Annotated in this window: 54 protein-coding genes, 2 tRNA genes and 1 pseudogene (1 of these 57 running past the window's edge); 40 read left to right on the top strand and 17 right to left on the bottom strand. The window is 56.0% G+C overall.

Features of this window, described 5'->3' with window-relative positions:
- The 5 genes from LJE94_12795 to purQ all read left to right on the top strand — a co-directional run.
- Positions 1-573 carry the 3' portion of a phosphatidate cytidylyltransferase gene (locus LJE94_12795; GenBank protein MCG6910986.1) on the top strand. Its footprint begins 240 nt before the window's first position, so the window shows 573 of its 813 coding nt (coding positions 241-813); the start codon falls outside the window, past its left edge; it ends in the stop codon at positions 571-573.
- Between the two features lie 30 nt (positions 574-603).
- Positions 604-1,761 carry a 1-deoxy-D-xylulose-5-phosphate reductoisomerase gene (locus LJE94_12790; protein ID MCG6910985.1) on the top strand — a complete coding sequence of 386 codons (1,158 nt, stop codon included), beginning with the start codon at positions 604-606 and terminating at the stop codon, positions 1,759-1,761.
- A gap of 131 nt (positions 1,762-1,892) precedes the next feature.
- Entirely contained in the window at positions 1,893-2,963 is a 1,071-nt protein-coding gene (gene rseP, locus LJE94_12785) for an RIP metalloprotease RseP (protein ID MCG6910984.1), read from the top strand.
- A 379-nt stretch (positions 2,964-3,342) separates the two neighbouring features.
- Positions 3,343-6,339: a phosphoribosylformylglycinamidine synthase gene (locus LJE94_12780; GenBank protein MCG6910983.1), complete on the top strand. Its 2,997-nt coding sequence runs from the start codon at positions 3,343-3,345 to the stop codon at positions 6,337-6,339.
- A complete protein-coding gene (purQ, locus tag LJE94_12775) occupies positions 6,336-7,169 on the top strand; it encodes a phosphoribosylformylglycinamidine synthase I (GenBank protein MCG6910982.1) in 834 nt (277 codons plus the stop codon). Before LJE94_12780 ends, purQ begins: the two co-directional genes overlap by 4 nt.
- A gap of 561 nt (positions 7,170-7,730) precedes the next feature.
- On the opposite strand, the pseudogene LJE94_12770 reads toward purQ, so the two are convergent.
- A pseudogene (locus LJE94_12770) lies at positions 7,731-7,817 on the bottom strand (prepilin-type N-terminal cleavage/methylation domain-containing protein).
- A 367-nt stretch (positions 7,818-8,184) separates the two neighbouring features.
- On the opposite strand from LJE94_12770, the gene LJE94_12765 reads away from it, so the two are divergent.
- Complete coding sequence (locus LJE94_12765) at positions 8,185-9,231, top strand: hypothetical protein (GenBank protein ID MCG6910981.1); 1,047 nt, start codon at positions 8,185-8,187, stop codon at positions 9,229-9,231.
- Between the two features lies 1 nt (position 9,232).
- Positions 9,233-11,056 carry a GspE/PulE family protein gene (locus tag LJE94_12760; protein ID MCG6910980.1) on the top strand — a complete coding sequence of 608 codons (1,824 nt, stop codon included), beginning with the start codon at positions 9,233-9,235 and terminating at the stop codon, positions 11,054-11,056.
- A 240-nt stretch (positions 11,057-11,296) separates the two neighbouring features.
- Here LJE94_12760 and LJE94_12755 read toward each other — a convergent pair whose 3' ends face one another.
- The 5 genes from LJE94_12755 to LJE94_12735 form a co-directional block, all read right to left on the bottom strand.
- Positions 11,297-12,361: a LysM peptidoglycan-binding domain-containing protein gene (locus LJE94_12755; protein ID MCG6910979.1), complete on the bottom strand. Its 1,065-nt coding sequence runs from the start codon at positions 12,359-12,361 to the stop codon at positions 11,297-11,299.
- Positions 12,362-12,526: 165 nt separating this feature from the next.
- Positions 12,527-14,176, bottom strand: a complete 1,650-nt coding sequence (gene groL, locus LJE94_12750) for a chaperonin GroEL (GenBank protein ID MCG6910978.1) — start codon at positions 14,174-14,176, stop codon at positions 12,527-12,529.
- 34 nt (positions 14,177-14,210) lie between these two features.
- Complete coding sequence (gene groES / locus LJE94_12745) at positions 14,211-14,498, bottom strand: co-chaperone GroES (protein ID MCG6910977.1); 288 nt, start codon at positions 14,496-14,498, stop codon at positions 14,211-14,213.
- Positions 14,499-14,699: 201 nt separating this feature from the next.
- Positions 14,700-15,002 carry a zinc ribbon domain-containing protein gene (locus LJE94_12740; protein MCG6910976.1) on the bottom strand — a complete coding sequence of 101 codons (303 nt, stop codon included), beginning with the start codon at positions 15,000-15,002 and terminating at the stop codon, positions 14,700-14,702.
- A gap of 132 nt (positions 15,003-15,134) precedes the next feature.
- Positions 15,135-15,671 (bottom strand): hypothetical protein, encoded by a 537-nt coding sequence (locus LJE94_12735; protein MCG6910975.1) that lies wholly within the window; start codon positions 15,669-15,671, stop codon positions 15,135-15,137.
- Between the two features lie 492 nt (positions 15,672-16,163).
- Here LJE94_12735 and LJE94_12730 point away from each other — a divergent pair, with 492 nt between their 5' ends.
- Positions 16,164-16,262 (top strand): AURKAIP1/COX24 domain-containing protein, encoded by a 99-nt coding sequence (locus LJE94_12730; GenBank protein MCG6910974.1) that lies wholly within the window; start codon positions 16,164-16,166, stop codon positions 16,260-16,262.
- Between the two features lie 70 nt (positions 16,263-16,332).
- Here the strand turns inward: LJE94_12730 and hflC are convergent, their stop codons facing one another.
- Positions 16,333-17,283 (bottom strand): protease modulator HflC, encoded by a 951-nt coding sequence (gene hflC / locus LJE94_12725; protein MCG6910973.1) that lies wholly within the window; start codon positions 17,281-17,283, stop codon positions 16,333-16,335.
- Positions 17,280-18,311, bottom strand: coding sequence for an FtsH protease activity modulator HflK (gene hflK / locus LJE94_12720; protein ID MCG6910972.1), 1,032 nt, complete (start codon positions 18,309-18,311; stop codon positions 17,280-17,282). Before hflK ends, hflC begins: the two co-directional genes overlap by 4 nt.
- Before the next feature lie 381 nt (positions 18,312-18,692).
- On the opposite strand from hflK, the gene LJE94_12715 reads away from it, so the two are divergent.
- The 12 genes from LJE94_12715 (at position 18,693) to LJE94_12660 (ending at position 28,680) form a co-directional block, all read left to right on the top strand.
- Positions 18,693-19,010, top strand: coding sequence for a DUF721 domain-containing protein (locus LJE94_12715; GenBank protein ID MCG6910971.1), 318 nt, complete (start codon positions 18,693-18,695; stop codon positions 19,008-19,010).
- 74 nt (positions 19,011-19,084) lie between these two features.
- Positions 19,085-19,822 carry a tRNA1(Val) (adenine(37)-N6)-methyltransferase gene (locus LJE94_12710; protein MCG6910970.1) on the top strand — a complete coding sequence of 246 codons (738 nt, stop codon included), beginning with the start codon at positions 19,085-19,087 and terminating at the stop codon, positions 19,820-19,822.
- Positions 19,823-19,999: 177 nt separating this feature from the next.
- Positions 20,000-20,089 (top strand) — tRNA-Ser (locus tag LJE94_12705).
- A gap of 189 nt (positions 20,090-20,278) precedes the next feature.
- Positions 20,279-20,372 (top strand) — tRNA-Ser (locus LJE94_12700).
- A gap of 218 nt (positions 20,373-20,590) precedes the next feature.
- Positions 20,591-22,297: a DNA polymerase III subunit gamma/tau gene (gene dnaX / locus LJE94_12695; protein MCG6910969.1), complete on the top strand. Its 1,707-nt coding sequence runs from the start codon at positions 20,591-20,593 to the stop codon at positions 22,295-22,297.
- Positions 22,298-22,477: 180 nt separating this feature from the next.
- The gene (locus LJE94_12690; GenBank protein MCG6910968.1) at positions 22,478-22,789 is read left to right on the top strand and encodes a YbaB/EbfC family nucleoid-associated protein; all 312 of its coding nucleotides are present in this window, start codon (positions 22,478-22,480) and stop codon (positions 22,787-22,789) included.
- Between the two features lie 3 nt (positions 22,790-22,792).
- The gene (gene recR, locus LJE94_12685) at positions 22,793-23,392 is read left to right on the top strand and encodes a recombination mediator RecR (protein MCG6910967.1); all 600 of its coding nucleotides are present in this window, start codon (positions 22,793-22,795) and stop codon (positions 23,390-23,392) included.
- The gene (locus tag LJE94_12680) at positions 23,382-23,801 is read left to right on the top strand and encodes a YkgJ family cysteine cluster protein (GenBank protein ID MCG6910966.1); all 420 of its coding nucleotides are present in this window, start codon (positions 23,382-23,384) and stop codon (positions 23,799-23,801) included. The genes recR and LJE94_12680 overlap by 11 nt, the downstream gene beginning before the upstream one ends.
- Before the next feature lie 64 nt (positions 23,802-23,865).
- Entirely contained in the window at positions 23,866-24,663 is a 798-nt protein-coding gene (locus LJE94_12675; GenBank protein ID MCG6910965.1) for an aspartate/glutamate racemase family protein, read from the top strand.
- Positions 24,664-24,887: 224 nt separating this feature from the next.
- Positions 24,888-26,078 carry a hypothetical protein gene (locus LJE94_12670; GenBank protein ID MCG6910964.1) on the top strand — a complete coding sequence of 397 codons (1,191 nt, stop codon included), beginning with the start codon at positions 24,888-24,890 and terminating at the stop codon, positions 26,076-26,078.
- A 264-nt stretch (positions 26,079-26,342) separates the two neighbouring features.
- Positions 26,343-27,704, top strand: coding sequence for a DUF799 family lipoprotein (locus LJE94_12665; GenBank protein ID MCG6910963.1), 1,362 nt, complete (start codon positions 26,343-26,345; stop codon positions 27,702-27,704).
- Positions 27,705-27,720: 16 nt separating this feature from the next.
- Positions 27,721-28,680 carry a CsgG/HfaB family protein gene (locus LJE94_12660; GenBank protein ID MCG6910962.1) on the top strand — a complete coding sequence of 320 codons (960 nt, stop codon included), beginning with the start codon at positions 27,721-27,723 and terminating at the stop codon, positions 28,678-28,680.
- Positions 28,681-28,726: 46 nt separating this feature from the next.
- On the opposite strand, the gene LJE94_12655 is transcribed toward LJE94_12660, so the two are convergent.
- From LJE94_12655 to LJE94_12635, 5 genes are all read right to left on the bottom strand, one after another.
- Positions 28,727-29,818, bottom strand: coding sequence for a mechanosensitive ion channel family protein (locus tag LJE94_12655; GenBank protein ID MCG6910961.1), 1,092 nt, complete (start codon positions 29,816-29,818; stop codon positions 28,727-28,729).
- Between the two features lies 1 nt (position 29,819).
- Positions 29,820-30,584, bottom strand: a complete 765-nt coding sequence (locus LJE94_12650; protein ID MCG6910960.1) for a succinate dehydrogenase/fumarate reductase iron-sulfur subunit — start codon at positions 30,582-30,584, stop codon at positions 29,820-29,822.
- Positions 30,581-32,494 (bottom strand): fumarate reductase/succinate dehydrogenase flavoprotein subunit, encoded by a 1,914-nt coding sequence (locus LJE94_12645; protein MCG6910959.1) that lies wholly within the window; start codon positions 32,492-32,494, stop codon positions 30,581-30,583. The genes LJE94_12650 and LJE94_12645 overlap by 4 nt, the downstream gene beginning before the upstream one ends.
- A gap of 12 nt (positions 32,495-32,506) precedes the next feature.
- Positions 32,507-33,148 (bottom strand): succinate dehydrogenase cytochrome b subunit, encoded by a 642-nt coding sequence (locus tag LJE94_12640; GenBank protein ID MCG6910958.1) that lies wholly within the window; start codon positions 33,146-33,148, stop codon positions 32,507-32,509.
- A 225-nt stretch (positions 33,149-33,373) separates the two neighbouring features.
- On the bottom strand, positions 33,374-33,943 hold the full coding sequence (locus LJE94_12635; protein MCG6910957.1) for an HD domain-containing protein: 570 nt from the start codon (positions 33,941-33,943) through the stop codon (positions 33,374-33,376).
- Between the two features lie 195 nt (positions 33,944-34,138).
- Here LJE94_12635 and tolQ point away from each other — a divergent pair, with 195 nt between their 5' ends.
- The 11 genes from tolQ (at position 34,139) to LJE94_12580 (ending at position 43,048) form a co-directional block, all read left to right on the top strand.
- Positions 34,139-34,879, top strand: coding sequence for a protein TolQ (gene tolQ, locus LJE94_12630; protein ID MCG6910956.1), 741 nt, complete (start codon positions 34,139-34,141; stop codon positions 34,877-34,879).
- A complete protein-coding gene (tolR, locus tag LJE94_12625; GenBank protein ID MCG6910955.1) occupies positions 34,860-35,285 on the top strand; it encodes a protein TolR in 426 nt (141 codons plus the stop codon). Before tolQ ends, tolR begins: the two co-directional genes overlap by 20 nt.
- Positions 35,272-36,183, top strand: a complete 912-nt coding sequence (locus LJE94_12620; protein ID MCG6910954.1) for a TonB family protein — start codon at positions 35,272-35,274, stop codon at positions 36,181-36,183. The genes tolR and LJE94_12620 overlap by 14 nt, the downstream gene beginning before the upstream one ends.
- Before the next feature lie 10 nt (positions 36,184-36,193).
- Complete coding sequence (gene tolB / locus LJE94_12615; GenBank protein ID MCG6910953.1) at positions 36,194-37,525, top strand: Tol-Pal system beta propeller repeat protein TolB; 1,332 nt, start codon at positions 36,194-36,196, stop codon at positions 37,523-37,525.
- A 34-nt stretch (positions 37,526-37,559) separates the two neighbouring features.
- A complete protein-coding gene (pal, locus tag LJE94_12610) occupies positions 37,560-38,186 on the top strand; it encodes a peptidoglycan-associated lipoprotein Pal (GenBank protein ID MCG6910952.1) in 627 nt (208 codons plus the stop codon).
- 121 nt (positions 38,187-38,307) lie between these two features.
- Positions 38,308-39,231: a tol-pal system protein YbgF gene (gene ybgF / locus LJE94_12605; protein MCG6910951.1), complete on the top strand. Its 924-nt coding sequence runs from the start codon at positions 38,308-38,310 to the stop codon at positions 39,229-39,231.
- A gap of 185 nt (positions 39,232-39,416) precedes the next feature.
- A complete protein-coding gene (locus LJE94_12600) occupies positions 39,417-39,896 on the top strand; it encodes a crossover junction endodeoxyribonuclease RuvC (GenBank protein ID MCG6910950.1) in 480 nt (159 codons plus the stop codon).
- A gap of 124 nt (positions 39,897-40,020) precedes the next feature.
- Positions 40,021-40,638 carry a Holliday junction DNA helicase RuvA gene (locus tag LJE94_12595; protein ID MCG6910949.1) on the top strand — a complete coding sequence of 206 codons (618 nt, stop codon included), beginning with the start codon at positions 40,021-40,023 and terminating at the stop codon, positions 40,636-40,638.
- 18 nt (positions 40,639-40,656) lie between these two features.
- Entirely contained in the window at positions 40,657-41,727 is a 1,071-nt protein-coding gene (gene ruvB, locus LJE94_12590; GenBank protein MCG6910948.1) for a Holliday junction branch migration DNA helicase RuvB, read from the top strand.
- Between the two features lie 59 nt (positions 41,728-41,786).
- Complete coding sequence (locus LJE94_12585) at positions 41,787-42,662, top strand: hypothetical protein (GenBank protein MCG6910947.1); 876 nt, start codon at positions 41,787-41,789, stop codon at positions 42,660-42,662.
- 56 nt (positions 42,663-42,718) lie between these two features.
- A complete protein-coding gene (locus LJE94_12580) occupies positions 42,719-43,048 on the top strand; it encodes a polymer-forming cytoskeletal protein (GenBank protein ID MCG6910946.1) in 330 nt (109 codons plus the stop codon).
- A 31-nt stretch (positions 43,049-43,079) separates the two neighbouring features.
- Here the strand turns inward: LJE94_12580 and LJE94_12575 are convergent, their stop codons facing one another.
- On the bottom strand, positions 43,080-43,697 hold the full coding sequence (locus LJE94_12575) for a class IV adenylate cyclase (protein ID MCG6910945.1): 618 nt from the start codon (positions 43,695-43,697) through the stop codon (positions 43,080-43,082).
- Positions 43,698-44,013: 316 nt separating this feature from the next.
- Here LJE94_12575 and rplM point away from each other — a divergent pair, with 316 nt between their 5' ends.
- The gene (gene rplM / locus LJE94_12570) at positions 44,014-44,451 is read left to right on the top strand and encodes a 50S ribosomal protein L13 (protein ID MCG6910944.1); all 438 of its coding nucleotides are present in this window, start codon (positions 44,014-44,016) and stop codon (positions 44,449-44,451) included.
- A gap of 93 nt (positions 44,452-44,544) precedes the next feature.
- Complete coding sequence (rpsI, locus tag LJE94_12565; protein ID MCG6910943.1) at positions 44,545-44,940, top strand: 30S ribosomal protein S9; 396 nt, start codon at positions 44,545-44,547, stop codon at positions 44,938-44,940.
- Between the two features lie 221 nt (positions 44,941-45,161).
- On the opposite strand, the gene LJE94_12560 is transcribed toward rpsI, so the two are convergent.
- On the bottom strand, positions 45,162-46,361 hold the full coding sequence (locus LJE94_12560; protein ID MCG6910942.1) for a Xaa-Pro peptidase family protein: 1,200 nt from the start codon (positions 46,359-46,361) through the stop codon (positions 45,162-45,164).
- A 491-nt stretch (positions 46,362-46,852) separates the two neighbouring features.
- Between LJE94_12560 and LJE94_12555 the strand changes: the two genes are divergently transcribed.
- The 7 genes from LJE94_12555 (at position 46,853) to LJE94_12525 (ending at position 54,947) form a co-directional block, all read left to right on the top strand.
- Positions 46,853-47,896 carry an ABC transporter permease subunit gene (locus LJE94_12555; protein ID MCG6910941.1) on the top strand — a complete coding sequence of 348 codons (1,044 nt, stop codon included), beginning with the start codon at positions 46,853-46,855 and terminating at the stop codon, positions 47,894-47,896.
- A gap of 14 nt (positions 47,897-47,910) precedes the next feature.
- Positions 47,911-49,527, top strand: coding sequence for an ABC transporter permease subunit (locus tag LJE94_12550; protein ID MCG6910940.1), 1,617 nt, complete (start codon positions 47,911-47,913; stop codon positions 49,525-49,527).
- 182 nt (positions 49,528-49,709) lie between these two features.
- Positions 49,710-50,699, top strand: coding sequence for an ABC transporter ATP-binding protein (locus LJE94_12545; GenBank protein MCG6910939.1), 990 nt, complete (start codon positions 49,710-49,712; stop codon positions 50,697-50,699).
- A 151-nt stretch (positions 50,700-50,850) separates the two neighbouring features.
- Complete coding sequence (locus LJE94_12540) at positions 50,851-51,813, top strand: ABC transporter ATP-binding protein (GenBank protein MCG6910938.1); 963 nt, start codon at positions 50,851-50,853, stop codon at positions 51,811-51,813.
- 395 nt (positions 51,814-52,208) lie between these two features.
- Positions 52,209-53,567, top strand: a complete 1,359-nt coding sequence (gene purB / locus LJE94_12535) for an adenylosuccinate lyase (GenBank protein ID MCG6910937.1) — start codon at positions 52,209-52,211, stop codon at positions 53,565-53,567.
- Between the two features lie 10 nt (positions 53,568-53,577).
- Positions 53,578-54,348, top strand: a complete 771-nt coding sequence (gene xth, locus LJE94_12530; protein ID MCG6910936.1) for an exodeoxyribonuclease III — start codon at positions 53,578-53,580, stop codon at positions 54,346-54,348.
- On the top strand, positions 54,348-54,947 hold the full coding sequence (locus LJE94_12525; protein MCG6910935.1) for a hypothetical protein: 600 nt from the start codon (positions 54,348-54,350) through the stop codon (positions 54,945-54,947). Before xth ends, LJE94_12525 begins: the two co-directional genes overlap by 1 nt.
- On the opposite strand, the gene LJE94_12520 is transcribed toward LJE94_12525, so the two are convergent.
- Both LJE94_12520 and LJE94_12515 read right to left on the bottom strand, forming a co-directional pair.
- Entirely contained in the window at positions 54,937-56,706 is a 1,770-nt protein-coding gene (locus LJE94_12520; GenBank protein MCG6910934.1) for an extracellular solute-binding protein, read from the bottom strand. The two genes, LJE94_12525 and LJE94_12520, sit on opposite strands and share 11 nt — an antisense overlap.
- 171 nt (positions 56,707-56,877) lie before the next feature.
- On the bottom strand, positions 56,878-57,671 hold a 794-nt coding region (locus LJE94_12515; protein ID MCG6910933.1), incomplete at its 5' end, for a hypothetical protein.

The raw sequence follows: 57,671 nt of genomic DNA, 5'->3' as shown, positions 1-57,671 counted from the left end.
ATCCTCAACAGCGTCGTCATCTGCTTCTGTATAACGGGCGTCGCGTCGGTTCTGCTTTTTGGGAACGACCCGCAGATAATCGATACCACCCGCAAACTGCTGTTGGGGGCGCTGTATGTCCCCTTGCTGTTTTCCTACCTGGTTCTGATTCGCGACGGCGTTGCGCCTGGGGGCGCCGTATGGATCTTTTTCGTCCTGGTGATCGTGTTTGCCGGGGATATCAGCGCCCTTTACGTGGGCACCTATTTCGGGAAGCACAAGATCTATCCGGCGTTGAGTCCCAAGAAAACGATCGAAGGTTCTCTGGGGGGGCTCGGCGCCAATCTGTTTTGCGGGGCTCTGTTCAAGGCTATCTTCCTGCCGGAGCTGTCCTGGTGGACCAGCCTGGTATTTTGCCTGTCGCTGGGGGTCGCCGGACAGATCGGCGACTTTTTCGAATCCGGGTTGAAAAGAGGGGCCAACATTAAGGACTCTGGGGGCATCCTGCCGGGACACGGAGGGATCCTCGACCGTACCGATGCGCTCATGTTTGCGGCCCCCGTGGCGTACCTGTTCAAGGTGCACCTTTTCTAAGCCGAGCATTTTCCTGGTGGTTGTTAAATGATGAAAAATATCAGCATACTGGGATCGACCGGGTCCATCGGCACCAACGCCCTTGACGTCGTCGCTGGATTTCCGGACCGATTTCAGGTGAAAGCCCTGACCGCCAAGAGCAACATTGCCCTGCTGGCCGAGCAGATCAAAAAGTTTTCACCGGCGGTGGCGGTGGTTTACGACGAGGAGGGCGCACAGCGGCTTGAGGACATGCTTCCGGAAGACACGGCGGTCGGCATTCATTACGGGGACGAAGGCTATCGGATCGCGGCGACCCTGCCGGAAGTGCATACCGTGCTGACCGCCATGGTCGGCGCGGCCGGGCTGAAGCCCACGGTGGCGGCCATCCGGGCGGGCAAGACCATAGCGCTGGCCAACAAGGAAACACTGGTCATGGCCGGCGAGCTGGTGATGAAGATGGCTGCGGACCACGGGGTGGACATTCTGCCGGTGGACAGCGAACACAGCGCGATCTTCCAGTGCCTGCAGGGAAACCGGCGGGAGGACCTGAAACGCCTGATCATAACGGCTTCCGGCGGTCCCTTCTTCAAAAGGGATCCGCGCACCTTCGACACCATTCAGCCTTCCGATGCCCTGAAACACCCCAACTGGCAGATGGGCAGCAAGATTACCATCGATTCGGCCACCCTGATGAACAAGGGCCTGGAGGTGATCGAGGCCAAACACCTGTTCGGGGTCGACCTCTCCATGATCGACGTCGTGGTTCACCCGCAAAGCATCATCCACTCCATGGTGGCGTACAGGGATGGTTCCATCATGGCCCAACTCGGTGTTCCGGACATGAAAAGCGCCATCGCCCTGGCCCTGTCCCACCCGGAGCGACTGCCGCTGGGGCAGCCCCTGCCTGATTTCAGCGCAATCGGCGGCTTCACGTTTGCCGAACCCGATCTGAAAACATTTCCCTGCCTGGCGCTGGCCATGGAGGCGTGCCGGATGGGCGGCACCGTTCCGGCGGCGATGAATGCCGCCAATGAGATCGCGGTGGCGGCGTTTCTGGAGGGCGGGTTGCCGTTTACCGGGATATCCGGCGTCATCCGGGAAACCATGGCACGGCTGGGTGAGGGCGGCAGCCCTTCTCTGGAAGCGATAATGGCTGTCGACCGGGCCGCGCGCCTGCATGCCGCGGCGGTGATCGCGGCCCTGTAGGGCCGGATATAAAAATCCTAAATTTTAATTCACCAAATTCGAAACAAATATCAAATTCAAATGTTCAAGTATTCAAAGCATCATGCGTTAACGCGTGTTGACTATACCCGGGTTCATTCTTATAGTTGAGCATGACTACCAATATTACAGCTTTTGTCCTCGTCCTGGGTATTCTCGTCTTTTTTCACGAGCTGGGACACTTCCTGATGGCCAGGCTTTTCGGCGTCGGGGTGGAAAAATTTTCCCTGGGGTTCGGTCCGCGCATTGCCGGCAAGAAAATCGGCCGGACCGACTACCGCCTATCGGCCATCCCCTTGGGCGGTTACGTGAAGATGGTGGGTGAAGACCCGACCGTGGAAGTGGACCCGGAAGAGATCGCCGTGTCCTTTACCCACAAGCACGTCTTTAAACGGATGATGATCGTTGCCGCCGGCCCCCTGTTCAACCTCCTGCTGGCCGTGATCATATTTTACTGCATTTTTCAAGTGTCCGGGACCTACATCCTGAAACCCGGCATCGGGGGGGTACAGGCCGATTCGCCGGCCGCCGCGGCAGGCTTGCGGGCCGGAGACACGATTGTATCCATCGACGGCACCCCCGTGGCGAGCTGGGAGGAAATGGCCGCGATCATAATGGCCTCCGAAGGCCGGCCCCTCGTATTGACCGTTCAGCGTCCTCAATGGGAACCGTTTACGACCACTGTCACCCCCATGGCGTCGGTGTCGAAGAATATTTTCGGGGAGGATATCAACCGCTACATTATCGGTATTTCCTCTGCCGGCGACGTCATCAATCAGCGGCTGAACCCCGTGGAGGCGATGGCTGAAAGCCTGCGCCAGACCTACAACATCACCCGTCTCACCATTGTCAGTGTTGTCAAGCTGATCCAGGGCACCGTTTCCACAAAGACCCTGGGCGGCCCCATCATGATTGCCGAACTGGCCGGACAGCAGGCCCGGGAAGGCGCTTTGAACCTGGTGTTCTTCATCGCCCTTCTCAGTATCAATCTGGCGATCATCAATTTTCTGCCCATCCCCATACTGGACGGCGGGCACCTCCTGTTTTTTCTGATAGAGGCGGTCACGCGGCGCCCCGTAAACACGCGCATGCGGGAAATAGCCCAGCAGGCCGGGGTTTTCATTCTCATTTTATTGATGATTTTCGTTTTCTACAACGACATCGCCCGCATATTTTCGAGTTGACGGCCGCTGCCGGGCAACCGGTGTGTGAAAACAGGGGTCCAGGGGGAAAAGCTCATAGCTGACAGGGAATCGCCGACAGCAGGCAATGAGCTGTTCCCTGTCAGCTATGAGCTTGTCTATTGCGAATTTCAAATTGAGTCTGAGTGACCGGTGTGCTATAGCGTCAGAAAGTTATTTCGCCCTAAACTGAGCGTTTCAAATTTTAGGGGTTCCTTATTTTCATTTATTTTCAGCGGAAAAACATCTTCCTTGTATATGCGGCAACCTCGACAATCGCTCAGATTAGGTTCGCCAAACGTTATGAACAGCGGCGAAGCCGCGTTTCATAAAGAATTGTCTCCCCGTTAAGGAGACAATTCGTTATTAGGGGGTCATACGCATGCCACATCGACTCGAAATCGCCATCAAGCCTGAATTGCTTGACGCCGAAGGCCAGGGGATTCGGAAAAAAGCGCAAGACTACTTCGGCATCGAACTCGACAGCGTACGGGTGGTGCAGATCAACACCATCGACATGGACCTTTCGCCGGCCCAGTGCGACACCATTCAAAAAGATGTTTTTACGAACCCGATTACCCAAATTTCTTCCTACGAACCGCTGCCCCTCGATTTCGACTGGATCATCTGGGTGGGGTACCGGCCGGGCGTCAAGGACAACCCGGGAAGCACCGCGGTGGAAGCCATAGAAGACGCCCTGGGCGTGACCATGGGGGCCGGCAGCGCCGTCTACACCTCCAAACGGTACTGTATACGCTCGCCGCGGCTGACCGAAGGAGATGTGCGCAAGGTTGCCGGCGAGCTTCTGGCCAACGACCTGATCCAGCAGTGGAAAATCTACGATCGTACGCTGTGGGACCCCAGCGTGGGCATCGGTTTCATCATTCCCAAAGTCGTTCTCGATCACACTCCCACGGTGTCGACCATACCGGTGGAAAGCGATGCCGCCCTGCAGAAAATCAGCGACCGGCGAAACCTGGCGCTGAATTCCAGCGACATCCCCACCATCAGGGAATACTTTTTGAAGAGGAACGTCCTGGAGCAGAGAAATGCGGTGGGCTTGTCCAACCCGACCGACGTGGAGCTGGAATACATTTCACAGGCCAGAAGCGACCACTGCAACCACAACACCTTCCAGGGGCTGTTTCGCTACAAAAGCCTCAAAACCGGACGCACCGAAACCATCGACAACCTTTTCAAGACCTGTATTCAGGAACCCACCCTCGAACTGAAGGCCAAGAAGGACTGGGTGGTGTCCGTTCTGTGGGACAACGCCGGCGCCGGACGCTTCGACCGCGACCACTACTACGTCATCACCGGAGAAACCCACAACTCACCGTCCAACATGGAAGCTTACGGCGGGGCCATCACGGGCATCGTCGGCATATACCGGGACCCCATGGGGACCGGCAAGGGCTCCCGGCTTATCATGGGAAGCTATGGCTTCTGCGTAGGGGACCGGGACTACGATGGGGACCTGAGCCCGCGCCTGCACCCGCGCAGGCTTCTTGACGGGGTGATCGAGGGGGTCAGGGACGGCGGCAACAAAAGCGGCATTCCCACCACTTACGGCCAGGTCCTTTTTCACCACGGATACATGGGAAAATGCCTGGTCTTCGTGACCGCCGTCGGGTTGATGCCCGCTATGGTGGCTGGCGAGCCATCGGAAACCAAGGATATTTTTGCCGGCGACCTGGTGGTCATGAGCGGCGGCAGGGTGGGTAAGGACGGCATCCACGGCGTTACGGCGGCATCGGAAACGTTTTCGGAGAGCACGCCTGCCGGGCATGTGCAGATAGGGGATCCCTACACCCAGAAAAAAATGCACGACTTCCTGCTGGAGGCAAGGGACGAGGGACTCATCCGCTTCATCACCGACAACGGGGGGGGCGGGCTTTCCTCTTCCGTGGGCGAAACGGCGCGTTTTTCCAACGGCTGCGAGATCCAGCTTGAAAAGGTGCCCCTGAAGTACGACGGCCTGGATCAGTGGGAAATCTGGGTGTCGGAATCCCAGGAAAGAATGACCATCGCCGTCGAGCCGAAGCATATAGACCGGTTTCTGGAGCTGTCCCGGAAGCATGCCGTTGAAAGTACGGTCATCGGGACCTACACGGACTCGGGGAAGCTGCACATCACATTCAACGGTGAAACCTGCGCCTACGTGGACATCGATTTTCTGAAGTCCGGGTTTCCGCAGTGGGAGTTCGATGCCGTGTGGCAGCCGCCTGAATCGAGGGGTCTTTACGAACCCGTGTTGAAGGCCCCCAAAGACTACGGCCGGCTGCTGGTCGACATGCTGGCCCGTCCGAACATTTGCGGCCGCGAGTGGATAACCCGGCAATACGACCACGAAGTGCAGGGGACCAGTGTCATCAAACCGCTGGTGGGCGAGGAGCGGGATGTCAACAGCGACGCCGCCGTCATCAGGCCGGTGCTCCCTTCCAAGAGGGGGCTGGCTTTTTCCCAGGCGCTCATACCCGCCTATTCGGCCATCGATGCCTATCACATGACCACCTGCACCATCGATGAAGCGGTAAGAAGGCTGGTTGCCGTGGGCGGCGACATGGAACACGTCGGCGGCGTGGATAATTTCTGCTGGCCGAGCATTCAATACCACCCGGTCGACAATCCGGACGGAAAGTACAAGGCAGCGCAACTGGTGCGCTCCTGTCTGGCCCTGCGAGACATCTGCCTGGCTTACGAGATCCCGCTGCTTTCCGGGAAGGACAGCATGTATGTGGACGGTTATCTCACCGGCCGGTACGGGGAAACGCACAAGCTTTCGGCTCTGGAAACACTCCAGTTTTCGACCATCGGCGTGGTCGAGGATATCGAAACGTGCATGACCATGGACAGCAAGTTGCCGGGGGACCTCGTCTACATCCTGGGAAGCACACGCAACGAACTGGGGGGTGGTGAATATTACGAGCACCTCGGCTACACCGGCCTGAATGTGCCCGAAGTGATTCCGGACCAGTTCCTGCCGCTTTACCGGGCCCTGGTCCAGGCCGTGAAGGACGGTGCGACGGCTTCGGTGCACGGCGTCTACCGCGGCGGCCTGGGGGTGCACACGGCCCTGGTGGCCATGGCCGGAAATCTGGGCATGGAGGTGGACCTGAGACTGGTTCCGGTGCAGGAGCCTCTCAGGGATGACACCCTTCTTTTTTCGGAGTCATGCGGCCGGTTTGTGGCCACCGTCGACCCATCGAAAAGGGAGCGGTTCGAGCGCCACTTCAAGGGTCAGCCCTGTGCCTGTGTCGGGAAGGTCGGCGGGAACAAGGTATTCAGCATTATAGGAAATGACGGCGAGGTGATCCTCGAAAAGAAGGTGGCGGAACTGAAGGATGCATGGAAAAAGCCGTTTGGAGACTTGATATGAGTGATGTGAATGTCGTGGTGCTCACCGGGTACGGACTGAATTGCGATCACGAGACGGCCTATGGCTTTGAGCTTGCGGGGGCGAAATCCCACCGTATCCACATCAATGCCCTGATCGACGGGTCCGTCAACCTGGACAATTTCGAGATACTGGTGTTCGGGGGCGGGTTCAGTTGGGGGGATGATCACGGGGCGGGCGTCGTCCAGGCCCTGCGCATGCGCACGAACATCGGCACCCAGATTCAGGCGTTCGTGGAGCGGGGCAATCTGGTCATCGGCATTTGCAACGGGTTCCAGACCCTGGTCAACATGGGGCTGCTGCCCGGGTTTGCCGCCTCGGCCCACGACGGAAAGGCCCGGAGGCAGTCGGTGGCCCTGACCTACAACGATTGCGGCAACTTCCGGGATGCATGGGTCCGCCTGCGGACGCTTCCCGAGTCCGGCTGTATCTTCACGCGTGGCCTGGACCAGTTGGAACTTCCCGTGCGACATGGTGAGGGCAAGTTCATGGCGGACGAAGCGACGGTCAAGCGCTTGTTCGATAACGGCCAGGTCGTACTGCAGTACATAGGGGAGGGCGGCAGGGTTGCCGACGGGGAATACCCGTATAACCCCAACGGCTCACTCCGGGATATCGCCGGGATCTGCGACGCCACCGGCCGTGTATTCGGACTCATGCCCCACCCCGAGGGATATAACCACTGGACCAACCACCCGGACTGGACACGCCGGAAAGAATTGCTTCAACGCCGCGGTGAACCGCTGCCCGAGGGCTTGCCCCCGGGTATCCGGATATTCAAGAACGCGGTCGATTATCTGGCTAAGGCGTAAGGTGCAAGGCGCAGGGCAATTCAAAGCATCATGCGTCGAGCGTTTCGCCCCTCGAGTTCCGCGCCCTGAAGGCTATTCGCAGCGACGCAGTCGCGTTTCATAAAATCGTGGGACACGATTTTATTCCCACGTCCCTTTTTCCCCGCTCGGGCTCCTGACGATTCTGGCGCTGCCGTTGATGTTCACATGGATGCCCATGTAGCGGCCGACCTTGTTTTTCATGTACACATGCCCCCCCAGCCCGTTGGGAAGCCCCAGCTGATTGAAGCGGATTCTGGGAACACCGCCGGCAAATGAGGCCTCGATAAGGGAGACGCCGGGCGGTACCCGGCCGCTCGTTGCGATCCGCTCGTCGGCTTCGCGGGTCCATAGCCCGGGCAGCCCCCCGCCGTTGTCCACAAAGGCGGTGTAAGTGCCGTCGAGGCGGCCGTCGCCGTCGGGATCGAAGGTCAGAACGAGGTTGCGGTCTTCCTTTACGGCCAGCATTCGGACATGCTGAATGGCCACCAACAGGTCGATGACCCCGGTTTTCAGTTTTGTGTTTTGCATCCACCTGCCGACCTGCGGCGTGGCAACGGCGGCAAGGATGCCGATAACGGCCAAGGTGACCATCAACTCAATCAGGGTGAATCCCCGGTGCGCGGCCATGGCGGTACCCCTCCTTCTTCCAATTGATCCGACACGCTTATCATCCAACAGGAATGGCCGCCTGGCAATACTGATTAAATGACGACGGGTTGCGGAGGAAAAAGCGGTATAAGTACAAGGAGCAGGGCGCTAAAGGCTGGATGCATCGTAGGTTGGATTTTCCCTGCGCCTTGCGCCATACGCCTTTCGCCTTACATTTGACATGCCGGGGATAATCATCTATAGATAAAAAAATTCGGGAGTGCCGTACGCGATCGACAAGCTTCCGGGTTTGCTTTCGGGTGACAAACCGGTATACCGACCGAGATAAACCCCATCGTTGCAGCGCCGAGGCAACCATGTCAATGCAGATCGCTGGATGACGTACATGTCGACTACTGATCACCAAACAAATGATCGAACGGATGCCGGGAAGACAGGCATAGAGACGGTCATACGGAAAATGAGTGACGCTGCCTCCGCCAAAAGCGCATTTCTTCCAGAGGACTATCAGCGGTTCGCCGCTTATTTCGACATCGAGGAAAAAGATGCGGAACAGATCGCGGTGCTGTTTTCGGGCTGCTTCGGCACCGACGGCCGCTTTTTGCGCGATGCATTCGAAAAGCGGGTTCCCGAGCTGTCGCGTTACGACAGGAAAATATTCGAAATATGCTGGCACTATTTCAAGAAAGGCCTGGCTTTGAGCGACAGGGTGGCTTTTTTGAACTCGATGCAGCTTCTGATCGTCCATCTGAAACAGCCTAAAAAGGCCCTGAAGGTCCTTTTGAACGATTTTGTCGGCGATCCTGACCATGTTACGGGATCCGACAGGGACGCCCTGATGTTGTCCAACCTGCTTGTCCGGAAGTACAACAAGGAACTGCATACGGATATCGAAACAACGCCCGAGGAGGTGCTCCTGGTCATCAACGGATTGGACACGGACGTTACCCAGTACGCCCAATGGCGCCTCGAAAGCCTGGGAGGGATATTTACACGGAAAGTAGGGACCATCGGAGCCGGCATTGCGGCCGCCGTCGATGCCGCCACCGCCGAACCCGATGGCCTGACGGTTGAGTTCCTGCTTTCGCTGGACCGCGAGGTCATCATTTTCCTATCGCTTGTGGGCGGTGATATTGCCCACCGCATCATTCAATCCGCCGTCGAATCGTTCGGCGATCCCGACAGCCGGATATTTCACTTATCGGAAAGTCTTCAGTGCCTGCCGCTGCTGCTGCAGCATCTGAAAATCCTCATCCGCGGCCTGGGCCGTGTGGGGGGAAAACAGGACATTGCTTTGCTGAAAGCGATCAAGGCACGGGAAAAGGCTTTTATCCTCCTAAAAGAGGACCGCGCTTTCCACGGACTCGTCAGGCAGGCCCTGCAGTGGGCCGATATATCCATGGACAGAGCCGCTGCCAAGCCTGCCGGTTGAAATGGAAAACGACCTGAAAAATACGTTTACCGACGAGCGTGTCTGCAGCATACTGGTGCGCAGGGGGGTGCTCGCCAAGGACAAGGCGCGCGAAATTCTGAAAAAGTCCGCGGCGTTGAAAAAAACGCTGGATCAACAGTCCGCCGGAAAAAAGCCGGCCGGTCCGGCGGCGGCGCGCGACACGGGAACGATCGGCATTATCGATGTCATCGATTCGCTGCATATCAAAAGAAGGGACAACGCCTTCCTGCCCCTCGATGAAGAGTACATCTACCAGGTGCTTGCCAGAGAATGGAAGGTGCCTTACAAGAAGATCGACCCCCTCAAGCTGGATCTCAATGTCGTCACATCGGTTATTCCGCAATCGTTTGCCAGGCGCCACCTGGTCCTGCCTCTGACCATCAACGACGGGCGCCTGACGGTGGCCACGACCAATCCGTTCAACTCGGAAATTCTGGAAGACATCGCCAGGGCCAGCAATCTGGAGGTCCGGGCCGTCGTAAGTGCTAAAAATGAAATCATCAGGCTGATCAATGAGTTTTTCGGTTTCAAACGCTCCATTGCTGCGGCCGAGGATCAGTTCTCGACGCCGCTGGTCGATCTGGGTAACCTGGAGCAATACGTGCGCATCACCCCGGATGACGAACTTCCTTCCAACGATCAGCATATCGTAAAGGCGGTCAACCACCTTTTCACTTACGCCCTCGATCAGAAAGCGAGCGACATACATATCGAGCCCAAACGTGAGGCAAGCCTGGTGAGGATGCGCATCGACGGTGTTCTCCACACCGTTTACAAAATACCCAAAAATGTGCATACGGCCATCGTCAGCCGCATTAAAAACCTGTCGCGCATGGACATGGCGGAAAAGAGAAGGCCCCAGGACGGGCGCATCAAAACCGACAAGGGGGGGGCCGAGGTCGAGGTGCGCGTGTCCATCGTGCCCACGGCCTTCGGAGAGAAAGTGGTCATGCGCATCATGGACCCGGACATTCTTTTTCAGGACCTGGAGCAGTTGGGCTTTTCCTCCACCGATCTCATCCGTTTCAATGCGATTATCAACGCCGCCAACGGTATCGTGCTGGTGTGCGGTCCAACGGGAAGCGGGAAATCGACGACGCTCTACTCGACCCTGCGTTATCTGCACACCCCGGAGATCAACATCACCACGGTCGAGGACCCCATAGAGATGATCCACCAGGACTTCAACCAGATAGCCGTCAACCCCCTCGTGGGTATTCAGTTCGGCAACATTCTGCGCAACATTCTGCGCCAGGATCCGGATGTGATCATGATCGGAGAGATGCGGGATCTCGAGACCGCCGAGAATGCCGTTCAGGCAGCCCTCACCGGGCACCTGGTGCTGTCCACGCTGCATACCAACGACGCACCGACCTCCATCACCCGTCTGATCGACCTGGGGATACAGCCCTTTTTAATCCAGGCTACGCTGCGGGGCATCCTGGCGCAGCGGCTGGTACGCAAAATATGCTCCCACTGCAAAGAAGCCTTCACCATGGATACCGGTGAGCTGGCCGACTTGGGCTTGCGGGTCGGGCGTTCGGGGAAGATTACGGCTTACCGGGGTAAGGGATGCCAGCGGTGCCGGGGAACGGGTTATAAGGGCCGGACCGGCATTCACGAAGTGCTTTCCTATACCGAAGCCATCAAGAAAATCACGGGGGAGCGCACCGATTTGGAAGCGTTGAGGGCACAGGCCGTCAAGGAAGGGATGGTGTCCCTGCGGGACAGTGCCATTAAGAAATTCCTGGACGGCGTGACCACCTACCAGGAGGTGTTGAGGGTTACGTGGGAACAGATCTAACGTGGTTGATAGAAAAACGTTTTACATGACGTGCATGGCCGTCCCTGATATTTTCAAGGCGGCATATTATTGCCATTCTGCACGGCTGTCACAGTGCCCCGCAGGATTGATGATCGCTCCAACACCTTGTTTTATTAGTAATCTGCCAACCTTCATCATCAATCCGGCGGGCACAAAAAAGGCATCCTTTTGATATGCCGCCTTGAAAATATCAGGGACGGCCTCTATTGTGGAATAGACTTAGTGAACCGGTGTTCTGAAATGGGCCCCGGGCGACACCGGTTGATTTGTCTGGGTGAGCAGCACCGTGGACACGTATTTTTCCGTGTGAAGTACTATAAACCTGGCGTAATCCATGGGTGAAAAGAGTACCTTTTCCCCGTCGTGCGTCCCTGTCTGCTGGTGGTAGATGCTGTACTGCTGGCCGGGCACGATGTTGTCCTCGCTGCCTTTGTCGATGAAGGCCACGGTATAGTCGCCGATGAGCTCCGCGTGCTCTTCGGAGAGGATCACCTCGCCATCCATCCCCTCGGGACTCTGCGAGATGGGTATTTTGGGGGAACGCCTCACATAGGGCAGGATGAAGTCATCCTTGCTGATCGGCCGGTAGGAAGCCACCACTTGACCCGAGACGTAGTCCGGTTTCCTCTCGACGATTTCGACCTTGCCGACAATGAGATACTGGAAGCCGTATTCCCTGCTCCACCTTTTGTCATTGTTGGGCAACAACCGCCGGTAAATGGTGTACTGGCTGCCGAGTTGGAGTTTGTCAGCGTCTTCTTCCCCGTAGGACATGAACACCCTGTCCCCCGTGTCAACCAGCCGCTGGTTGTCTTTGATGTCGAAGATGGTCGCCAGGGGAACGATCTCATCTTTGGTAACAAAGCCGACCTTGTCAATGGCGGGAAAGAGGAAGAAAAGCGGCGTTTCCCCGGCGGTTTCGTCGGAAACCTCGGTTTCCGCGGAGGCCTCTTCCACCTGGTTTTTCTGCTCCGGTGGTGCCAGAGAGAACGTGTCACTGCCCTTTTTCTGATACAGCCGTACGCGTTCCCCGGGATAGATCCTGTGCGGGTTGGGAATCTGGTCATTCTCCTGCCACAGTTCCGGCCACAGCCAGGGGGAATCGAAAAAATGATCGGACAGATCCCAGAGCGTGTCACCTTTCTGGATGGTATAGTAGAATCCTGCTTCGTGTTCCACGGTCTCCTGAGCATCCTGGGCCAGCGGGGCAGGGGCTGTAGCCAGCACCAACATGCAGGCTGCAGACAAGCAGGTGATTGCCGTCATGATTCTGTTGCCATTCATTACAGGTCTCCCTCTTAGAATTTGAAAGGCTCGGTTTAGGAGGTCACACCCCGCTTATTACCCTGTTTTGGTGTGTTTTGTCAAGCATTTATGCCGGTTATCAAAACAAAACCCCCCACACCTTAGGGCGTGGGGGGTTTTGTTTCGTAACGGTATGGGGGGGGATTACATCATGCCGCCCATGCCGCCCATGCCGCCCATGCCCGGTGCGCCGCCCGGCATTGCCGGTTCCGGCTTGTCTTCGGGTTTCTCGGCGATCATGGCCTCGGTGGTGAGCATCAGACCGGCAACGCTGCCCGCGTTCTGCAGCGCGAAACGCACGACCTTGGTCGGGTCGATGACGCCGGCTTTGATCAGGTCCTCGTACGTGTTGGTGTCGGCATTGTATCCGGTAGATCCCTCGGCGCTCTTTACCTTGTCGATCACCACGGAGCCCTCATAACCGGCGTTGTTGGCAATCTGGCGCAGGGGTTCTTCGATCGCGCGCATGACAACCTTGACGCCCAGTTTCTGCTCGGCCTTGATCTTGATTTTTTCAAGGGCTTCGAGGGTGCGAACCAGGGCGACGCCGCCGCCGGGAACGATGCCTTCCTCTACCGCCGCACGGGTCGCATTGAGCGCATCTTCCACGCGGGCCTTCTTTTCTTTCATTTCGGTTTCGGTGGCTGCGCCGACGTTGATGACTGCCACGCCGCCGATCAACTTGGCAAGGCGCTCCTGGAGTTTCTCACGGTCGTAATCCGAGGTGGTTTCTTCGATCTGGGCGCGGATCTGTTTGACGCGGCCTTCCAGAGCGTCGCGTTTTCCGGCGCCGTCGACGACGGTGGTGTTGTCCTTGTCGATGGTGATGCGTTTGGCTTTACCAAGGTCGGCGACAGTCAGGTTCTCGAGTTTGATGCCCAGGTCTTCGGATACGACCTGGCCGCCGGTCAGAATGGCGATGTCCTCGAGCATGGCTTTTCGGCGGTCGCCGAAACCGGGCGCCTTGACGGCGGCAACCTGCAGGGTGCCTCTCAGTTTGTTGACCACGAGGGTGGCCAGGGCTTCACCGTCGACATCCTCGGCGATGATCATGAGCGGTTTGCCCATTTTGGCGACCTGCTCGAGAACCGGGAGAAGGTCTTTCATGTTGCTGATCTTCTTTTCGTTGATGAGGATGAAAGGATCTTCGAGGGAGGCGACCATCTTTTCGGGGTCGGTTACAAAATAGGGGGAAAGGTAGCCGCGGTCGAACTGCATACCTTCGACGACCTCAAGGGTGGTCTCCATGCTTTTGGCCTCTTCCACCGTGATGACGCCTTCTTTGCCGACCTTGTTCATGGCTTCGGCAATGATGTTGCCGATGGTCTCGTCGTTGTTGGCGGAAATGGTGCCGACCTGGGCGATTTCACGCTGGTCCTTGGTGGGCTTGCTCATTTTGTGGAGCTCTTTGACCGCCACTTCCACAGCTTTGTCGATGCCTCTTTTAATGGCCATGGGGTTGTTACCTGCGGCTACGAGTTTCTGCCCCTCTTCATAAATGGCGCGTGCCAGAACGGTGGCGGTGGTGGTACCGTCGCCGGCCATATCGCTGGTTTTGCTGGCGACTTCCTTAACCATCTGGGCACCCATGTTTTCGAATTTGTCTTCCAGTTCGATCTCTTTGGCAACGGTCACACCGTCTTTGGTAACGGTGGGGGATCCCCAGGACTTGTCGATGACGACATTTCTGCCTTTGGGGCCCAGGGTTACAACAACTGCGTCAGCCAATGTTCTTACGCCGTTCAGCATCGCTTCGCGGGCTTTCATGTCATATTTAACTATTTTTCCAGCCATCTTTAAATTCCTCCATCACTGTATAGCAGTTAACTTATTCGATTATGCCAAGAACATCGTCTTCACGCATAATGAGGTATTCATCTCCATCGACCTTTACTTCGGTTCCTGCATATTTGCCGAACAGGACCCGGTCGCCCTTCTTGACTTCCAGGGGAACCCGTTTGCCGTCATCGCCGACTTTGCCGTTACCCACGGCGGCGACCTTGCCCTCGGCGGGTTTTTCCTTGGCTGTGTCGGGTATAATGATACCGCCCTTGGTTGTGGTTTCCTCTTCTACGCGTTGTACCAAAATACGATCCTGCAGTGGTCTCAGTTTCATTTTTCCAACTCTCCTTTTCTTTTTTTTTCTGATCGTTGACGATTTGCGCTAACTTCTCATAACTGTTCGATAAATTAGGATGATTCTCAATTTTTTAAGAAAAATAATCACACATTTTCGTTTGTAAAGGGCCGCAAATCAAAAAAAAATGGGCTCGTCGATCCATACGATTTAGTTGTGAAGTCCTCCGGAAAATATTGATTAATCGACGGCTTTCGGGGCTGCTTTCCCGGCGGTGTCCGTTCCTGACGATGATGCCTTTTTTTCAGAAGATGAGGAAGGTTCGCTGACTTTTTTGTCCGTGCTGGATGGGGCTTTCTTGGAGCGGTCGGCATAATCGGTCACATACCAGCCGGTTCCTTTCAACTGGAAGCTGCTTTGTGAAACCAGCTTGTGCAGCTTTCCGTTGCAGTGGCGGCATTTCTTAAGGGGTTTGTCGGAAATCTTCTGAAGGGCCTCTTCGATCTTTCCGCATTGGGCACATTCGTATTCATAGATGGGCATGTTGAAAACATCTCCTTACGCAAAGGTCTTACGCTTGGTTCGGGTCTCGAAAAAGATGAACTAATATAGTGAGTGTTTTCACGATGTCAAGTCAAGGGGGCGGAGAATTTTGACCGGCCACAGATGCCGCAATCAGGTTTTCAGTCCGTCTATGGGGCTGTGCCAGCTCCGGTAGAACCGGAGGACATAGGATATGCCTTCCAGCCTGAGGGGGCTGAGGATGTCGCGGGTGGTCTTGTGGACACGTTTTTCCTCCTCGACCTTTTCCTCTTCCGAGGCGTCGAAATTCTGCAGAAACCTGCTGAATCGGACGATGTGGATGAGTTCATGGGTGATGACGTAGAGGATGAAAGGGAAAAGTTTCAGCTCCTTCTGCACTCCGAGAGCGGCTATGATAGCGTGGTCCTGCAGGCAGATTTTGTAAAAATCGTAGGTGGTGGAGCCCAGCGAGGTGTCTTTCAGCTTGCCCTCGTAGCGGATGATCTGGGCAAAGGGGCCGTCGACAATTTCATTTCGGGCAAGGTCGCTATGGGTTTTGACGTCGTACTTGGGGTGCAGCCATTCGCTGGCTGACATCTTATAAAAGTTGCTCACCAGTTCTTCGGCCATGGCCACGGATGAATTGATGATTTTTATTTCATCGGCGTTGAATGTTCGGGTGTTGCCCATGGCATCTGTCCGGGGAAATTGCGGTTGCCCGAGCAACCGCCGGTGTCGGCGTCAAAACCGTAACCGCCTGCATAATTCCGATGTGATCTGATATCACACCCCGGCTAACCATTCAAGCTACTAAGTTGAGCGCTTCAAACTTTACGGGTGATCAAGGTAAGAATATTTTCATGGTATTTTTCGTGTTTATGGACTTTCGTGTATTCGTGACAAATGATCTTTGTCTCTTCCGGTTTGTCCGTGTTGGGAGGATGTAAGGCTCAAGGCGCGGAGCGCGCCGGGTTCTGGATATTGCTTGTGCCTTGCGAACCGTTTTCTCCGGCCGGCCGAAAAAAAGGTGGACAACGCATGGATCGAGGTGCTATAAAATCAATTTACACTGTCCTCAATTTAGGGTTGGTGTATAAATACCCTAAGTTGAGCGCTTCGAATTTTAAGAATGAATTTCGGGATCGATACGGATTCGCAATAATTTTGATTGGGGGTGATCTTCTGGGAAGTGTCATTAAAAAACGCAGAAAGAAAATGCGCAAACATAAACACAGGAAACTGTTGGCCCGTACGCGGCATCAGAGACGAAAAGGCAAATAAACCTCATTGAGGTAGAAGCAGACGGGCCTGTGCACCGTGCACAGGCCCGCTCCTTTTGAAACACTGGGGGTTATTCTGCCGCTTTCGTGTAGCCTTTGAGGTATTTGAAGAACTCGGAGTCGGTGCTCAGAACGAGTTCGCTGTCCTTGCCCATGGCCTGGCTGTAGATTTCCAGGGTTTTGGTAAAGGAGTAAAAGTCGGGGTCGACGCTGAACGCCTTGGCGAAGATGGCGGTGGCCTTGGCATCGGCCTTCCCCTTGATCTCCTGGGCGGTTCGATAGGCCTCGGAGGTAATCCGCTTCAGGTCCCGCTCCTTTTCGCCCAGGATCTTCCTGGCTTCACCCTTTCCCTCGGAACGAAATTTCTCCGCGATCTGTTTCCGTTCCGCGATCATCCTGCCGTAAACCGATTTCCTGACCTCTTCCACATAGTTGATGCGCTTGATCTTGACATCCATCAGTTCGATGCCGAAAGCTTCCAGTTTGGGCCTGGCCTGTTCGAGAATGCTTTTGATGATTTGCGAGCGGCCGATCTTGATGGCGAAGGTGGCACGTTGTGTCCTGGTGTCGTCTTCCATATCGATTTCGGTGATATCCATTTTCCGATTGGAGTTCCTGACGGCCGATATCAGCCGGTGGGACGTGATGGCATTGCGCACGGCGGGGTCGATAATGTCGTTGAGCTTCCCGATGGCATTGAAGGTGTTGTTGACCGTTTGGAAGAAAATGATGGGTTTGACAATTTTCCAGCGGGCAAAGGTGTCCACCCAGATGAAGGTCTTGTCAAGCGTGGGTATCTGCCCCGGATCGCCGTCCCACTCGAGCAGATTTTTCGGGAAGAAATTGGCTTTCTGCAACACCGGGAGCTTGAATTTCAACCCCGGCGTAATCTTGGGCTTGCCGATGATCTTTCCGAACTGGGTGATAACCACCTGTTCGGTTTCGTCGACCGTGTAGGCCGCGTTGTAAACAACCACTAAAATGACGATCGCGATAATGACTAAAAAACCTTTGGATTTCATTTGGTCTCACCACCCTGTTTGCCGAGGTTGAGAAGGGGAAGCACGTTCTTCTGATCCGCGTCAATGATATATTTCTTGCCGAGCTTGGGAAAAAGGTCTTTGAGAGTTTCCAGGTAGAGTCTGCGCTTGGTGACGTCTTTGGCTTTGACGTATTCGTTGTAAACGGAGACGAAGCGGGCCGTATCACCTTCGGCGCGGTTGACCCGGTCCAACGCATACCCCTCGGCTGCTTTGATGGTACGGTCGGCCTCGCCCCTTGCCGCCGGTATGGCCTTGTTGTAGTCTTCCTTGGCCTGGTAAATCGTTTGCTCCTTTTCCTGGGTGGCCTGGTTGACTTCATTGAAAGAGGGCTGCACCGGTCCCGGAACATTGGTCTTTTTCATTTCGATGGTGACGATCTGGATGCCCGAACTGGCATCGTCCAGCTCTTTTTGCAGGGCGTTTCTGGCTTCCACGGCAATTTCGTCACGTTTGCTGATGATTTCGTTGATGCTGCGGTCGCCGACCACGAGGCGCATCGTGGTTTCGGACATGTCGATGAGGAGCTTGCGCGGCTCCTTGACCATGAAAAGATAGTCGTAGGGGTTCTTGATTTTGAACTGCACGATCCAGGGAACCAGCGCTACATTGAGATCGCCGGTGAGCATCAGGGAAACCTGAAGGTTCTCCGTATCGGAACTGAAACGGGAACGATCCGTGGAACGCGGGTTGCGGAAGCCGAACTCCTCCGTCTGAACATGCATGACATTGACTTTGGTGACTTTCTCGATGCCGGCCGGGAGCTTGAAGTTCAAACCGGGGCCTACGGTGCGTGCATATTTGCCGAAGCGTTGAATGACGCCGACCTCATCCTGCTTTACCGTATAGACCACCGATGATCCCAGCAGCAATGCCAGAATGATGACCACCATTAAGAACCCGCCGGGAAGCTTGAATTTCTTCAGCTGACTGATGATTTCGTCTATCTGAGGCGGGGTGCCGCGTTTGGCCTGTTGCTGTTCTTTCAGTTTTTCCCAATCCCAACTCATGATTTCAATCCTGTATTAATGTTTGCATTTGCCTTTGCGGATTCTGAGGATGTTCGCCGCCCACGGCGAAAACCGGTTACGAACGCGTGTACGGTCGACGCGTTAAACAATTTTATTATCGCGTGGTTACTCACGCAAATCATCAGCTAGTCTAAGTTCCTCTCACTTCCAAGTCAAGTAAAAAGGGTGAAGCCGGCATTAAAACCTTTAAAGGGCGTGGTTAATTTTGTATGGTGGGATGCGAAATCGTCGTTGCAGACAAAGCGGCGGCAATCTTCTGTTGCGGGGCAGGCATTGGTTTCTGCCGATGCGGTCGACGATTTCGTCCTTTGACAAGGAGGGCACGCAAGCTGAAACGTTCACTTGAAAGAGGAGATGCCGGTGACGAAACCGCGGACTAAAGAGGGTCAGTTTGTCAAGGTGGGCCAGGTCATAAGGGACATTTTGCAGACCCAGCGCAACCACGGCGATGCCAAAATGATTCGGGTCTGGGAGGTGTGGCCCTCGGCGGTGGGAGAGCGGATAGCGCAGCATGCACGCCCGGCGGTCTTCAAGGGGTCTCTGTTGATCGTGAACGTGGCGGATTCGGCATGGCTGCAGCAGTTGTGGTTTCTGAAGGCGGAGATTGTCGAGCAGGTCAACGCCGGCTTGGGTGAAGATCTGGTGACGACGATAAAGTTCAAAATCGGGCCCATCTAATTTTTCATCTTCAGCTGCTTGCGGCAACCATACGAAAGCGATTCTAAGTGGTCCGTTTTGGTGAATATTCAAAAATGGAACCTGAAAAATTAGTTACCACCGACACCTTTTTCAATGGAAAAATAACGGTTCGGCAGGCCCGGTCGGGGTACCGCTATTCCATCGATGCGGTCATACTGGCAAATCAGGTCCGGCCCAGACCCGGGGACCGGATACTCGATCTGGGGACCGGTTGCGGCATCATTCCCCTGATAGTCGCTTACAGGCACCCGGATGTGAGACTGTTCGGCGTGGAAATCCAGTCAGACCTGGCGGAAATGGCCCGGAGCAATGCAGGGACCAACGGCTTGGCAGAACGCATCGAAATCATCGGCATGGATATGCAGCACCTGCAACCGGCCACCCTCTCAGGCCCTGTCGACATCGTCGTCAGCAACCCGCCTTACTACCGGGTTTCATCGGGAAGGATCAATCCCGACAGCCAGCGGGCGGTTGCGCGGCACGAACTCAAGGTGGATCTGGCCGGCGTTCTGTCGACGGCTGCACGCATGCTCAGGACCGCCGGTAAATTTTTGTGCATTTACGGCGGGGAACGCCTGGTCGACCTGTTTTCGCAGATGCGTCGCAGCAACATCGAGCCCAAAACCGTGCGTACGATTCATTCCCGCGCCGCCGGCGACGCCCGCCTGGTTCTGGTGGAGGGTGTAAAAGCGGGCAGCCCGGGGATGACGATCGGCAAGCCGCTGATCATATTCCGGGATGGGGGCGGCTACACCGAAGAATTGAGCCGCATGTTCAACCCGCCAGCGTGAGGACGGCGGACGACAACGGGCGGCTTCACTGTTTTCATGAAGAAAAATAGCCCCTTGCTTGACAAGCAGGGCATAATCATTATAGTGGTGCCCGAACAAGATCAGGGAGCGGATGCGGCGTGTGCCTCCGACCCCCAGCTGTGGGGTCGCGGTGTTCCGGGCCCCCCGGGAAAATAGGGAAGAGTGGCCGAGTGGTTGAAGGCGCTGCTCTCGAAAAGCAGTAAACGTTCACGCGTTTCCAGGGTTCGAATCCCTGCTCTTCCGCCACGCTTTTTCGGCTCCGGCCGTTTTTCCAACGACGCCATCCCACCTTGACAATTTCAATGAGGTGTGCGAGGGTGGCGTGCGCTTTTCGGGAAAACGGATATGTCGACAGGCCTCGAGGTTGCAACGTCGAGCCGGCATGTCCCGAGCCGAAGAGGATTGGCTGAAGCGGCCGATCGCCCGCAGTAAAACGGAGAGATGTCCGAGCTGGCTGAAGGAGCACGACTGGAAATCGTGTGTGCTGCCAAAAGCGGTACCGAGGGTTCGAATCCCTCTCTCTCCGCCACTTTTCACCCTTCCCGCAGTGGAGAACCACTGACGCCCCCAACGATTCGTGTGGACTTATGGGGTGCGATCTACTATAGTAATAGCGGTTGTCATACGCCTGTTCCGAAATACACAGCGCTCATGTGCAGGCAGATGAAAGCGTTTTTTTTTATTACAGCCCAGGGGCTGGAGGCTTAACGCTGTTTTAACAACGTTTGAAAAACCCGTTACAATACCATGTCTTATCTGGTTCTCGCTCGTAAATACCGCCCGCAAACCTTCGACGATGTGGTCCAGCAGGATCACGTGACGCGGACCATTGCCAACGCCATTGCATCGGAGCGTGTGGCGCATGCCATCCTGTTCACCGGCCCCAGGGGAACGGGGAAGACGACCATTGCGCGCATCCTGGCAAAGGCCATGAACTGTGAAAAAGGCCCCACGCAGACCCCTTGCAACGCGTGCCGTTCCTGCAGGGAGATTACCGGCGGAAGCGGAGCGGATGTCTACGAGATCGATGGGGCCTCCAACAACGGCGTCGACCAGATACGCGAGCTGCGCGGGAACATAAAATATATGCCCGCCCACAGCCGGTTCAAAATCTACATCATCGATGAAGTGCACATGCTCAGCACGCCGGCCTTCAACGCCCTTTTGAAAACCCTTGAAGAGCCGCCGCCGCACATCATGTTCCTGATGGCGACAACCGAACCGCAGAAAATCCCGGTGACGATTCTGTCCCGGTGCCAGCGGCATGACCTGAAACGCATGGACGGCGATGCCATTGCCGGGCACATGGCCGCCATCTGCCGAAGTGAAGGCATCGACACGGCGCCGAAAGCGCTGGACCGCATCGCCGAACAGGCCGGCGGCAGCATGCGCGATGCATTGAGCCTGTTGGACCAGGTGATATCGGGTGTTTCCGGGCCGGTTTCCCTGGAGGCCGTCAACGACATCCTGGGCGTCGTCGATCGCCAAAGCATAACCGACATCGCGGAGGCCATCCTGAATCGGGATCTCACATCGGTGCTGGAAATCGTCGCCGGGGTGTACGCTTTCGGCCACAGCATTCCCGAATTCCACGCGGCTCTGATCCGGTATTTCAGGGATCTTGCCGTTATCAAGCTCGTGGCGGCGCCGAACAGGGTTCTGGACCTTCCCGAAAAGGAAATTCGGTCGATGCAGGCCCGCGTTCAAAAGGTTTCGTCTCTGCATATCAACCAGATACTGGAAATGCTTTTCAAGGCGGAGAAGGAGATTCGCTGGTCGACCAATCCCAAGATGGCCTTTGAGATCGAGATGATCCGACTCCACGAGGTGACGCCGCTGTTGCCCATCGGCGATTTGATCGAAAAACTGGACGAACTGCGTAAGACGGTCGGGCCGGTAACGGGACAGCTCCCGCCGGCAGGGCGCGCCCCCGGCGCTCCGGTCCGGCAGGCGGCAGCGCAGACGCCGGAAACCCCGGTGGAAAACCGGTCGGAAAGCGGGGCGGATACCGATAAAAAGCCGCCGGGCGACACCCCTGCCGCGGTGTCGATGACCACCGAAGCCGGACGGGAGCGCGCATGGGAAAAGATGCTGGATGCCATCGGCGAGAGGCACCCGTCGATGGCCGCCAACCTGACAAATTCAAGGCTGGTGGATTGCCGCGAGGATCCTGATGCCGTCAGGCTCGAAATCGAGGTCAATGGCAGCCGTTTCAATTTCAACCGAATCAATCGCAAGGACAGCCTGAAAGACCTGGAGGCGGCGTGCGGGGCCTGCCTTGGCAGGCGGGTGGCCCTGTCCGTCCGAATGGGCCGGCACAGGGACGAACAAAAAAAAAAGCGTAAAAAGGACGAGGCCGACCGTTTGAAGCGGGAGGTGCTGGACCATCCCCTGGTTGCGGATGCCATCGAAATCTTCAACGGGAAGCTGGTGGATGTCAAGGTCGACGCCTGACGCCCGGTCCCCGCGTTGCGTGAGGGATCAGGGTTTATTGGGTTAGCGTCTCATGCGACGAACGCAACGAACACAATTCTTAAAATAACCGATCCGTCGGGGTGTTTTTTTCGTCAATTAGTGTTTCAATATTGGAATTCAGCAGTTATATGCGTAAGCGCTATACGAGGAGGAGATTCGATGAAGGGTATGGGAAAAATGATGAAGCAAGCCCAGCAGCTCCAGACCAAGATGATGAAGATGCAGGAGGAGCTTGCCGGGAGAACGGTGGAGGCATCCGCCGGCGGCGGCATGATCAGGGTCGTCGCCAACGGTAAGCAGCAGGTGGTTTCCATCACCATAGAAAAAGAAGTGGTCGATCCCGATGATGTGGAAATGCTCCAGGATCTGGTTCTGGCGGCCGTGAACGATGCGCTGAACCGGTCCCAGGAAATGGTGTCGGGGGAGATGAGCAAGCTGACGGGGGGCATGAACATACCGGGGCTCATGTAAGCGATGTACCACTATCCAGAATCGGTTCTGAATTTGATTAAAAACCTGGCAAGGCTGCCGGGAATCGGGGAAAAGACCGCCGAGCGCCTGGCGGCTCACATGCTCAAGATGAAACGCTCCGACGTCGACAGCCTGGCCGGCGCCATCGCCGACCTCAAGGACAAGATACGGATCTGTCCCAGATGCATGGGAATGAGCGACGGCGCGTTGTGCAGGATATGCGGGGACCCGGCAAGGGATGCGTCCCTGCTGTGTGTGGTGGAGCAGCCGGCAGACATGGCTTCCATTGAAAGGTCGGGTTCATTCAAGGGGATGTACCACATTCTCAACGGCGCGCTTTCTCCCATGAACGGTATCGGACCCGACGATATCAACCTGAAGGAGCTGATAGAGAGGGTAAAGAGCGGCGAGGTAAAGGAGGTTGTCATCGCTACGGGAACCAACCTGGAAGGCGAGTCGACGGCCGGCTATATTGCCGATATTCTGAAAGGCCACCCGGTCGAGGTGACCAGAATAGCTTCCGGCGTACCCATAGGGGGAGACCTGAAATATGTGGATCAGGTCACCCTGAGAAAAGCCATGGAAAGCCGCCATGCCGTTTGAAAAAGAAGCGTCGTGCGTTTACCGCGGCGAGAGCATCTTTACCTGTGTGCAGTGCGGAGAGTGCTGCCGGGGATATGGGGGCACATACGTCAGTCGCGAGGAGATGCGGGCCATAGCGGCATATATCGGCGAAGACATCCGCGGTTTCGAAAAAAAATATTGTGATGACTCGGGCGGGAAAGCGGTGTTGTCCCAGCAGGAAAACGGTTTCTGCATTTTCTGGCGCGACAGGATGTGTGGTATCCATCCGGTAAAACCCAGGATGTGCCGGGAGTGGCCCTTCATCCGCAGCCTTCTGTGCGACCCGTCCAATTGGGAGAAGATGGCCTCCATGTGCCCCGGTATCCGCAAGGGCGTTCCGGCCGATGTCGTGAAGAAGTGTGTGGAAGCCATGCTGGAAAATGAATGAAAACCACCCGGGCACGTCGAATGGTATATGACATAATATTGCTAACAATTTAGGGGATAGTTGAATGGCCACCGTCATCGGCATTTTCGATTCCGGTCTTGGCGGGCTGAGGGTGGCGCGGGCTCTGGGGGACGCACTGCCCGGGACGGATATGATCTACCTGGGGGATACGGGCCGTTTCCCCTACGGGGGAAGACGTGCGGCCAGGATTGCGGCCTGCGTGGATCAGGGAATCCGGTTTTTAGCCGACCGAGGGGCGACGCTGATCGTACTGGCATGTGTGGCGGGATCCGCCGCGTGGTTGCGACGCTCGGGCGGTACCTCGAGCGTGCCGGTGGTCGACGCGGTCACTTCGTCGGTGGAACGGTTGGGACAATTTCCCCGCTGCCGCCGTATCGGTATCATCGGCACCGAAGCCGCTGTCAGGGACGGTGTGTTCGACGAGCTGATAAAACAGCGCCATCCCGAAGCCAGGGTATATGCCAGGGCAACGCCTTTGCTGGTTCCCCTGATCGAAAACGGGTGGGAGGGCAGGCCCGAGACCCGCATGATCGTGAAGAAATACCTGCACCCCCTCAAAACGAGGCGGGTCGATGCGCTGGTCATGGGCTGCAGCTACTACAGTGCTGCAAGGGACCTCATACAGCGGAAAATCGGCAAGCGGACCCTGGTGGTGGACAGCTCGGCCGGTGTGAGCGCGTATGCCGAAAAGTTGTTGCGCTCCCGGGTGCAGGAAGAGGGGGCCGGCGGTGCGCAGGCGACCAGAACCTATTACCTGACAGAAATAACCGGGGGCACCGCATCCGCCGGGAAAAAGATGTTCGGCCGGAACCTTTCCTTTCAGGATTGCACACTGGCCTAAACATGGGCGGGTGAAACTTAAGGTGGGCTCATAGCTGACAGGTCATAGCTCATGGCATGCTGTCAGCTATGAGCTCATCTCGCTCGCTTTTTGCGAACGGTTGACCTGCGGGTGCCGGTCGAAGGGGGGGGTGCGCCGGAAACGCGTCTGCCTTGACACTGTCAGGTATTTGTGACATCGTACCCGACTGTTTAAACACAAGATTTCAGGAGCGACGGACCGCTATGAACCTTCATCGTGTTTATCTCACTTTTCTTTTCCTCGTTTGTTTTACCGTTTCAACCGTTTCAATCGTTTCAGCAGAAGACGCCGCCACTGTCAGTACGACTGCGGAAGGGGTGGGCGTCATCGAATCCGGCAACAAGGCGCGGGCCCGGGACGATGCTATCCAGGATGCCCTGCGCATCGCCGTGGAACAAGCGGTGGGAACCATGGTCGCCTCCGAGACGCTGGTCAAGAATTACGAAGTGCTGAGGGACCGGATCTATTCAAAAACACAGGGCTACGTTCAGGGATATACCATCGTCGATGAAAAGACGGAGGACTCCCTGTTCCGGGTGACCGTTCAGGCAACGGTTAAAAAAGGGCATTTACAGGATGACCTCATGGCGATGGGGTTGCTGATGGAAAGAAAAAACTTGCCCCGGGTCATGCTCATGGTGGCCGAGCAAAATATCGGGAGGCACTATTACAGCTTCTGGTGGGGGCTCAAAACCGAAAATGCCGATCTGACCGTTACCGAAAACACCCTCATGGAACAGTTGAGCGGGAAGGGCTTTGTGGTCATCGATCCGGCCACGGCATCGGGAGATATTCAAATCAGTAAGCCCTACAGGACGGAATCCCTTTCCACAGAGGATGTGGTGACCATCGGCAGACTGTACGATGCGGAAGTGGTTATATACGGTAAGGCGTTGGCGAAGTTGGCCGGGTCGGTGATGAACAGTTCCATGAAATCGGCCATGGCGGACATATCCCTGCGGGCGGTGAATACGGACAACGCCCGGGTGATCGCTTCGGCGACGGAACATGCCGCGGCGGTGCACCCCAGTGAGGTGACCGCCGGTTCGAAGGCATTGAAGACGGCGGCCGAATCCATCGCGGACAACCTGATCACGCAGATAACCGCGCGCTGGAATCAGGAGGTGAGCGGCGGTTCCCTGATACGTTTGGAAATTTCTGGTGTCACCGACTACAGCCAGCTGGTGGTGTTCAAGGAAAAAGTGCAGGCACAGATCCGGGGGGTGTCCGGTATGTACCAGCGCAGCTTCGAACAGGGCCTGGCCGTCATGGACCTGAAGGCTTCCAGACGAACCCAGACGCTCGCCGATGAAATGGTCACTATCGACTACGGCGACTTCAGGATCAACGTGACCGGGGTTTCCCAGAACCGTATTCAGTTGGCGTTTGAGTGATCCGCCGGGGAGGCTTGTCTGTTTACGCAAGCATTGAAATCCTGCTTCGTTGGGCCGGGCCGGAGAAATTTGGCGGTGCCGATGACGGTGGCGATAAAAATGTGAATGTTCAAATCGGGATCGGGTCGTTTCGATAGCGATTTCGATGTGGATGGCGCTGCCGGATCGGATGATACCCGGCGGTTTGCCGCGGGAAGTTTTCACTTAGAAGCGCTCATCCCTGGGATATATATTTCTCAGGCGTGAGCGGATGGAGGGCGAGAAATGAAGTTGTGGAAGCTGTTGGCCGGATCGATAATGCTTGCGCTGATGGTGGGGTGCGCCATGCCCATGCCCAAACCGTCGGGAGACCCGGGTAATCCTCTGAAGCGTATTGCCGTACTGCCGCTGGTCAATGACACCAACGACGTCGATGCGCCGGAGATGGTACGGGAACGCCTGGTGTCCGCACTCGAAAGACGCATGTACAATGTCCAGCCGCTTGCCGAGACCAACCAGATCCTGGTGGACCAGCTGGGTATCACCATGGGGGGGCAGCTTGAAATGGCGGAAAGTAAACTGCTGGCAGAAAAACTGGGTGTGGAAGGCCTTTTTTTCGGTGAGTTGATGGACTTTAGCGAAACCACCACCGGCGTATACAACTCGAGGAACGTCAGGGGACGCTTCAGGCTCGTGAACGCGCTGGACGACAGCGTTTTCTGGCATAACGGCATCGGCGTAAAAAGCCAGGACACCCATGGCGGTACGGCCGGCGATGTGGCCGTTCTAGCGGCGGGCATCAGCGACAAGGATGAAGAGGTTCCCTGGGTGATCATCGACCGCAATTCCGACAATGAAAGCATCCTCACCGGCATGGCCCTCGGGCTGGGCACCAAGCTGATTTCCAAAGCCACCGGCACGCACCTCAGGCGTGAAACCGACGAGATGATCCGGCTGGTTTTCGAAACACTGCCCGTGGGACCCGGCGACACGCTTGTAGCCGCAGCCCCGGCCGGCGGGGCTGTGCAAATGCCCGAAGTGCCCATGCCGGCCGTACCGGTGTTCGGGTATGTCGATTTCGGCGACCGCGACTTTTCGGCGATCCTGGTTTCCACCACGGTCGACAAGCAGAACAACCGGCAGATAAACTTCGAGATGCCGGTTGCCAAGGCCGGCAGCAAGTTCCGGACGGAAATCGACTATGCGTCCATGACCCAGGGGGAATCGATGCCGCCTGCCTTCAGCAAAATGATCAGCATCCACTACGGCGGGGAGAAAAAGGCCTACATGCTTTTCCCCAAGGTGAAGAAATACATGGTTGACCCGGATGCGGAGCGTGCCTACGAGTCAAAACCCGATGTCAGCAGAACGGAAGTCGCCAGGGAGGTCGTCGACGGTCACCCGACGATCAAATATCAGGTGCGTGTGATCTTCGAGGGCGAGGCTTCCCCGCAGGAGGGGTTTGTCTGGCGGGCCACCGATTTGGGCGACATGATCATCAAAAGCGAAATGGAAAACGAGACGGTGAAATTTTCAACCCTGCTGAAGAATATCGTCTTGAAGACACCCGACCCATCTCTTTTCGAGGTACCTGCAGATTATGTGGAGAGCAAGAATTTCATGGAAATAGTGACGCAACAGCAGTAATTCAAGGAGGAACATTATGAGAGCAGTGGGCAGATCTTTAGCAGCGCTTTTTCTGTTGCTGGCGGCGGCGGTTTTCTTTTTCAGCGGTTGCTCCCCCAAGACATCGGGGGCGGTTAAGGACGATTCCTCCCTGACGGGCGTATCTGATCAGCTGGCGCCTTCCGGCGAATACACCGGTCCCAAGCTGAGGGTGGGTGTCGTCAATTTCAAAAATAAGACCCCCTCCAAAAATATCGGTGTGGGCGAAGCGGCCGCCGATATTCTGGGGACCATTTTGCAGAAAACCGAACGCTTCATCATCATTCCCCAGCAGGACGTGCAGTCCGTTCTGGACCAGCAGGCCCTGGGTGCTTCCGGCGCCATCGATCCGGCCTCGGCCGCGCAGATGGGCAGGATTCTGGGGCTGAATGCCATCGTCACCGGTGCGGTTTCCGCCTATTCCGAGGCCGAAGAGGGCTCCGACTATCTGGTCTACAAGACCAAGAAGCAGATTGCCCGCGTGACGGTGGACTACCGTATTGTCGACACAACCACCGGTATTCAGATCGCCGCCGATTCCGGCCAGGGGGTTTACGAAAAGAAAACCGGCGGCGCTCTGGGGCTGGGCTCCAAGTCATCTTACGATGCCGACCTGCGGGACGGCGCCCTGCGGGACGCCTTGACCAAAGCCATGGTCAATATGCTCGACCAGTTCGAGCGGCAGGAGTGGACCGGACGAATCGCCAAGATCTCCGGCGGGACGGTGTACCTCAATGCCGGCCAGAAAACGGGCCTGACCGTCGGCCAGATGCTTGTGGTTCAGGAACTCGGGGATGAAATCATCGACCCCCAGACCAAGGTGTCCCTCGGCCGGGCCCCCGGAAACGTGAAGGGGGAAGTGATGATAACCGGCTTCTTCGGCAAAGACGGCTCCGTGGCCACTGTCCGGTCCGGCACCGGCTTCAAGGTCAACGACCTCGTAAAGTTGAAAAAGTAACCTTTTCACATTAACGGGACATCACCATAAAAAAGGAGGGTGAGTATCATTGATCACCCTCCTTTTTTATGGTGATGTCCCGTTTGGGGTAGGGAATCTCGATCCCCTTTTCGTCGAAGCGTGTCTTTATCCTGTCGGTGACTTCGGATATGGTGTCCATCCGTCGGCGGGCATCCGGTATCCAGACGCGCAGCTGCAGCTCCACGGAGGATTCGCCGAAATTGCGCACAACCACCTTGGGGGCGGGGTCTTTGGCGATCCAGTCGATCTCGGCGGCCACCTGCAGGACGGTGTCTTTTGCCAGGGTCAGATCGGCATCGTAGGCGATGCCGACATTGATCCTCACGCGTATTTTGGTGTTGATGATGGTGTAGTTGACGATGTCCCTGGTCATGATTTCGTTGTTGGGGATGATGATGACGATGTTGTCGGTGGTGCGGATTTTCGTGGCCCTGAGCCCGATGTCGATCACGTCCCCCCACGAAGCGCTTCCGGCCGGTGCACGCCACACCTCTATCCGGTCGCCCACTTCGAAAGGCCGGTCGATGATCAGCAGGACGCCTGCGATGAGATTGGAGAGGGTGTCTTTGGCCGCGAACCCCAGGGCCACCCCCAGGACACCCGCGCCGGCGACAAAGGGCATGACATTGATTCCCAGGGTGTCCAGGGCCAGAATAGCGGCGGTCACATAGATAATGGCACCGGCGAACTTGTTGAGCAGGTCGAAAAGGATGTCGTCGATCTTGTTTTCGGTGCGGTCGGCGACCCTTTTTTCCAGGTACTGCAGCAGCAGAATGGTAAAGGTCGTCAGGGGACCCGCCAGCAGAACGATCATCAGGGCCAGAAAAACACTTTCCAGAAAGGCCAGGTCGAGGATCCTGATCAGGTAGGTCCCGGCGATGAGGAGCGTCAGGCGCTGAAACGCCTTGCGCATGGATTCGAAAACCCGCCGGTTTTCCTTGAACAGACCGAACCGCCCGGCCTTTTTGGCGACAACGGCCAGCAGGACCTTGATGGCAAACCAGATGAGGACGGTCCCGGCGACGGCCACGACGGCCTGCTCCGCGGCGGAAAGGCGGCCATCCGCCGTGGTCATGGCACCGATGATGTTGTCGAGCAAGTTCTGCCAGGTTTCCATGTTACATAACGGTCGAAGCGATGCCGGCCTTCAGATACTCCCGGTTCAGACGTGCGATGTTGACGATGGAGATCTCCTTGGGGCATTCCGCTTCGCATTCCCTTTCATTGGAGCAGTTGCCGAAACAGAGGTCGTCCATGGCCCTGAGCATGGAAAGGACACGCTGGGCGGCTTCGGGGCGGCCCTGCGGCAGCAGCGCCAGATGAGAAACTTTTGCGCTTACGAACAGCATGGCCGATGCATTGGGGCAGGCCGCCACGCAGGCGCCGCAACCGATGCACGCCGCCGCATCCATGGCTCTTTCGGCGGTTTCCTGGGAGATGAGAATGGTGTTGGCGTCCTGGGATCCCCCGGTGTTGGCGGATATGTACCCACCGGCCTGAATGATCTTGTCAAGGGGGCTGCGGTCGATGACCAGGTCTTTGACGATTTTGAAGGCCCGGGCGCGAAACGGCTCTATGAAAAGGGTGTCTCCGTCCGCAAAGCGGCGCATGTGGAGCTGGCACAGCGTGGTTCCGCTTTCGGGCCCGTGGGGGCGTCCGTTGACCACGCAGCCGCACTGGCCGCAAATGCCTTCCCGGCAGTCGTAATCGAAGGCGACGGGTTCTTTCCCATCCAGGGTCAGCTGCTCGTTGACGACATCGAGCATTTCAAGGAACGACATGTCCGTCGATATGTTGTTGGCAACATAGGTTTCCAGGCGGCCCTTGCTTTCCGGACTCGTCTGGCGCCATATCTTCAGCGTGAGGTTGATTGTTTTCGTCACTTGTAGCTCCTTTGGGTTAATTTGACGTTTTCAAAGACAAGCGGTTCCTTGTGCATCACCGCATCCTCGTCGTCTCCCCGGTATTCCCAGGCCGAAACGTGGCAGAAATTTTCATCGTCACGGAGGGCCTCGTTTTCATCCGTCTGATACGCTTCGTTGAAATGACCGCCGCACGATTCCTGGCGCTCGAGGGCATCCTGGACCATCAATTCGGAAAATTCCAGAAAATCGGCCACCCGGCCGGCACGTTCGAGACTCTGATTGAAATCCATGCCGGAGCCGGGAACGGTCACGTTTTTCCAGAATTCCTTGCGGAGGTTTTGGATCATGCCGCGGGCCTTGGTCAAGCCGTCGTTGTTTCTGGCCATGCCGCAGTGGTTCCACAGGATTATGCCCAGTTCGCGATGAAAGTCGTCCACGGTCCGGCTGCCTCCGATGTCGAGCAGTTTGCGTGTCGACTCCTTGACGGCCAGGTCGGCGTTTTTAAACTCGAAATGATCGGTGTTCACGGGTTTGAGCGGTGTCCCGGCCAGGTATCCGCCGATGGTGTATGGGATGACGAAGTAGCCGTCGGCCAACCCCTGCATGAGCGCGCTTGCGCCCAGGCGGTTGGCCCCGTGGTCGGAAAAATTGGCTTCACCCAGGACGAACAGGCCCGGGATGGTGGACATCAGATTGTAGTCCACCCACAGGCCGCCCATGGTGTAGTGCACGGCCGGGTAGATCATCATCGGCGTCTCGTAGGGATTCTCGTCGGTGATCTTTTCATACATCTGAAACAGATTGCCGTATTTTTTTTCAATGACATCCCGGCCGTCGCGCTGGATGGCATCCTTGAAGTCGAGGTAGACGGCCAGGCGGGTGTCGCCGACCCCCTTGTTTTTGTCGCACTGCTCCTTGGCATTTCGAGAAGCGACGTCTCGCGGCACCAGGTTGCCGAAGCTGGGATATTTGTTTTCGAGATAGTAATCCCTTTCCTCTTCGGGGATATCTCCCGCCCGGCGGGTGTCGCCCGGTTTGCTGGGAACCCAGACGCGTCCGTCGTTCCTGAGGCTTTCGCTCATCAGGGTCAGCTTGGACTGGTAGGTTCCATGCACCGGAATGCACGTGGGGTGGATCTGGGTGTAACAGGGGTTGGCGAACATGGCGCCTTTTTTGTAGGCACGGTAAGCCGCGGTGACATTGCTGGCCATGGCATTGGTGGAAAGGAAAAACACGTTGCCGTATCCGCCGGTGCAGAGGACGACGGCGTCGGCCGTGTGTCTTTCGGTTTCACCGGTGATCAGGTTGCGGGCGACGATGCCCCTGGCCTGACCGTCGATGACGACCAGGTCCAGCATTTCCCGCCGCGGGAACATGGTCACCCCCCCCTTGGCCACCTGGCGCATGAGGGCGCTGTAGGCGCCCAGGAGGAGCTGCTGCCCGGTCTGCCCGCGTGCATAAAAAGTTCTGGAAACCTGGGCGCCGCCGAAAGAGCGGTTGGCCAATAGCCCGCCGTAATCCCGCGCAAAGGGAACGCCCTGGGCCACGCACTGGTCGATGATTTCGTTGCTGATCTGGGCCAGACGGTATACGTTGGCCTCCCTTGACCTGAAATCACCGCCTTTGACGGTGTCGTAAAAAAGCCGCCAGATGCTGTCCCCCTCGTTCTGATAATTTTTGGCGGCGTTGATACCGCCCTGGGCGGCGATGCTGTGCGCCCTGCGCGGTGTGTCCTGAATGCAGAAGGATTTGACCTTGTAACCGAGTTCGGACAGGGATGCCGCGGCGGAACCGCCCGCCAGTCCTGTGCCGACGACGATGATGGTGAACTTTCTTTTATTGGCCGGGTTGACGAGTTTCAGTTCGAAGCGATGCCGGTCCCATTTTTGTGTGAGCGGCCCCCCGGGGATGTTGGCGTTTAGCTGCATGAAATTTCCTCCTTATCCCGAAAAAGAAACGTAAACCGGGAGAAATCCGAAACCGATGCCGAAAATGAGGCTGAACACCAGGCTGGCACCCATGATGATCGGCATGTATTTGGGGTGGTTTGCACCCAGCGTTTGAAAAAGACTCCAGAACCCGTGCTTGATATGCAGGGCGACCACGACCATGGCGGCGATGTAAGCCGACACATTCAGCACGCTGGCAAAAGCCATGGATACAATGTCGTATATGGTGGTGTAGGTTTTGTCGACAAAATGAAACTGGAGCAGGTGAAAGATGAGAAACATCAAAATGATAAAACCGGTGTAGGGCATCAGGCTGGAACTGATGGTGCGCCCGCCGGCGTTTTTGTTCACCACGTACCGTACCGGCCTCGCCTTCAGGTTTTGAAGGTAAAGCAACAGGCCCGTGAGCACATGAACGACGGCCATGGTCAAAAGAACCAGTTCAACCAGGTTGATGAGCGGCCCCAGCGCATGCAGGTGGTCGGCATACGCGTTGAAGGCATCCCGGCCCCCGTAGAGCGTCAGGTTGCCCACCAGGTGGCCGGTCAGAAACCCGACGAAACAGAAGCCTGTCAGGGCCATCATCAATTTTTTGCCGACGGATGAGCCGAAAAAGTTAACAATCCATTGCATAGGTTCCTCCGTTTCACCAGAAACAGTCAGCCGCTTTAGAGATCGGCATTCCTTTTCCCAATCATGCGAAATTAAACGCTATGCGTGCTGAGGCATGTTTCTAATGCGTAAAAAATTTTATGAATACAAAAAATTTGAAACGTTCAGCTTAGGATGTTGTTTGGTGGATCTTTCCATGCTTCCATACGAGTGATGGAACATGAAAATTGCGCCAAACTAAATTAACTATTCAGTTCCCTTATCCGTGTCAATATAATTTTTCAACCACCAGTCGTCCCGTTCAATTTGCAGGATGCCGGCGGCCAGCTTTCTGCCTGTATCCGTCTGCAGCCTGTCCACGAGATAGGGGATCCATTTCTCCGGGGGGCTGAATCCCAGGTCGGCGAGATTCTTCAACTCGAGCAGAAACGAGATCTGATCGGCATCCCTGGCAAGCATGGCTTCCATAGAGCGGCCCTCGTTGAATTCCCGGATCATTTCCGGCAGGGACCGGCTCAACGGCGTGCCTTCGGCGATCGCCTGCGCGGCCCCGTCCTCATCGGCCGTGACATGTTTTTTCTGTACGGCGTTGAGATCGCCGATTCTGGATTCCGGCAGGTCGTGGACGATACAGAGATGCAGCAGGCGCAGGGCGTCCGCCTCCGGCTCCAGGCAGGACATCACGTGGGCAATGAAGGTTGTGGTAAAGGTGTGTTCGGCAACCGATTCTTTTCCCACCCCCAGATAATTGTATCCGGTCCGGGGGGTGTCTTTGAGGTGCCTGGCGGTAAAAAGCAGGTTGATGATGGACTTCATGCGCGCTCCTGTTTTTGAAGGGTTTACGGTTATGGTGTTTCGATCTCCGGATTAGGTAAAAGTTATGTTAATTCGTTTAATGTGAAATCCAAACGTCTTGACATGATGGTCGGGTTTGTATTAGTTCTAGATTTATGATAATTATTTTTAATTAACACTAATTAGGTGACCTGTCAGGATCGGAGCAATTAGATAATGCAGCAGATTAATTTAGTCAACATGATCAGCAATGCAGGGTTGATGGTTCAGTTTGTGCTTCTTCTACTGCTGTTTTTTTCGGTTACATCGTGGGCCATCATCGTCATAAAATTCCGGTATATCAAGCGGGCCTATCATGAATCGGCCCTTTTTACCGATCTTTTCTGGAAGAGCAGGGACCTGTCCAATGCCTATAAAGAGGCCAAGGAACTGCAGGGCAGCCCCATTGCCAGGATATTCCGCATCGGATACGTGGAATTGAGAAAAATCAGCCGCTCCGGTATGGCGGTCGGGGGAGGGCAGGCCGAAGGCCAGAACACCATGGTCGGTCGGTTTGCGGGCCTTGACAATATCAAACGCGCCCTGCGCCGGGCGATCAATACGGAAACCACCCGCATGACACAGATGGTGCCTTTTCTGGCGACAACGGGCAATACGACCCCTTTTATCGGACTGTTCGGCACGGTTTGGGGCATCATGAACTCCTTTCATGGCATCGGCGCCCGGGGATCCGCAAGCTTGGCCGTTGTCGCACCCGGTATCTCGGAGGCGCTGGTGGCCACGGCAGCCGGTCTGGCGGTGGCCATTCCGGCGGTTATCGCCTTCAACTATTTCATGCAGAAGATAAAGACCCTGGAATCGGAGCTGCACAGTTTTTCGGCGGACTTTCTGAATATAGTCGAACGGGACATCATGATGGTTGAAAGGAGGAGATTGGATGGCAATCGGAGGAAATGACGACCGTCTGATGTCGGAGATCAACGTGACGCCCATGGTTGACGTCATGCTGGTCCTATTGATCATCTTCATGGTGACGGCGCCCATGATGATTCAGGGAGTGGAGGTCGCTTTGCCCGAGGCAACCGCCAAGCCGATCGCCACGGAAACGGAACAACTCATTGTCTCAATCGACAAAAACAATCAGGTTTATATCAACGATTTCAAGGTTGACGCGGATAACTTAAACGAGAAGCTGGTAAAGATCCTGAAGGGCAGAACCGACCGGGACGTCTATCTGAAGGCCGATAAGACCATATCCTACGGCACGGTTGTTTACGTGATGTCGGAGATCAAGGGGGCAGGGGTTGAAAAATTGGGCATGATCACCGTGCCGGATGACGATACCAGGGATGAGAAGAAGTAAAGGGCCGAATGCCAACAGCGATACAGGGGCGCCGAGGAGCCTCCTGATCACGGAGATGGCCGGTGAAAGGCGGTTTGTCACCTGGGCGTTCGTCATTTCGTGCATCTGTCACCTGGCTGTTTTCGGCGGGCTGATGGCTACCCAGAAATACCAGCCCAAAAGACCGGCGAGGATGTCGGCGATCAGCGTCAGCCTGGTGGCGAGCCCGGTTGCAAAAACCGTGCATCCGGCCTCTGCCGCCGTGAAAAAGGATACGGCTCCTAAAGAGAAAGCATCCAAAAAAAAGGAGACCCGCAAGAAAGCGGTTGCGGTTGCCGCCAAGCCGGTGAAGAAAAAGCCCGTCGTGTCGACTTCCGGCAAAGCGAAAATTTCACTGAAGAAAAAGACGTTCAAGCCTTCCAAGGTCAAGAAAAACGTCCTTGAGGATATAGAGAAAAAGGTCGAAAAGGAGTCGTCCGAGCGCATCACGTCCGCCCTGGACCGGATAAAGGCCAAGGTCGAAGAACAGGAGCACGAAAGGCGCCCTCAAACCGAAGAAACGTCGCCCGAACAGACCGGTGCCGCCACCGGGCAGGGAACCGAAGGGGGGGGGGAACGGGTCGGCGAACTGATCGATATATACAGGGTCGAAATTGCTTACGAGATCCAAAAAAATTGGGCCTTTCCCGACCAGCTGGCCGAAGGAAGAAACGACCTGCAGACCATGCTGGTGTTCAAGGTCATGCCCAACGGTGAAATTCGCGACGTGTTTTTTACCGACCGGTCCGGCAACAACAATTTTGACGAATCCGCCTATCGGGCGATCATGAAATCCAACCCCGTTGATCCGCATCCTCCGGGAATAATAAGGCCTTATGTGCAGATGGGGCTGCGGTTTACACCGGAGGGAATCAAGTAGCTGAATGCCTATGAATCGTTTTTATTTGGTTAGACTCGTGGCCATCGTTTGCCTGGCCGGGCTGCTGATGTTGAATCCGGCGGCCGGCGCCGAAGAGTACGAATATATCGACATCAGCAACCCGTTTCTGCGAAAAATACCCACGGCTGTTCCCCGCTTCAAGAATTTGTCGGGTAACCAGGCCGCCGGGACCCTTGCCGTTGAACTCAGTGACCGTGTAGCGGACACGCTCGCGTTTACAGGGTATTTCGAGATGCTTGACCGGGGGGCGTTCCTGGCGGACCCGGAGAACCCCAACATCGTGGCCAGCCGCATCAAATTCCACAACTGGACAGCCATCGGTTCGGAGCTTTTGATTACCGGCGGCGTCGCTTCCGAGGGGGAAAGCATCGAGCTGGAGCTGAGACTTTTCGACACCTTTCAGGAAAAGATGATCATCGGAAAACGCTACAAAGGCAACAGGGGCAATCAACGCCAGATGATCAACCGGTTCTGCAGTGAAGTGATGCTCAACCTGACCGGAAACCGGGGCGTTTTCGACAGCCGGATCGCTTTCGTAAGTGCCAGCAACGGCAAAAAGGAGATCTACATTGCGGAATTCGACGGATACAACCCCCGGCAGTTTACGAACAACAACGACATTTCGCTGTTTCCAGCCTGGTCTTCGGATGGAAAGTGGATGGCCTACACGTCTTACGCAGGAGGCGGGCCGGATCTATATATACGGAATATAAAGGAAAAATACGTAACAATCGTCAGCAAAAAGGGGATACAGATAACGCCTGCCTGGGTGCCTGGAAAATTCGAACTTGCGGCAACCCTTTCTTTTTCGGGCGACCAGGAAATTTATCTGTTGACCGGAAGGGGGAAAATTATTAAAAGGTTGACTCAAAGCAGGGGCATAGACGTAGAGCCAACCTGGTCACCGGACGGCAGCGAAATGGCCTTTGTCTCCAAGCGATCCGGAACTCCCCAGGTTTACGTAAAGAACATGGGGTCGGGGCGGGTCAGGCGGTTGACCTACGAGGGGAGATACAACACCCAGCCCAACTGGTCCCCCAAGGGAGACCGGATAGCCTTTTCGGCAATGGTGCCGGGGTCTATCGACATTTACACCATCGGCGTCGACGGCAAAGGGTTGCGCCGGTTGACGGAAGGGCAGGGGGACAATGAGGCACCGTGCTGGTCACCGGACGGCAGCTTGATCGCTTTTTCCTCGAATCGGGAGGGGATCTCCAAAGTTTATATTATGACGGCTTTCGGGACGGATCAGAGACGCCTGATTTCCTTGCCGGGGGCACAGACGAGTCCGAAATGGTCTCCAAACATAACCAATCAGTGAATTTTTCAATAGGAAGTTAGAAAAGGAGGGAAAAATGCGGAAAAATAGATGGATATTGCTTGCACTGCTGATGGTGGTTCCAGGCTTGATGTTTACGGTTTCCTGCGCCAAGAAGGTTACCCAGGCGGAGCCGTCCACGGAAGAGGCAGTTGAAGCCGCAGAGCCCGAAGTGGATACCGCAGCCCGGATGGCCGAAGAACAAGCCGCCCAGGAAGAAGCCGCCAGGCAGTGGGAAATGGCAGCCGAAGAAGATTTGGAAGAACAGCGCGAGGCCGAAGCTGCTGCCAAGGAAATGGAGATGGAGCAGGATATGGCCGCGGCGAAACAGATGTTTGAAAACGAAGACATCTATTTCGATTTCGACAGTTCCGCCCTGCAGTCCATGGCACAGGAAGTGCTCAAACGCAAAGCGGACTGGCTTTTCGAGAATGTCGACATGTCGATCATTATCGAAGGTCACTGCGATGAAAGGGGCACCGAAGCCTACAATATCGCCCTGGGGGACAGGCGGGCGGAGAGCGCCAAGGCATTCCTGGTCGACATGGGGATCGACGCCACGCGTCTGACGACGATCAGCTACGGCGAAGAGCGCCCGGTCGATCCGGGTCACAATCCGGAAGCCTGGGCCAAGAACCGCCGCGCACACTTCGTGGTCGAGTAAACTGGATTGTACAACAAATTGAATTGATTAACGTTTCTGATGTGGTTTTCAATCCATGTGGGCAAGCAGTGGCGCGGCCGCTGCTTGCCCTTTTTGCAATTGAGAGAACCATAGGAGACCTATGCCGAAGAGACTCTTTTTCACCGCTGTTTGTCTGATCGTCGTTTGGGGGTGTGCCCACCAGGATGACGTCATTATACTGGACCAGCGCTTGGCCAGGATGGAAAAGCTGGGCCATGAACTGGACCGGAAGACCAGTAAGCTTGAAGACGATTATGATGCGATGCTCGCGCAGGATCGACGCAGCAGTAAAGCTTTGGAGCGGGACAATGCCGCCCTTCAGGAAGAGATTTCGAAAAGCGATTCAAAGCATGAACAGGAGAATCAGAAGCTGAGGGCCCAGTATGCCGGCATCAATGCGAACATCGTCGAGCTCAGGGACGACCTCCAGGCCGTTCGCGGCAACCTCGATGAAACGTCATTCACGTTCAACCAGCGGCTGGACACCAATGAACAACTCGGCAGGAACATCCAGACCAAGATCGAAAAAATGGCACAGGACCTCGGCAAGCTGGAAACGCGTGTCCAATATATAGAACAGTATTTGAACCTGAAGGAGGAAACGGTCGGAAGCCGGCTGCCCCCTGAAACCGGTGGCGGTGAAAAAAAACTGTCGGCCGACGATCTGTATGCCTCCTCCAAGCAGTCCTTCGACCAGGGTGATTTCGAGACTGCCGGGGCCGGGTTCGCAAAGATTATAAAGGAGTTTCCCAAGTCCCAAGACGCCGACAATGCGCAATTCTGGATCGGCGAGATTTACTACCGCGAGAAGTGGTATGAAAAGGCCATTCTCGAGTATCAAAAAGTTATCGAGAACTACCCCAAAGGGAACAAAGTGCCGGCGGCCCTACTGAAACAGGGATTCGCTTTCCTCTCACTGGGGGACAAAGCCAATGCGCGGCTGATTCTGAAAGAGTTGGCCAAAAAATATCCCCAGACCAACGAGGGGAAGATCGCTGTCCAGAAACTGAAGGAAATTCCCTGACCTTCATACTTCCTGTGTTCGCGTAGACCTAAACGTTGCATAAACGACATGGCAACTCCCTTCACAAGCGATCGGCTTTGCCGGAGATCGCTGATTATCTCGGACGCCTTGACGCTGGTCTCCTCAGGCCTCTGCAACCTCAGGGCCGGGGAGACAAATTTCTTACCGGGGGTGTTCAGTCCTGCATGATCAAAATCATCGGCATAGACCCAGGGTTGTCTGATACAGGAATAGGGATCGTCTCCGGAGAAGGGTTGAAGGTGAAGGCATACGCGTATGGAACGGTCAGAACGTCCAAAGGGTCATCCCTGCCGGGTCGTCTCACGAGAATTTACACCAGGCTGCATTCCATCCTCAACGATGAAAAACCAGACCAAATGGTAGTCGAGGACATCTTTTCGCTCAGCCAATATCCGAAATCGGGTATCACGCTGGGAAAAGTGACCGGAGTCATCCTGCTGGCAGGCTGTCAGTGCGGTGTGCCTGTATCCGAAGTGTCCGTCCGCGAAGTCAAAAAGATTCTGACCGGAAACGGCAATGCCGGGAAGTCACAATTGGAGCAGGCCGTCAGGAGAAAGCTGAAGCTCACGGAGCCTATCCGGCCCGACCACGCCTCGGACGCGCTGGGTCTGGCGCTGGTGGGGTTGTATCGGTATCGACACTAGGGTTAGCGGGTCTGTTGGGTTGGCGGGTCACGCAACAAACACAAAGAACACAACAAACACCATCAACACAGCTTTTGATATTGGAATGTAGCGTTTATATCTGTAAATGGAGTAATCGGTTGCGATGATAGGCTATCTGGAAGGAAAGCTGCTCAGCAGGGAGGGGGATGGCATTCTTTTGCTGGCGAACCAGGTGGGGTACGAAGTCCTCCTGCCGGTATTCGTCATGAACGCCTTCAGCGGTAAGCAGATCGGCGAGGAGGTGTCGCTCCATATTTACTACCAGCAGACGGAGCGGCAACCCAAACCGGTGCTGATCGGGTTCAACCATGAACTCGAAAAAGCGTTTTTCCAGTTGTTTATATCTGTTGAGGCCATCGGTCCCCTCAAAGCGGCCAGAGCCCTGACGCAGCCTATTGGCGATGTCGCCGCTTACATAGAAGCGGGTGATGTCGACAAATTAAAGACCATGAAAGGGATCGGGAACCGGACGGCCCAGAAAATCATCGCCACCCTCAAGGGCAAGATGGGCAGGTTCGCCCTGGTGCGGGAGGCGGCAGAACGAGAACCGGCGGTAACCGAAGAGGTGGAACGACAGGTGATCGACGTGCTGGTCAGGCAGCTGGGGCATAAATTGACGGAGGCCCGGCAACTGGTGAACCGAGCCATACAAAACAACCGCGCCATCACAACCCCGGAAGAGCTGTTCGAAGAGGTGTACCGGGTGCAGCGGGGGATGTAAGGAGTAAAGGTATCGATAATGTCGGAAAAACAACCAGCTGATTCCGGCGGCCAGCCAGAGGAATTCAAAAGCGGTTTGGTGGACCGGGAGATCGTGTCCGGATCACGGCTGCCGTCCGACGAGGAAACGGAAATCCTTTCCCTGAGGCCTGAAAGCCTGTCCGAGTACATCGGCCAAACAGAGGTCGTGGACACGCTGCACATCGCGATCGAGGCGGCCCATAAACGACAGGAAACCATGGATCATGTCCTGTTTCACGGTCCGCCGGGATTGGGCAAAACGACCCTGGCACATATCATCGCCAACGAGATGGGCAGCCGCCTGACCACGACTTCGGGCCCGGCGCTGGAGAAGGGCGGCGATCTCATCGGCATGCTGACGCACCTGGAGGAGGGCGACATCCTGTTCGTGGATGAAATCCACCGCATACCCAAAGCCGTGGAGGAATTCCTCTACCCGGCCATGGAAGATTTTGCCGTGGATTTCGTGTTCGACAAGGGCATTCATGCCAGGAGTCACCGGTATCGACTCAACCGGTTTACCTTGGTGGGGGCCACGACGAGGGTCGGATTGCTGTCGTCGCCCCTGCGGGACCGGTTTGGACTGTTGCGGAATCTCGATTTTTACGCGGAGCCGGAGCTGGTGAAAATCGCGACACGCTCGGCCAGATTGCTGGACATCGGCATTGACGATCCCGCTGCAGCCGAGTTGTCCAGGCGTTCCCGGGGAACCCCCAGGATCGTCAACCGCCTGCTCAAGCGCGTCAGGGATTACGCCCAGGTAAAAGGCGACGGCTTCATTGCCGGGGATATTGTCGAGGCCGCACTCTCGCTGGAAGGCGTGGATGTGATGGGGTTGACCCGTTTGGATCGCAAATACCTGCGGACAATAATCGAATACTACAAGGGCGGGCCTGTGGGCATCGATGCGATTGCGGCAACGCTTCAGGAGGAGACCGACACCCTGGTTGACGTTGTCGAGCCATACCTTTTGAAAACGGGGCTTGTCGTGCGGACGGCATCCGGGCGAAAGACGTCGGCGGCCGCTTACAAGCATCTGGGAATCGCAGTGCAGGAAACGCTTTTTTAATCCGCCCGCTACAGGGGGGTAGGAACCCCGCTAATCGAAAGCCAAATAGAATACCCAGCATGAACAAGTCATCAGGAGCCGACAGGGCCGGCTACAAAAGAAAAAAATGGAATATCATGTTCATCGGGGAAGACGGGAAGGTGTTCACCGTCAGGCATTTCAAAGGGGTGGTGGCCGGGTCTTTATGCGTGCTGATCGCCCTGGCGGTGACCCTCTTTTTTCTTCAGCATCAAAATTGGCATCGCCTGGAGGAGATCAGGGCCCTGGAGCGGGGCACGGCGGCTCTGGAAGCGCAGAACGAGAGCCTCAAAAGGGAGAAGGAGCAGATGCTGGCGCGGCAGGTCATCCTCGAATCCAGGCTCAAAGCCCTGCAGGGCGGGGACGCGCCCAATAAGGAAAAAGCCGCTTCTCCGGCGACCGCCGAAGCAGGGGGGATCGCCGGAGAGAATGCCGGCCCGGCCGAAAGCACCGCCGAAAAACAATCCACGCCGCCAACGTCCACGGAGAAGGCCGAACAGGCGGCAGACCCGGAAATCGATCCAACGCCCCCACCGCCGGTCACCATCGCCAACCGCGACCTGGTGGTTTGCCGTGATCCCCACGCCGAATTTATTCGGGTCGCTTACAAGGTAGTCAACGTGGGGCCGAAGCATACGCGGGTAACCGGACGCTCGGTGATCGTTCTGAAGAACAATGACATGAACCCTGAAGACTGGATCGTGCTGCCGAACGTTCCCCTTCACGACTTGAGGCCATCGGGTGAAAGCGGGAAGCGGTTTCGTATTTACAATTTTCGCACGCTGAATTACAGGGTTGCGGAATCCAAGCTAAAGGGGCCTTTGCACAGCGCTACCATCTATACCTATACCGAGGAAGGCGCATTGCTCATGGAAAGGGATTATTCCCTGGACGCGCAGACGGAGATATGCCCTTGAAAAATGCTGCGCATTTTTCGGTAAACGCGGCTGTCGTGCCATATCAGGAGAAGGTATTGAAAAATAAATCCAAAAGCATTTCCATTATCGACAGGGGATTGACCGTGGAGGGATCCGTGTCTTGCAGCGGCCAATTGGTCGTCAAAGGAGCCGTCAAGGGAAACCTCAACGGGGATGAGGTGATTATTGCCGAAGATGGCGCCGTTCACGCGGATGCCACCGTATCGATCATCACCATCGGCGGTCAATTCGACGGCACCCTGAGGGTCACGCAGAAGCTGGTCATCCTGCCCACCGGCCGTTGCCGGGGCAACATATCATGCAGGGATTTGACGGTGGAGGCCGGGGGGGTGTTGAACGGCGAGGTGGCATGCCCCCAACCTTGATGTTGACCCACCCGACGGCGCTATGCATCTTCTACATCTGCTTTTGGCCGGCTTCGAAGCCGGGCAAAAAAGCCTCGATATCCAATGCCACACCTTTGAAATTGTCGAAGGTTATATCTGTGAACGGAAGATCCAACGCCTCTCTGATGACGTCGAACATGGCCCGGTAATTGAGGAGAATACGGCGTGACCAATGCATCTCCAACTGCCCGGCCAGCTTCCGGATGTCCTCCCTGGGGCCCTCGATTTCGAGAAAATCTCCGAACGGCATGCTGTCCAGGCACACGGTCGAAGAAGCCAGGGCGAAGGATTCGCGATATTTTTCATACACTTGCTCGGGGTAAAATCCCAGGGCGCGAAGAATGTCCAGCATGGTGTCAACGTCGCTGACTTCCACCTCGTGTTCGGTCAATACCTTGAAATCGTTGTCGGTAAACGCTGGTTTCGCTTTGTATGTAAGCGTTGTGATGTCGTCTTTTCGAAGTCTCAAGAGCGATTCGTTTCGACGAAGGTCGCCGGCCGCATTTTCGAAACAGATGTTGTGCTCGAAAAAACGGCCGCGGGACTCGGCGCCGTTTCGCGCCAGGAGCTTGCGTGAGATTTCAGGATGCGGCAAAAAGAATTTGACTTCGATTTCGAGGGTACCCATATTACCGTGAATATTATAAAGCCTGGAGGGTGTCAATAAGGCGTAAGGCGTAGGGCTCAAGGCGAAGAACCCACAAAGAACGATGCCCTGAAACTTCCTTGCGCCATACGCCTTGGGCCTTGCGCCGCTGGGTTAAGGTGTATGAAATACACGCCTCACAGTTATGGGAATTCTATGACGTTAGACGTGAGGCGGGCTGCTCGTTTTACCTTTCACGGTTTGCACCATTCATCCCGGAATATAACCGAAAAAAACCCTTGACAGGCCGGGAAATATTATTTAAATACACGGATTCTTTTATCAGGGGAGAGAAATAGTGAAAAAGTATACATACAGCGCGAAGAATGCCGACATCGATGAAAAATGGTGGCTTGTGGATGCCGAGGGAGCCGTCCTCGGGAGGCTGGCCACGCAGATTGCCGCAAGGCTCCGGGGAAAGCACAACCCCATGTTTACGCCGCATGTGGACTCGGGTGACGCGGTCATCGTGGTCAACGCCGAAAAAATCGTCTTGACCGGGAAAAAATGGGCGCAGAAGAAATATTACCATCACAGCGGATACATCGGCGGCCTGAAAGAGATCACCGCCAGGAAACTGCTGGAAAAACGCCCGGAAGACTTGATTCGATATGCCGTCAAGGGCATGCTGCCCAAAAACAGACTCGGGCGGACATTGATTAAAAAATTGAAGGTTTACGCCGGGGGAGATCATCCCCATGAAGCCCAGAAGCCCGAAGCCCTGATTCTTAATTAGGATTGGAGGCGCCTGCAGCCCTTCGGTGCAACCGGAAGGCGACGAGGGTCTCGACGCAGACAACCGGAAATGAAAGATAAATAGAGGAAGCGCATGGCAGAAGAAAACATTTATTACGCTACTGGAAAAAGGAAGACGGCTATTGCCCGCACGTGGATGAAGCCCGGCAGCGGTGCGATCACCGTGAACAACCGTGAACTCGATGATTATTTCAGGGTGGGTACGGCCAAAACCATCATGCTGCAACCCCTGGTCCTGACCAATACCCGCGACAGCTACGACATCAAGATCAAGGTGATCGGCGGCGGCATCTCAGGCCAAGCCGGCGCCATTCGTCACGGCATTACCCGGGCGCTCATGATGGCAGACCCGGATTTGAGGCAGTCGCTGAAACGTGCCGGCTTTGTCCGCCGGGATTCCAGAGTGAAAGAACGTAAAAAGTACGGTCAGAAAGGCGCACGCGCAAGGTACCAGTTCTCCAAGCGGTAACCGCCCGGCCGACGTATCGACACCGTTCCATATTCGCAACATCAAAGCACCCCCTGGTCAGCATGACCCGGGGGTGTTTTTGTGTCCACTCCCGTGAATGGTTGCCTATACGGATCCGAGGGTAAGGCCCTAGAGATCAGAGGTCGGAGAGCGGAGGTCATGAACATCCAACATTGAACATCGAACGGCGCGCCATACATTTTCCGTTTCACATCTCACATTTATAAGTAGACGATGCCGTCGTCGAAACGGGTGAGGCGTTCCAGTCCGCTGCCCGTAATCAGGTGGGTGTTTTCGATGCCGACCACGCCCTGCCCGGGAAATATCAATTTGGGTTCCAGGGCGACGACCATCCCCTCTTCAAGGGGCATCTTCTGTCCGGCGGCGATGACGGGGTATTCATCCACTTCCAGGCCGATGCCGTGCCCGACAAATCGTACCCGCTGGTCATCGCCACCCATAAAATTGTCCGCATACCCTTTTTCCCGCACAAAATTCTCTGCCGCGGCATACAACTCGCCGCTTATCCGTCCGGGGCAGGCCTCGCGGGCCATGAGATCCTGGAGATCGAGCATGGCGTCATGCGCGGCGGCGAGTGCCGACGGCAGGCTGCCAAGGCAGTAGATGCGCGTACTGTCCGCCAGGTACCCCTGGTGGGCGAACACATAGTCGAAAAGCACGGGCTCGTTGCGCTGAACTTTCTTCCGGCCGGGCCCCTGGGCAAAGGCGGGGCTCAATGCCTCTCCGCCGGTCGGGGAGGCGAGCTGGCTGGGGACGGCGGCGGCCGCTCCCGACATGAGATGGCCGTAAAACATTTCGCTGCCCCACATGCGCATGCGGATCAACCCCTGGTGCCCCAGGCGTCGGGCTTCCGCTTCGAGCAGGCCCGCTAATTCGATTTCGGGCATGCCCTCCCTGATGATGGTCGCGGCATAGGCGGCGACCTGGTCGGAGAGGTTGGCCGCTTCGCGCATGAGACCGATTTCATAAGCTGATTTTACGGCACGCACCATTCTGATCATGGGGGAGCAGTCCCGCAGGCGGGCTTCGGGCCACAGACGGCGATAACGCAGGTACAGATTGGCCGGCAGCACATCCAGTTCCATGCCCAGGGTGCGCGGTTGCTCATAGCCGTGCTTCTTCAGGCTTTCCGGCAGTTGGCCGGGGCCGCTCAGGGAAATGATGGTGTCGATGGCCGATTCGGCGCGAGCCCGCCGCAGGTTCTTTTTAACCATGAGGATGGGAGCGCCCTCGACCGGCAGATAGAGGTGTGCCTGTTGCGAGGTCCCCGAGAAATAAAAAAGATCGGTATGCTGCAGCAGCAGCACACCGTCCAGGCCGGCGGCGGCCATTTGACGCTGCATGGTGGTAAGACGCGTTTCCAGTTCGGGTGCCGGCACGTTGGCGGCGGTGTTGAACATAGGAACTCCCCTTTACATTTGACTTCATCCCGCGGCTTACGCCGGGGGATGAAGTCAAATGGTAGTATATACACGCCGGCGGGTTTTTTCAAACGAATATTACGGCCGTCGCCGTCAGAGCATTTGCCATATATAGGCCTAAATTGAGCGATTTTCGGGTTTGCCGCAGATGCAAGGAAAATGTTATCCCGCTATAGTGGTCTATGCGCGATGACATTTGACACCGCAGGTGCGGTGAACCCGGAAATCCGGGCTTGCCAGGCGAAACTCAAAGAGCGAAGACTGGAGAGTTTCAAATATTAAGAGTTCAGGTAGATTTAAACCATTGAAAATAAACCCGCCACCCGCTCGGGGGGTACGGAACGGTATTCTGACAAACACAATAGAGCGGAGTCGTTGCCGAGCATCAACACTGGGCGACAAAAAAATGAAGTGCTTCGACGCCGGCGGACGCCTTGAAAAAATGCAAGCGGTGATGTAAGGATAATGCCATGGAGCACACCGACTATTTCATAAGGCGCTTTTTGCTGATCATCCCCACCTTTCTTGGGATTACGGTGCTTTGCTTCGGCCTCATTCAATTCGTTCCCGGCGGACCCGTGGAACAAGCCATCATGCAGATGCGCAGTATCGGGGCGTCGGAATCGGGCAGAGGAACGGGTGCGGCGGGGACGATATCGGAGGAGCAGCGCAAAGCCATCGAAGCCCATTTCGGATTTGACAAGCCCTTCTACCAGCGATACTGGCGCTGGTTGGTCACGGACCGGCTGGGCATGCGCATGGCATCCTACCGGTTCCCCAACAAGACCGCCTGGCAGCTCATCAGAGAGCGTTTCAGGGTGTCGCTGGTGTTCGGCATCACCGGGTTCGTTCTTTCCTATCTCGTGTGTATTCCGCTGGGCATCGTAAAAGCCCTGCGGCATGACCACGCCTTTGACATCGTGTCGAGCATTGTCGTGTTTGTCGGGTATGCCATTCCGCCCTTTGCCTTCGGGATGGTGCTGAAGATGCTGTTTGCCGGGACGGTGGACGGCCTGTGGGATCTGTTCCCCCTGTCCGGCTTCATCTCGGATTATTACGCGCAGCTCACCCTGTGGGGCAAGGTAAAGGACGTCTTTCATCACATGTTCCTGCCGGTCTTGTGCTACGTTATCGGTAATTTTGCAGTGCTGACGCTGCTCATGAAAAATTCGCTGCTCGAGCAGATCGGCAGGGACTACGTGCGCACGGTTCTTGCCAAGGGAGGCAGCTTTCAGCGGGCCATATGGGGCCACGCCCTGCGCAATGCCCTCATACCCATCGCCACCGGTTTCGGCGCCATCCTGACCGTCATGTTTGCCGGTTCGGTCATCATAGAGCAGGTGTTCGAGATTCCCGGCATGGGACGTTTGAGTCTCGAGGCGATCGTCGGCCGCGATTACCCTGTTTTCATGGGCATCCTGGCGCTGACCGCCCTGCTGGGACTGGTCGGCAATATACTGTCGGATTTTCTGTACGTCGTCATCGACCCCCGTATCAATTTTCAAAACGAGTAGAATATACCAAAGGCATGCGAACGCTCTTCAAAAACCCCATGACCCGCAAGCGTTTGATGCGTTTCAAGTCCTTGCGGCGGGCCTATTTTTCCTTTTGGATCCTTGCCGTGCTGTACGCACTGAGCCTTTGTGCAGAGATGATCTGCAACAGCGCGCCGTTGTACGTCCATTTCCAGGGGAATTCATACTTTCCTGTTTTTCATTTTTACCCGGAAGACGAATTTACCGGGAGCGGCCGGCAGACGAGGCCGGACTATCACAAAATAAGCCGTATGCCGCAGTTTTCGGAAAATGAGAACAACTACATGGTGTTTCCTCCCTTTCCCCACGGCCCGTACAGGAGTGTCGATCCCGATACGATCAAGGTGCCGGATGTGGTCACCCTGGTGTTTACCCCCATTCCCAGAGTGGGGACGGTCAACATCGGCGACGATTTTTCCATTCGAAGATCCGTAAAGCCGAAAGCCTTTACAGGCGTGCCGGCACGGGAGATAAAAAACCGGCGGCTCGGCGAATTTTTCGAGATACCGGAGGATGTCAGGGAGGCCGTCATGGCAAGGTTTGCCAACCGGTCTTCCCCGGCCATGAGCCGCATTGTCAGGGATCGTGAAGGGCGCCTTATATCGCTCTCCCTTTCAACCTACAAAAAGAGGGAGCGAACGCCCCGGTCAATTCGCCTCACCATGCGGTTCCCCGACGAAAGCAGCGGAAAGGATGCCGGGAAAAGCTACCGGATCCAGGTCAACCGCGACCTGGCGCGCGTGCAGCCATCCGGGGGGCGGGACGGGGATCTGTGGCCTGCTGTTTCGGAAGACAACCGCAGGGAAATAATGGCGACGGCCGCGAACCGCTTTTCCGGGCCGGTTGACGATTTGAAAGTTGCCGTCGGGGGGCGGAGCTATGTGGTCGCATTCGACAAACAGGATGTGCGCTTTCCTTTTCGGCCGGTCAAGGAGCATCTCATGGGGATCGACCGGGCAGGGAGGGACGTCCTGGCCAGGATTTTATACGGCATGCGGACCTCCATGACTTTCGGTCTGCTGCTGGTATTGGGGTCCATGGGCCTGGGTATCGCCGCCGGGGCCGTTCAGGGGTACTACGGCGGCCTGGTGGATATCAGCGGTCAGCGTATCATAGAGATTTGGAGCGCACTGCCGTTTTTATACGTAATGATTCTGATGGGGTCGATATACGGCCGGAGTTTTACCCTCCTGCTGGTCTGTTACGGCCTTTTCAACTGGATCGGCATCTCCTACTATATCAGGGCCGAATTCTTGAGGCTGCGAGGTCAACCCTTCGTGGAAGCGGCCAGGTGCATGGGCGTGCCGTCGCGGAAAATCATTTTCAAGCACATCCTTCCCAACGGCATGATACCGGTCGTCACCTTTTTCCCTTTTTCCCTGGTGGGGGCAATCGGATCCCTGGCCGCCCTCGATTACCTGGGATTCGGACTGCCGCCGCCCACACCCAGCTGGGGGGAGCTTCTTTTCCAGGCGCAACAGTACCGTTGGGCCTGGTGGCTGATCCTCTACCCGTCGCTGGCGCTTTTTCTGGTGATGTTGCTGGGTGTCTTCGTGGGTGAAGGCATTCGCAATGCCTATGATCCCAAGCAGTACACCCGGCTGGAATGACTTGGAGGCAGAATGCCAGAGGAAGAGAGAAAGTAAGAAGGAAAGAAGGTTAGAACGGGAGTCTGTGCTCGGTGTTCACTTGTAAATTGACAATTTTTCATCAGGACTTGACAGAAATTGACTACCGACCACAGGTTCTACATAAGTGACAAGGTTTAAAGCAGATAAATAAGGAACGGCAAGTGTCCGACAAACTGATCAGTGTTGACAACCTGCGTGTATCCTTTCCTTCCGACGAAGGGCGGTTCAACGCCGTAGACGGTGTTTCCTTCCACATCGGTTACGGCGAGGTCCTGGGCATTGTCGGTGAGTCCGGCTGCGGGAAATCGGTGACCGCTCTGAGCATGATGCGCCTGATTCCATCCCCCCCGGGCTCCATCGACAGCGGGCGTGTCTTATTCAAGGACAGGGACCTCTTGAAGGTCGACAAGCGGGAGATGCGGCGTATCAGGGGCAGGGATATCAGCATGATCTTTCAGGAACCCCTTTCGGCTCTTTCACCGCTGCAGAAGGTCGGGCGGCAAATGGCCGAGGTCCTGCGTATCCATGACAACATGCCGATGAAAAGGGCCCTGGGCGAATCTGAAAAATGGCTGGAAAAAGTCAGGATTCCGGATGCCGCCCAACGGCTGCAAGCCTATCCCTACCAGCTTTCCGGGGGCATGCAGCAGCGCATCATGATCGCTATGGCATTGATGCAGTCGCCGGACCTAATTATTGCGGACGAGCCGACGACCGCCCTGGACGTGACCATCCAGGCCCAGATATTCAGCTTGATCGCAGAGATGAAGCAGGAAAAGACGTCCATCCTTCTGATCACCCACGACATGGGGGTGGTGTGGGATATGTGCGATCGTGTTGTGGTGATGTATGCCTCGCGGATCGTGGAAAGCGGCGGCACGGAAGACATATTTACAAAACCGGCCCATCCCTACACGCGCGGGCTTTTAAAGTCAATTCCCCGGCTCGGCAACGGGAGCGGGGAAAGATTGGAGGCGATTGCCGGCAGTGTGCCCGGCCCGGGCAGCTACCTTTCAGGCTGTCGCTTCCGGGACCGCTGCCCAATGGCCTTTGACCGCTGTGCGCAGGAGACGCCCGATTTTAAGAGGGTTTCCGAGGGACATGCGGCGGCCTGTTTTCTCGCCGGCGAATTGGCGAGGGGAAAGCGGTAACTCCCTTCACAAACCGCCGGCTCTGCCGGCGTCTGCTGTTTGTGTAGAGCGGTTGTCAGAAAAACGTTTCGAATGGCGTGCCTCTATTACGGAATAGACTTGCGGCAATCGGTATAACCCTCGACGTCGAGAAAAAAAGAGTGTCATCCCTATGAATAAAAGCGCCAACATAGTGGAAGTGAAGGATCTCAAAACCTGGTTTCCCATCCGGCACGGCGTGTTGGCAAGAACCGTGGGGCACGTGCGGGCCGTCGACGGGGTTTCCTTTTTTGTCGCCAGAGGCGAAACCCTGGGACTGGTGGGGGAATCGGGCTGCGGCAAGAGCACGCTGGGAAGAACGCTCATGGGCCTGGAAAAAATATATGCCGGCGAGGTTCTCGTGGAAGGGAAATCACTGGCGGCGTTGTCCGGAAGACAACTGCGGTCGTTGCGGCGTAGGATTCAGATCGTTTTTCAGGATCCGCTCTCCTCCCTCAATCCGCGCATGAACACCCTCGATATCGTCACCGAGGGCATGATCCAATTCGGCCTGCTGGATGGCGACAGGGAGGCCGTTGCCGGTAAACTGATGGCGGAAGTCGGCCTCAGCGCAGATATGATCTACAGGTATCCGCACGAGTTTTCCGGGGGGCAGCGTCAGCGGATCAACATTGCCAGGGCGGTTTCCCTGAAACCCGATTTCATCGTCTGCGACGAACCCGTGAGCGCTCTGGACGTGTCGGTTCAGGCCCAGATCATCAACCTCCTGCTGGACCTGAGAAAAAAGTACGGTCTGGCATATCTTTTCATCTCCCACGATCTGAGCGTCGTTAGCCACATTTCCCACCGCGTGGCGGTCATGTATTTGGGAAAAATAGTGGAATACGGCAGGACGGCGGCGGTCATCCAGCAGCCCAGGCACCCCTACACCCGTGCGCTTGTCGACGCGATACCGGTTCCCGGCAGCCATCGCCGCGAAAAGATCGTTCTGTCCGGAAGCATGCCGTCACCGGCCAATCCGCCTCCCGGCTGTCCGTTTCACCCGCGCTGTCCGGAAGCGATGGCCGTGTGCCGCACAAGGTATCCGGCGGAGAGCGGGGACGAGGAGCGGCGGGTGCGCTGCCACCTCTACTAAATTTCAATTTGGAAAATAAACCCGCCACTCTCTCAGGGCATACGGAACGTTATTCTGACAAACACGATAGAAATTGTTGAAATCGATACCGGCCCAACTGCCGTCTTCCTCGTCGGTTGGGCCGGTATCGATTTCAAATGGGAATAATTGACATTTACCAACGCTTCTTTTATAAACCAGCAGTCATTATCCAGTACCCGTAGAAAAATGACCCATGCACCATCCATTTTTTTGGATGAGCCGATAAGCGTTTAAAGAAATCAACAGCCTGAAATTAAAAATATAATTTACATTAGAAACGGCTTTTTTGCACTGCATTGAGCAGAAAACAATCCATTGGTCAGTCGATCCTGGATGCAATGCCAACCGCCTGTTTGCAATGGTGAGGTAGGAACATGACAAACACCCTGACCCCCTTAAGCGCCATTTCCCCGGTCGATGGACGCTATCGCCGTGCAACCGAACCGCTGGCCGCCTACTTTTCAGAGCAGGCGCTCATTCGCCACCGCGCGATGGTGGAAGTCGAATATTTCATCGCCCTGTGTGAGATTCCGCTGCCGCAGCTGGCGCGATTCCCGCATGATCGGTACGCCCCCTTGCGGCAGATCATTGCCGACTTTTCCGATGAAGATGCCCTGCGCGTCAAGGCGATCGAGAAAGAGACCAACCACGATGTCAAGGCTGTCGAATACTTTCTCAAGGAAGCCTTTGACCGACTGGGCACAGGGGCCTTTTCCGAATTTATCCATTTCGGCCTGACGTCGCAGGATGTCACCAACACGGCCGCACCGCTGTGCCTCAAGGCCGCCTGGGAAAACATTCTCAAGCCGGGACTGGAATCGATTTTGGAGTGGATGAAGGCGATGGCCCATGAATGGCGGGACGTGGTGATGCTGGCGCGCACGCATGGACAGCCGGCGTCCCCCACCAGCATGGGAAAGGAAATTTTTGTCTTCGCAGACCGCTTGACCGGACAGCTCGCCCTGACCGAACATATCCCTTTTGCGGCCAAGTTCGGCGGGGCCACGGGCAATTTCAACGCCCACTACGCGGCCTATCCGGAGATCGACTGGATTGGGTTTGCCGACCGCTTTGTCAATCGGACGCTGGGGCTGAAACGATCGGCGGTCACCACTCAGATAGAGCCTTATGACCACCTTGGCGCCTTGTTTGACAACCTGAAGCGCATCAACACCATTTTGATCGATTTCTGCCGGGATATCTGGACCTACATCGCCTTCGATTATTTCAAACAGAAAATCAAAGCGGGAGAGGTCGGGTCATCGACCATGCCCAACAAGGTCAACCCCATCGATTTCGAGAATGCCGAAGGCAATTTCGGGGTGGCCAACGCCCTGTTCGAGCACCTATCGGCCAAGCTGCCCATATCGCGGATGCAGCGCGACCTCACCGATTCAACCGTTATGCGCAATATCGGGGTACCCATCGGTCACACCCTCATCGGCATCAAAAGCGTGCAGCGGGGATGCGGCAAGCTGATTCTCAACGCAACCGCCATCGATAACGACCTGGATAACCAGTGGGCCGTCGTGGCGGAAGGCATCCAGACCATTCTTCGCCGGGAGGGCTATCCGAAACCCTACGAAGCGCTCAAAGCCCTCACGAGGACCCATGCCAGGATCGACCGGAAAACGCTTGCCGCGTTTATCGACGGCCTGGATCTTTCGCAGGAGATCAAGCGGGAACTCAAGGCAATCACGCCGAAAACGTACACGGGGAGATATAATTATTAGGGGAGAAAAAATGCGCATCGTCTCTTGGAACGTCAACGGCATCCGTGCCGCCGTGAAAAAAGATTTTAAAGGATCCCTGTCCGCCATGCAGGCCGACATTCTCTGTATCCAGGAGACCAAGGCCCAGGATCGACAGGTCCAAGAGGCCCTGGCCGACATCGGCGGTTACCATATCTATTCCAATTCGGCCGTTAAAAAGGGGTATGCCGGAACTGCCGTGCTGACCAAAAGGGCGCCGACGGCCGTGCGCCTGGGCATGGGCATGGAAGCTCACGACCAGGAGGGTCGCGTGATAGCCATGGATTTTGACGCGTTCCTGCTGGTGACCGTCTATACCCCGAATTCCGGCAGCGAGTTGAAGCGCCTCGAATACCGTCGACAGTGGGATGCCGACTTTCTTCTTTATCTTAAAGGGCTGGCGTCGGAAAAACCGGTCATTGCCTGCGGCGATTTCAATGTCGCCCACCGGCCTATCGACCTCGCCAGGCCGGAGCCGAACTACAACAAGACCGCCGGCTATATGCAGGCCGAGATCGACGGCATGGACAACCTGCTTGCCTCCGACTTCATCGATGCCTATCGTTACAAAAACCCCACAACGGTCAAGTACAGCTGGTGGAGCTATCGGGCCGCGGCCCGGAAAAAAAACATCGGCTGGCGTATCGACTATTTTCTGGTTTCCCCTGAACTCACAGCCGCGATCGCCGGGGCGGACATGCTCAATGACGTCATGGGATCCGACCACTGCCCGGTTCGCCTGGATGTGGACATCGAGCGGTGATGCGCAACATTTTCCTCATACTGGTGGTCCTCGCCTGTTTTCCGGGGCATGCCGCTTTCGGTGGCGACGGCGCGGCTTCCGCCGCTTCTGGGTCCGATGAAAGCGTCGCGAAAGAACCCCTGGCGGAAGAGCCGCACGCACTTTCGGCCGACCCCTCCGGGACCGGTTTCTGGGAGAAGGCCTGGGGATGGACGCCGAGAAACGCCGTGATGCCGGGGATGTGGAGCATCCACCTGGATGGAACCGGTGAGTATTTCGGCGACGGAAGCAACAATGACCAGCAGAATCTTTTAGGCATCCAGCTGTTTGGCTTTACCGCCGGCGTCTTTACCAACAGCCACAATGACCCCTGCTGGTTCTTCGGCCCCGCAAGAGAGATTTATACCCAACAGCTTTCGGAAAATCTGCGCTTCGACATCGGCTACAAGTTCGGCCTGCTCTCCGGCTACGGGGACGATCTACCCAACATCAACGGCATGTCCGCGTTTGCCGAGGCCATCTTCAGCTTTACCTGGAAAAGGTTGGGATTCGATGTGGGGGTGCTGCCGACCTTTATCATTACCGGCAGCTTCAGAATCGATATCGATTTCATGGATTGAACACGTCGTCGAAATGGACCGCATCCGCTTTCATCGGGAGGGGCAGGCCGGACTGCACGGCGTCTTCCAGATCCGCCAGGGAGTCCTCGTCGATCCACCAGTACCAGTATGCGCTGGTTTCATCACCATATTTTGACAGTACCGTATCCGGCATTCCAAATTTGTTCCAGTAAAGCAGGCGGGTGTAGTTGGTATTCCACAGGAGGACGTAGGGAAATTCACGGTAGATGAGTTGGTCGATCTCCCGGTAGATGGCATTGCGTTGCTTGATGTCGAAAATGCCTTTCTGCTTTTCGATGAGCTCGTCCACCCGCTTGTTTTTAAAACCGGTGATGTTGTTCCCGCTGCGCCTGTCGGCTTCCGAGGACATCCACATGCCTTCCGGGTTTTTAAAGATGCCCGATCCCCAGGAGGCCCAGGTCATTTCATAATTGAACTCATCCATGTCCCTCGCCCATGACGCCCAGTCCTTTTTATCGATGATGAGTTCGATGCCCACATCCTTCAGGTCCTCTGCGTAGATGGACGGAAATTTTTCCAGGGAAGCCTGGCTGATCAGAAAGCGGAAGGAAAAACGCCTGCCGTTTTTTTCCAAAAAGCCGGTAGCGGGATTCACGACCCAGCCCGCTTGGTTGAGGAGGTCGCGCGCCTTCTTTTTGTCAAACTCGATCAGGGGGTTGGGGCAGGGGTGCTTTTTGTCATAAAGGTCTTCATAGTAGGATCTTTGCAGAAAATACTGACTGTACATGAGGGTGCTGTTCATTTTTCTGCGGTCCAGAAGGTAGGCCATGGCCTGCCTGACCCGGACATCGTCGAAAGGAGGCTTGCGCATGTTCATGGCAAAGCCCTGAAAACCGACCGGTTTTGCGTTGTAGATTTTCTGCTTGACGATCCAGGCCTTGGAGAAACTTTCGCCCTTGGTTTCGTTTACCCAGAGCCTGGAGGTGTAGACCGGGAAGAGATCGATGAGCCCTTTTTTGAAAGCTTCGAAGGCGTTTTCCCTTTCCGCATAAAAGCGGAACCGCAACCGGTCGAAGTTGCCCGTGTGTTTGTTGCGCGCGGCGCCTATGTGCCACCAGTCCCCGCGCCGCTTCAGGATGAGCGACAGCCCCTCGTCGATGACGCCGAGGGCATAGGGCCCGGAGGTGACGGGAAAATCGAAGGTGATTTTGTTGAAATCATGCCCGGTCATATGGTGCTGCGGCAGTATGTGGAACCCCCCCACGGCCGACAGATTCATCCAGTGGACATTTTTCGCCGTGAAGCGGATGGTGCGCCGATCGAGGATCGTGGGGGACTCGAACCGTTCGAGGCTGACCTTGTGAACACCGGTCATGTTTTTGGGGTCCATGATCGCGTCAAAGGTCCACTTGACATCTTCAGCGGTTATGGGTTCCCCGTCGCTCCATTTCGCGCGTCGGTCGAGGGTGAAGGTAAATGTTTTTTTGTCGTCGGAAATAGACCACGTTTCGGCCAGATCGGGCTCATAAGCCAGGGTCAGGGGGTTCATGGCCAACAGGGTTTCGAACATGGCTCCGAAAATTTCGGCCGTGAAGCTGTTGTTGTCGAGATAGTAGTTGAGGCTTTTCGGATATTGGCCGGCAAAAATGGAGATCTCGCCGCCTACGACAGCATCCTGGCCGGCCATGGGGTTGGGGGCGTCCCGCCATCCCGGTTTGGGGTAGCGATCTTCTGCAACCGCGGAAAGCGTTCCTGTGAAAAAAATCAGGAAGAGGATGATAACCAGTCGTTTTCCCATGGCATAAAATAAGATAGAGATGAGCTCATAGCTGACAGGTCATAGCTCATGGCACGCTATCAGCTATGAGCTGTGCGCTTTTTTCCCCTTGGCCCCCAATGCTTCGGATTCGGCCGAAGGTGGTTGGCTCACGGATGATAAGACCGGCGCCGGAACCTACGGCGCGGGTGCCTAATGGCCTTCAGCGGTTGCGGCCTCTTTTTCTTCGGTTTTATTCTGCTTTTGTTTTAAAGCGGCTTCCTTGTCGGCCTTCATTTTGGCTGCCTGGGCTTTTTTCGCTTTTTCTTCGGCCAGTTTGGCTTCGTTGGCGGCTTTCTGCGCTTCAGCCGCCCGATGTTCCAGTTCGTCCAGCATTTGCCTGGCCTGAGTCGTTTTCTTGGCGACCAGTTCCTGCTGAATATCCTCCAGATCGAGGCCTGCGGCCTCCTTGAGATAGCCCAGAGCCGCCTTGAGGGATGCGGTGGAATTTTTGTCGATGGCGGCATCCGCCTTGGACATGAGGGCCATCAGGTCGATGTTGTTTATCCTGGCTTGGGCGGACGCTTTTTCTGCCGGGGTCGTACTGTACGAAAGGGCCTTTTCAAGATAGGCTTTTTCCGCATCGAAATCGGGCATGCCTTCGACCTCCAGGAGCGTTGCCGCTTTGTCCCGGTAGTAGCTGTATATCAATGAGAAAACGTCGTCGCGGCGGTAATCCTGCTGCGTTTTGTCTGGAAGCTCTATACCCGGCAGCGAGATCAACCGGCTGGCTCCCTTGGGGGCGAAATTCCCCTGCCACACCTCGACGGCGCCGTTTACCGGTTTGAGATAATACCGGTTGTGATTCAGGAAGCTTGCGATGACGATCAGCAGAATCAGAAAGCCCAATCCGCCCAGCCCGATTTGAGCCATACGGTTGCCGGGTTCCGACGGTTTGGAGGCGTCGGGTGGCGGCGCATAGCTGATCGAGGGTTTGGGTTCCTGTG

This window comes from Deltaproteobacteria bacterium (genome assembly GCA_022340465.1).
Lineage (GTDB): Bacteria > Desulfobacterota > Desulfobacteria > Desulfobacterales > B30-G6 > JAJDNW01.
This window is presented reverse-complemented; position numbering and strand designations above follow the sequence as displayed.

What these genes read in the sequence shown, in the direction of transcription:
- LJE94_12765 (MCG6910981.1), top strand. Translation starts at nt 8,185, where the DNA reads ATGTCGACTACTGATCACCAAACAAATGATCGAACGGATGCCGGGAAG.
- hflK (MCG6910972.1), bottom strand. Translation starts at nt 18,311, where the DNA reads ATGAGTTGGGATTGGGAAAAACTGAAAGAACAGCAACAGGCCAAACGC.
- rseP (MCG6910984.1), top strand. Translation starts at nt 1,893, where the DNA reads ATGACTACCAATATTACAGCTTTTGTCCTCGTCCTGGGTATTCTCGTC.
- LJE94_12710 (MCG6910970.1), top strand. Translation starts at nt 19,085, where the DNA reads ATGGAACCTGAAAAATTAGTTACCACCGACACCTTTTTCAATGGAAAA.
- tolR (MCG6910955.1), top strand. Translation starts at nt 34,860, where the DNA reads ATGGCAATCGGAGGAAATGACGACCGTCTGATGTCGGAGATCAACGTG.
- LJE94_12660 (MCG6910962.1), top strand. Translation starts at nt 27,721, where the DNA reads ATGAGAGCAGTGGGCAGATCTTTAGCAGCGCTTTTTCTGTTGCTGGCG.
- LJE94_12790 (MCG6910985.1), top strand. Translation starts at nt 604, where the DNA reads ATGAAAAATATCAGCATACTGGGATCGACCGGGTCCATCGGCACCAAC.
- LJE94_12670 (MCG6910964.1), top strand. Translation starts at nt 24,888, where the DNA reads ATGAACCTTCATCGTGTTTATCTCACTTTTCTTTTCCTCGTTTGTTTT.
- LJE94_12540 (MCG6910938.1), top strand. Translation starts at nt 50,851, where the DNA reads ATGAATAAAAGCGCCAACATAGTGGAAGTGAAGGATCTCAAAACCTGG.
- dnaX (MCG6910969.1), top strand. Translation starts at nt 20,591, where the DNA reads ATGTCTTATCTGGTTCTCGCTCGTAAATACCGCCCGCAAACCTTCGAC.
- recR (MCG6910967.1), top strand. Translation starts at nt 22,793, where the DNA reads ATGTACCACTATCCAGAATCGGTTCTGAATTTGATTAAAAACCTGGCA.
- LJE94_12760 (MCG6910980.1), top strand. Translation starts at nt 9,233, where the DNA reads ATGGAAAACGACCTGAAAAATACGTTTACCGACGAGCGTGTCTGCAGC.
- LJE94_12600 (MCG6910950.1), top strand. Translation starts at nt 39,417, where the DNA reads ATGATCAAAATCATCGGCATAGACCCAGGGTTGTCTGATACAGGAATA.
- hflC (MCG6910973.1), bottom strand. Translation starts at nt 17,283, where the DNA reads ATGAAATCCAAAGGTTTTTTAGTCATTATCGCGATCGTCATTTTAGTG.
- LJE94_12555 (MCG6910941.1), top strand. Translation starts at nt 46,853, where the DNA reads ATGGAGCACACCGACTATTTCATAAGGCGCTTTTTGCTGATCATCCCC.
- LJE94_12740 (MCG6910976.1), bottom strand. Translation starts at nt 15,002, where the DNA reads ATGCCCATCTATGAATACGAATGTGCCCAATGCGGAAAGATCGAAGAG.
- LJE94_12690 (MCG6910968.1), top strand. Translation starts at nt 22,478, where the DNA reads ATGAAGGGTATGGGAAAAATGATGAAGCAAGCCCAGCAGCTCCAGACC.
- LJE94_12550 (MCG6910940.1), top strand. Translation starts at nt 47,911, where the DNA reads ATGCGAACGCTCTTCAAAAACCCCATGACCCGCAAGCGTTTGATGCGT.
- LJE94_12780 (MCG6910983.1), top strand. Translation starts at nt 3,343, where the DNA reads ATGCCACATCGACTCGAAATCGCCATCAAGCCTGAATTGCTTGACGCC.
- ruvB (MCG6910948.1), top strand. Translation starts at nt 40,657, where the DNA reads ATGTCGGAAAAACAACCAGCTGATTCCGGCGGCCAGCCAGAGGAATTC.
- ybgF (MCG6910951.1), top strand. Translation starts at nt 38,308, where the DNA reads ATGCCGAAGAGACTCTTTTTCACCGCTGTTTGTCTGATCGTCGTTTGG.
- groES (MCG6910977.1), bottom strand. Translation starts at nt 14,498, where the DNA reads ATGAAACTGAGACCACTGCAGGATCGTATTTTGGTACAACGCGTAGAA.
- pal (MCG6910952.1), top strand. Translation starts at nt 37,560, where the DNA reads ATGCGGAAAAATAGATGGATATTGCTTGCACTGCTGATGGTGGTTCCA.
- LJE94_12525 (MCG6910935.1), top strand. Translation starts at nt 54,348, where the DNA reads ATGCGCAACATTTTCCTCATACTGGTGGTCCTCGCCTGTTTTCCGGGG.
- LJE94_12665 (MCG6910963.1), top strand. Translation starts at nt 26,343, where the DNA reads ATGAAGTTGTGGAAGCTGTTGGCCGGATCGATAATGCTTGCGCTGATG.
- tolQ (MCG6910956.1), top strand. Translation starts at nt 34,139, where the DNA reads ATGCAGCAGATTAATTTAGTCAACATGATCAGCAATGCAGGGTTGATG.
- LJE94_12755 (MCG6910979.1), bottom strand. Translation starts at nt 12,361, where the DNA reads ATGAATGGCAACAGAATCATGACGGCAATCACCTGCTTGTCTGCAGCC.
- groL (MCG6910978.1), bottom strand. Translation starts at nt 14,176, where the DNA reads ATGGCTGGAAAAATAGTTAAATATGACATGAAAGCCCGCGAAGCGATG.
- LJE94_12735 (MCG6910975.1), bottom strand. Translation starts at nt 15,671, where the DNA reads ATGGGCAACACCCGAACATTCAACGCCGATGAAATAAAAATCATCAAT.
- LJE94_12560 (MCG6910942.1), bottom strand. Translation starts at nt 46,361, where the DNA reads ATGTTCAACACCGCCGCCAACGTGCCGGCACCCGAACTGGAAACGCGT.
- LJE94_12645 (MCG6910959.1), bottom strand. Translation starts at nt 32,494, where the DNA reads ATGCAGCTAAACGCCAACATCCCCGGGGGGCCGCTCACACAAAAATGG.
- LJE94_12575 (MCG6910945.1), bottom strand. Translation starts at nt 43,697, where the DNA reads ATGGGTACCCTCGAAATCGAAGTCAAATTCTTTTTGCCGCATCCTGAA.
- LJE94_12635 (MCG6910957.1), bottom strand. Translation starts at nt 33,943, where the DNA reads ATGAAGTCCATCATCAACCTGCTTTTTACCGCCAGGCACCTCAAAGAC.
- LJE94_12585 (MCG6910947.1), top strand. Translation starts at nt 41,787, where the DNA reads ATGAACAAGTCATCAGGAGCCGACAGGGCCGGCTACAAAAGAAAAAAA.
- LJE94_12520 (MCG6910934.1), bottom strand. Translation starts at nt 56,706, where the DNA reads ATGGGAAAACGACTGGTTATCATCCTCTTCCTGATTTTTTTCACAGGA.
- LJE94_12620 (MCG6910954.1), top strand. Translation starts at nt 35,272, where the DNA reads ATGAGAAGAAGTAAAGGGCCGAATGCCAACAGCGATACAGGGGCGCCG.
- xth (MCG6910936.1), top strand. Translation starts at nt 53,578, where the DNA reads ATGCGCATCGTCTCTTGGAACGTCAACGGCATCCGTGCCGCCGTGAAA.
- rpsI (MCG6910943.1), top strand. Translation starts at nt 44,545, where the DNA reads ATGGCAGAAGAAAACATTTATTACGCTACTGGAAAAAGGAAGACGGCT.
- LJE94_12640 (MCG6910958.1), bottom strand. Translation starts at nt 33,148, where the DNA reads ATGCAATGGATTGTTAACTTTTTCGGCTCATCCGTCGGCAAAAAATTG.
- LJE94_12595 (MCG6910949.1), top strand. Translation starts at nt 40,021, where the DNA reads ATGATAGGCTATCTGGAAGGAAAGCTGCTCAGCAGGGAGGGGGATGGC.
- LJE94_12655 (MCG6910961.1), bottom strand. Translation starts at nt 29,818, where the DNA reads ATGGAAACCTGGCAGAACTTGCTCGACAACATCATCGGTGCCATGACC.
- tolB (MCG6910953.1), top strand. Translation starts at nt 36,194, where the DNA reads ATGAATCGTTTTTATTTGGTTAGACTCGTGGCCATCGTTTGCCTGGCC.
- LJE94_12675 (MCG6910965.1), top strand. Translation starts at nt 23,866, where the DNA reads ATGGCCACCGTCATCGGCATTTTCGATTCCGGTCTTGGCGGGCTGAGG.
- LJE94_12680 (MCG6910966.1), top strand. Translation starts at nt 23,382, where the DNA reads ATGCCGTTTGAAAAAGAAGCGTCGTGCGTTTACCGCGGCGAGAGCATC.
- purQ (MCG6910982.1), top strand. Translation starts at nt 6,336, where the DNA reads ATGAGTGATGTGAATGTCGTGGTGCTCACCGGGTACGGACTGAATTGC.
- purB (MCG6910937.1), top strand. Translation starts at nt 52,209, where the DNA reads ATGACAAACACCCTGACCCCCTTAAGCGCCATTTCCCCGGTCGATGGA.